The sequence below is a fragment of the Marinobacter salsuginis genome (genome assembly GCF_009617755.1).
GTDB classification, from domain to species: Bacteria; Pseudomonadota; Gammaproteobacteria; order Pseudomonadales; family Oleiphilaceae; genus Marinobacter; species Marinobacter salsuginis.
This window is the reverse complement of the sequence record NZ_BGZH01000006.1, coordinates 1-57,671: the sequence shown is the minus strand read 5'-3', so window position 1 is coordinate 57,671 and position 57,671 is coordinate 1. Positions and strand designations below refer to the sequence as shown.

The 57,671-nt window shown below is 50.9% G+C and carries 54 protein-coding genes (1 of these 54 running past the window's edge); 31 read left to right on the top strand and 23 right to left on the bottom strand.

Going from position 1 to position 57,671, the window contains the following annotated elements; translation table 11 throughout:
* The 3 genes from GJU83_RS18585 to GJU83_RS18575 form a co-directional block, all read left to right on the top strand.
* Positions 1-515, top strand: partial view of an HDOD domain-containing protein gene (locus GJU83_RS18585; RefSeq protein ID WP_092033962.1) — the 3' portion only. The gene continues 526 nt to the left of window position 1, outside the view; only the last 515 of its 1,041 coding nucleotides appear in the window; the start codon falls outside the window, past its left edge; the stop codon is at positions 513-515.
* A 122-nt stretch (positions 516-637) separates the two neighbouring features.
* Positions 638-1,777 carry an HDOD domain-containing protein gene (locus tag GJU83_RS18580; RefSeq protein ID WP_039881877.1) on the top strand — a complete coding sequence of 380 codons (1,140 nt, stop codon included), beginning with the start codon at positions 638-640 and terminating at the stop codon, positions 1,775-1,777.
* Between the two features lie 227 nt (positions 1,778-2,004).
* Complete coding sequence (locus GJU83_RS18575) at positions 2,005-3,396, top strand: diguanylate cyclase domain-containing protein (RefSeq protein WP_092033965.1); 1,392 nt, start codon at positions 2,005-2,007, stop codon at positions 3,394-3,396.
* Between the two features lie 225 nt (positions 3,397-3,621).
* Here GJU83_RS18575 and GJU83_RS18570 read toward each other — a convergent pair whose 3' ends face one another.
* The 3 genes from GJU83_RS18570 to GJU83_RS18560 form a co-directional block, all read right to left on the bottom strand.
* A complete protein-coding gene (locus GJU83_RS18570; RefSeq protein WP_153634956.1) occupies positions 3,622-4,458 on the bottom strand; it encodes an EAL domain-containing protein in 837 nt (278 codons plus the stop codon).
* Positions 4,459-4,569: 111 nt separating this feature from the next.
* Positions 4,570-5,961, bottom strand: coding sequence for a GGDEF domain-containing response regulator (locus GJU83_RS18565; protein WP_217352284.1), 1,392 nt, complete (start codon positions 5,959-5,961; stop codon positions 4,570-4,572).
* Between the two features lie 400 nt (positions 5,962-6,361).
* Complete coding sequence (locus GJU83_RS18560) at positions 6,362-6,724, bottom strand: DUF3135 domain-containing protein (protein ID WP_153634954.1); 363 nt, start codon at positions 6,722-6,724, stop codon at positions 6,362-6,364.
* 291 nt (positions 6,725-7,015) lie between these two features.
* On the opposite strand from GJU83_RS18560, the gene GJU83_RS18555 reads away from it, so the two are divergent.
* A protein-coding gene (locus tag GJU83_RS18555) for an IS3 family transposase (protein ID WP_153634953.1) occupies positions 7,016-8,157 on the top strand; the annotation gives its coding sequence in 2 pieces (ribosomal slippage) (positions 7,016-7,268 and positions 7,268-8,157; 1,143 coding nt in all).
* Positions 8,158-8,311: 154 nt separating this feature from the next.
* On the opposite strand, the gene GJU83_RS18550 is transcribed toward GJU83_RS18555, so the two are convergent.
* Entirely contained in the window at positions 8,312-8,956 is a 645-nt protein-coding gene (locus tag GJU83_RS18550; RefSeq protein WP_153634952.1) for a transporter substrate-binding domain-containing protein, read from the bottom strand.
* A gap of 225 nt (positions 8,957-9,181) precedes the next feature.
* Here GJU83_RS18550 and GJU83_RS18545 point away from each other — a divergent pair, with 225 nt between their 5' ends.
* The 7 genes from GJU83_RS18545 to GJU83_RS18515 are packed head-to-tail and all read left to right on the top strand — an operon-like array spanning position 9,182 to position 16,810.
* Positions 9,182-9,712, top strand: coding sequence for a YfiR family protein (locus tag GJU83_RS18545; protein WP_167516414.1), 531 nt, complete (start codon positions 9,182-9,184; stop codon positions 9,710-9,712).
* On the top strand, positions 9,709-11,157 hold the full coding sequence (locus GJU83_RS18540; protein WP_153634950.1) for an ATP-binding protein: 1,449 nt from the start codon (positions 9,709-9,711) through the stop codon (positions 11,155-11,157). The genes GJU83_RS18545 and GJU83_RS18540 overlap by 4 nt, the downstream gene beginning before the upstream one ends.
* A 57-nt stretch (positions 11,158-11,214) precedes the next feature.
* A complete protein-coding gene (locus GJU83_RS18535) occupies positions 11,215-11,667 on the top strand; it encodes a response regulator (RefSeq protein WP_153634949.1) in 453 nt (150 codons plus the stop codon).
* A gap of 13 nt (positions 11,668-11,680) precedes the next feature.
* Positions 11,681-13,378: a putative bifunctional diguanylate cyclase/phosphodiesterase gene (locus GJU83_RS18530; RefSeq protein WP_228715212.1), complete on the top strand. Its 1,698-nt coding sequence runs from the start codon at positions 11,681-11,683 to the stop codon at positions 13,376-13,378.
* A 56-nt stretch (positions 13,379-13,434) separates the two neighbouring features.
* Positions 13,435-15,159, top strand: coding sequence for a thiamine pyrophosphate-binding protein (locus GJU83_RS18525; RefSeq protein WP_153634948.1), 1,725 nt, complete (start codon positions 13,435-13,437; stop codon positions 15,157-15,159).
* A gap of 26 nt (positions 15,160-15,185) precedes the next feature.
* Positions 15,186-16,016 (top strand): citryl-CoA lyase, encoded by an 831-nt coding sequence (locus GJU83_RS18520; RefSeq protein ID WP_153634947.1) that lies wholly within the window; start codon positions 15,186-15,188, stop codon positions 16,014-16,016.
* Positions 16,013-16,810, top strand: a complete 798-nt coding sequence (locus GJU83_RS18515) for a citrate synthase family protein (protein WP_153634946.1) — start codon at positions 16,013-16,015, stop codon at positions 16,808-16,810. The genes GJU83_RS18520 and GJU83_RS18515 overlap by 4 nt, the downstream gene beginning before the upstream one ends.
* A 19-nt stretch (positions 16,811-16,829) precedes the next feature.
* Here the strand turns inward: GJU83_RS18515 and GJU83_RS19115 are convergent, their stop codons facing one another.
* A complete protein-coding gene (locus tag GJU83_RS19115; protein ID WP_153634945.1) occupies positions 16,830-18,956 on the bottom strand; it encodes a TonB-dependent receptor plug domain-containing protein in 2,127 nt (708 codons plus the stop codon).
* 851 nt (positions 18,957-19,807) lie between these two features.
* Between GJU83_RS19115 and GJU83_RS18505 the strand changes: the two genes are divergently transcribed.
* On the top strand, positions 19,808-20,425 hold the full coding sequence (locus GJU83_RS18505; protein ID WP_153634944.1) for a DUF6088 family protein: 618 nt from the start codon (positions 19,808-19,810) through the stop codon (positions 20,423-20,425).
* 4 nt (positions 20,426-20,429) lie between these two features.
* A complete protein-coding gene (locus GJU83_RS18500) occupies positions 20,430-21,476 on the top strand; it encodes a nucleotidyl transferase AbiEii/AbiGii toxin family protein (protein WP_153634943.1) in 1,047 nt (348 codons plus the stop codon).
* Between the two features lie 85 nt (positions 21,477-21,561).
* Here the strand turns inward: GJU83_RS18500 and GJU83_RS18495 are convergent, their stop codons facing one another.
* Both GJU83_RS18495 and GJU83_RS18490 read right to left on the bottom strand, forming a co-directional pair.
* Entirely contained in the window at positions 21,562-22,134 is a 573-nt protein-coding gene (locus GJU83_RS18495; protein ID WP_153634942.1) for an ImmA/IrrE family metallo-endopeptidase, read from the bottom strand.
* A gap of 16 nt (positions 22,135-22,150) precedes the next feature.
* The gene (locus GJU83_RS18490; protein ID WP_153634941.1) at positions 22,151-22,507 is read right to left on the bottom strand and encodes a helix-turn-helix domain-containing protein; all 357 of its coding nucleotides are present in this window, start codon (positions 22,505-22,507) and stop codon (positions 22,151-22,153) included.
* Between the two features lie 128 nt (positions 22,508-22,635).
* Here GJU83_RS18490 and GJU83_RS18485 point away from each other — a divergent pair, with 128 nt between their 5' ends.
* The 4 genes from GJU83_RS18485 (at position 22,636) to GJU83_RS18475 (ending at position 24,985) form a co-directional block, all read left to right on the top strand.
* Complete coding sequence (locus tag GJU83_RS18485) at positions 22,636-22,887, top strand: multiubiquitin domain-containing protein (RefSeq protein WP_153634940.1); 252 nt, start codon at positions 22,636-22,638, stop codon at positions 22,885-22,887.
* The gene (locus tag GJU83_RS18480) at positions 22,862-24,067 is read left to right on the top strand and encodes a ThiF family adenylyltransferase (RefSeq protein WP_153634939.1); all 1,206 of its coding nucleotides are present in this window, start codon (positions 22,862-22,864) and stop codon (positions 24,065-24,067) included. Before GJU83_RS18485 ends, GJU83_RS18480 begins: the two co-directional genes overlap by 26 nt.
* Positions 24,042-24,452 carry a ubiquitination-like system serine protease family protein gene (locus GJU83_RS19225; RefSeq protein ID WP_370686090.1) on the top strand — a complete coding sequence of 137 codons (411 nt, stop codon included), beginning with the start codon at positions 24,042-24,044 and terminating at the stop codon, positions 24,450-24,452. The genes GJU83_RS18480 and GJU83_RS19225 overlap by 26 nt, the downstream gene beginning before the upstream one ends.
* A 251-nt stretch (positions 24,453-24,703) precedes the next feature.
* Positions 24,704-24,985 (top strand): type II toxin-antitoxin system TacA family antitoxin, encoded by a 282-nt coding sequence (locus GJU83_RS18475; protein ID WP_153634938.1) that lies wholly within the window; start codon positions 24,704-24,706, stop codon positions 24,983-24,985.
* Between the two features lie 35 nt (positions 24,986-25,020).
* On the opposite strand, the gene GJU83_RS19020 is transcribed toward GJU83_RS18475, so the two are convergent.
* From GJU83_RS19020 to GJU83_RS18460, 4 genes are all read right to left on the bottom strand, one after another.
* Positions 25,021-25,533, bottom strand: coding sequence for a M48 family metallopeptidase (locus GJU83_RS19020; RefSeq protein WP_267313041.1), 513 nt, complete (start codon positions 25,531-25,533; stop codon positions 25,021-25,023).
* Positions 25,494-25,703, bottom strand: coding sequence for a SprT family zinc-dependent metalloprotease (locus GJU83_RS19140; RefSeq protein ID WP_267313040.1), 210 nt, complete (start codon positions 25,701-25,703; stop codon positions 25,494-25,496). Before GJU83_RS19140 ends, GJU83_RS19020 begins: the two co-directional genes overlap by 40 nt.
* Before the next feature lie 149 nt (positions 25,704-25,852).
* Positions 25,853-26,233 (bottom strand): hypothetical protein, encoded by a 381-nt coding sequence (locus GJU83_RS18465; RefSeq protein WP_153634937.1) that lies wholly within the window; start codon positions 26,231-26,233, stop codon positions 25,853-25,855.
* A gap of 436 nt (positions 26,234-26,669) precedes the next feature.
* On the bottom strand, positions 26,670-27,209 hold the full coding sequence (locus tag GJU83_RS18460; RefSeq protein ID WP_153634936.1) for a hypothetical protein: 540 nt from the start codon (positions 27,207-27,209) through the stop codon (positions 26,670-26,672).
* Positions 27,210-27,541: 332 nt separating this feature from the next.
* Here GJU83_RS18460 and GJU83_RS18455 point away from each other — a divergent pair, with 332 nt between their 5' ends.
* From GJU83_RS18455 to GJU83_RS18435, 5 genes are read left to right on the top strand one after another with little or no spacing between them, the layout of a single operon-like run.
* Positions 27,542-31,231, top strand: coding sequence for an ATP-binding protein (locus tag GJU83_RS18455; RefSeq protein ID WP_153634935.1), 3,690 nt, complete (start codon positions 27,542-27,544; stop codon positions 31,229-31,231).
* On the top strand, positions 31,231-31,893 hold the full coding sequence (locus tag GJU83_RS18450) for a hypothetical protein (protein ID WP_153634934.1): 663 nt from the start codon (positions 31,231-31,233) through the stop codon (positions 31,891-31,893). Before GJU83_RS18455 ends, GJU83_RS18450 begins: the two co-directional genes overlap by 1 nt.
* Complete coding sequence (locus GJU83_RS18445; protein ID WP_153634933.1) at positions 31,890-33,197, top strand: hypothetical protein; 1,308 nt, start codon at positions 31,890-31,892, stop codon at positions 33,195-33,197. Before GJU83_RS18450 ends, GJU83_RS18445 begins: the two co-directional genes overlap by 4 nt.
* Positions 33,194-34,057: a DUF7281 domain-containing protein gene (locus GJU83_RS18440; protein WP_153634932.1), complete on the top strand. Its 864-nt coding sequence runs from the start codon at positions 33,194-33,196 to the stop codon at positions 34,055-34,057. Before GJU83_RS18445 ends, GJU83_RS18440 begins: the two co-directional genes overlap by 4 nt.
* A complete protein-coding gene (locus GJU83_RS18435) occupies positions 34,047-34,904 on the top strand; it encodes a WYL domain-containing protein (protein ID WP_104272339.1) in 858 nt (285 codons plus the stop codon). The genes GJU83_RS18440 and GJU83_RS18435 overlap by 11 nt, the downstream gene beginning before the upstream one ends.
* Before the next feature lie 51 nt (positions 34,905-34,955).
* Here GJU83_RS18435 and GJU83_RS18430 read toward each other — a convergent pair whose 3' ends face one another.
* From GJU83_RS18430 to GJU83_RS18410, 5 genes are all read right to left on the bottom strand, one after another.
* Positions 34,956-38,429 (bottom strand): class I SAM-dependent DNA methyltransferase, encoded by a 3,474-nt coding sequence (locus GJU83_RS18430; RefSeq protein WP_153634931.1) that lies wholly within the window; start codon positions 38,427-38,429, stop codon positions 34,956-34,958.
* Positions 38,430-38,610: 181 nt separating this feature from the next.
* Positions 38,611-38,895: a hypothetical protein gene (locus GJU83_RS18425; protein ID WP_104272344.1), complete on the bottom strand. Its 285-nt coding sequence runs from the start codon at positions 38,893-38,895 to the stop codon at positions 38,611-38,613.
* A gap of 92 nt (positions 38,896-38,987) precedes the next feature.
* A complete protein-coding gene (locus tag GJU83_RS18420) occupies positions 38,988-40,301 on the bottom strand; it encodes a replication initiation protein (RefSeq protein WP_228715211.1) in 1,314 nt (437 codons plus the stop codon).
* Positions 40,302-41,233: 932 nt separating this feature from the next.
* The gene (locus GJU83_RS18415) at positions 41,234-41,581 is read right to left on the bottom strand and encodes a GNAT family N-acetyltransferase (protein ID WP_228715210.1); all 348 of its coding nucleotides are present in this window, start codon (positions 41,579-41,581) and stop codon (positions 41,234-41,236) included.
* 127 nt (positions 41,582-41,708) lie between these two features.
* Positions 41,709-42,032, bottom strand: coding sequence for a type II toxin-antitoxin system TacA family antitoxin (locus tag GJU83_RS18410; RefSeq protein WP_153634930.1), 324 nt, complete (start codon positions 42,030-42,032; stop codon positions 41,709-41,711).
* Positions 42,033-42,389: 357 nt separating this feature from the next.
* On the opposite strand from GJU83_RS18410, the gene GJU83_RS18405 reads away from it, so the two are divergent.
* Entirely contained in the window at positions 42,390-43,355 is a 966-nt protein-coding gene (locus GJU83_RS18405; protein ID WP_104272349.1) for a DNA-binding protein, read from the top strand.
* On the top strand, positions 43,352-44,062 hold the full coding sequence (locus GJU83_RS19185) for an HNH endonuclease family protein (RefSeq protein WP_306344530.1): 711 nt from the start codon (positions 43,352-43,354) through the stop codon (positions 44,060-44,062). The genes GJU83_RS18405 and GJU83_RS19185 overlap by 4 nt, the downstream gene beginning before the upstream one ends.
* A gap of 33 nt (positions 44,063-44,095) precedes the next feature.
* Here the strand turns inward: GJU83_RS19185 and GJU83_RS18395 are convergent, their stop codons facing one another.
* The 4 genes from GJU83_RS18395 to GJU83_RS18380 are packed head-to-tail and all read right to left on the bottom strand — an operon-like array spanning position 44,096 to position 46,774.
* Positions 44,096-44,701 carry a hypothetical protein gene (locus GJU83_RS18395; RefSeq protein WP_153634929.1) on the bottom strand — a complete coding sequence of 202 codons (606 nt, stop codon included), beginning with the start codon at positions 44,699-44,701 and terminating at the stop codon, positions 44,096-44,098.
* The gene (locus GJU83_RS18390) at positions 44,698-45,111 is read right to left on the bottom strand and encodes a hypothetical protein (RefSeq protein WP_153634928.1); all 414 of its coding nucleotides are present in this window, start codon (positions 45,109-45,111) and stop codon (positions 44,698-44,700) included. The genes GJU83_RS18395 and GJU83_RS18390 overlap by 4 nt, the downstream gene beginning before the upstream one ends.
* Positions 45,108-46,061, bottom strand: a complete 954-nt coding sequence (locus GJU83_RS18385) for a ParB/RepB/Spo0J family partition protein (protein ID WP_104272353.1) — start codon at positions 46,059-46,061, stop codon at positions 45,108-45,110. The genes GJU83_RS18390 and GJU83_RS18385 overlap by 4 nt, the downstream gene beginning before the upstream one ends.
* On the bottom strand, positions 46,058-46,774 hold the full coding sequence (locus tag GJU83_RS18380) for a nucleotide-binding protein (protein ID WP_099620033.1): 717 nt from the start codon (positions 46,772-46,774) through the stop codon (positions 46,058-46,060). Before GJU83_RS18380 ends, GJU83_RS18385 begins: the two co-directional genes overlap by 4 nt.
* 494 nt (positions 46,775-47,268) lie before the next feature.
* Between GJU83_RS18380 and GJU83_RS18375 the strand changes: the two genes are divergently transcribed.
* The 5 genes from GJU83_RS18375 to GJU83_RS18355 all read left to right on the top strand — a co-directional run bounded on the left by GJU83_RS18375 (position 47,269) and on the right by GJU83_RS18355 (position 50,015).
* Positions 47,269-47,418 (top strand): hypothetical protein, encoded by a 150-nt coding sequence (locus GJU83_RS18375; RefSeq protein WP_153634927.1) that lies wholly within the window; start codon positions 47,269-47,271, stop codon positions 47,416-47,418.
* A gap of 5 nt (positions 47,419-47,423) precedes the next feature.
* A complete protein-coding gene (locus GJU83_RS18370; RefSeq protein WP_146083436.1) occupies positions 47,424-47,783 on the top strand; it encodes a hypothetical protein in 360 nt (119 codons plus the stop codon).
* A gap of 26 nt (positions 47,784-47,809) precedes the next feature.
* Positions 47,810-48,220 carry a hypothetical protein gene (locus tag GJU83_RS18365; protein ID WP_104272360.1) on the top strand — a complete coding sequence of 137 codons (411 nt, stop codon included), beginning with the start codon at positions 47,810-47,812 and terminating at the stop codon, positions 48,218-48,220.
* A gap of 99 nt (positions 48,221-48,319) precedes the next feature.
* The gene (locus tag GJU83_RS18360; protein WP_153634926.1) at positions 48,320-48,682 is read left to right on the top strand and encodes a hypothetical protein; all 363 of its coding nucleotides are present in this window, start codon (positions 48,320-48,322) and stop codon (positions 48,680-48,682) included.
* Between the two features lie 169 nt (positions 48,683-48,851).
* Positions 48,852-50,015 carry a hypothetical protein gene (locus tag GJU83_RS18355; RefSeq protein ID WP_153634925.1) on the top strand — a complete coding sequence of 388 codons (1,164 nt, stop codon included), beginning with the start codon at positions 48,852-48,854 and terminating at the stop codon, positions 50,013-50,015.
* 549 nt (positions 50,016-50,564) lie between these two features.
* On the opposite strand, the gene GJU83_RS18350 is transcribed toward GJU83_RS18355, so the two are convergent.
* Positions 50,565-51,443, bottom strand: a complete 879-nt coding sequence (locus tag GJU83_RS18350) for a PEP-CTERM sorting domain-containing protein (protein WP_153634924.1) — start codon at positions 51,441-51,443, stop codon at positions 50,565-50,567.
* Between the two features lie 909 nt (positions 51,444-52,352).
* Between GJU83_RS18350 and GJU83_RS18345 the strand changes: the two genes are divergently transcribed.
* Positions 52,353-54,032, top strand: a complete 1,680-nt coding sequence (locus GJU83_RS18345) for a DUF4942 domain-containing protein (protein WP_153634923.1) — start codon at positions 52,353-52,355, stop codon at positions 54,030-54,032.
* Positions 54,033-54,184: 152 nt separating this feature from the next.
* Complete coding sequence (locus tag GJU83_RS18340) at positions 54,185-55,747, top strand: hypothetical protein (RefSeq protein WP_153634922.1); 1,563 nt, start codon at positions 54,185-54,187, stop codon at positions 55,745-55,747.
* Between the two features lie 568 nt (positions 55,748-56,315).
* Here the strand turns inward: GJU83_RS18340 and GJU83_RS18335 are convergent.
* Together GJU83_RS18335 and GJU83_RS18330 are read right to left on the bottom strand one after the other, a co-directional pair.
* Complete coding sequence (locus GJU83_RS18335; protein WP_153634921.1) at positions 56,316-56,975, bottom strand: hypothetical protein; 660 nt, start codon at positions 56,973-56,975, stop codon at positions 56,316-56,318.
* Entirely contained in the window at positions 56,951-57,433 is a 483-nt protein-coding gene (locus GJU83_RS18330; protein WP_153634920.1) for a hypothetical protein, read from the bottom strand. Before GJU83_RS18330 ends, GJU83_RS18335 begins: the two co-directional genes overlap by 25 nt.
* Positions 57,434-57,671: the final 238 nt, after the last annotated feature.

Below are 57,671 nucleotides of genomic sequence, written 5' to 3'. Positions count from 1 at the left end.
GGGACAATGCCGAAGCGCTGTTCAGTGAGCGAGTCTGGCAGTGGGGCATGACATGCGCCAGATCAGCGGAAGCAGTTGCCATCTCGAAAGGTGTGGACAGCGGTGCTCACTTTCTATTGGGCTTACTGCCGGCGCTCTCTTACATCACCCTTCGACGTGAAGTGGAAAGGCTTTACAAAGACCGCTGCAACCGAGAGGAGGTACCCCCCAGTCTGTTTCGTGCGGTTTTCAGCCAGTTCGATTGGGCAATCGCCCGACTGGTGGCCCAGAAGTGGAGCTTACCCTCTAGCTTCCAAGCCAGTTTGCCTGCAACGACGCGTCCAACGCCGATGCAGTATTCTACCCCGCTCTGCGATGGAATTATGCTGGGTACCCGCGAGGTATTGCGTCACGTCAATCACCCCACTCTGACCGAAGAGGAACTTCGTCAAGTTCTGCTGCTGGAAGAGCCGCAGTTCGACAGGATACGTGGCGCGATTGCGGGGATGCTTGAAAAAGAGGCGAGCCCGGCTTGATAACCTCTACGATTTTTCTTCGGCCACCACGTCCCACACTGCTGACAGGCAGCTGCACGGTATGCAAAAACCGATCTGATTGGCTGTCCCTTTTTCTCTATCAGGCTTGAAGGAACCCCCCATTGAGGACGTTAATTCTGGAGCACGACGTAATGATGGCCGACCTTTTGGAGACAGTTGTTGGCGGTCTCTATCCGGGTGGCACTGTTTTTGTAACGGGGACCATGGAGAGCGCTCTGGCGTATTGGAGGGAAAACGGTGCTGACTTGATAATTACTGGCTGGAGCCTACCGGATGGGTCGGGCCTGGCCTGTGCAAGAGCCGTTCGCGAAAATGACAAACAAACACCGGTTGTCTTGATTTCCAGTCGTTCGGATCGCAAATCTGTGCGCCAGGCAGCACACCACGGCATCAATAGCTACATCGTAAAACCTTTCGATGTGTCGCTCCTTCACGAAAGGCTGAAATCACTGGTTGACCAGGAAGCTTTTGAGCAGCAGTCACCCATCGATCTGGAGCAACGATTACGATCCTCGGTCGATACGGTCATCCAGCTTCCTTGCGAGATTAATACGGCTGATGTCATCAAACTGATGGAACGTCGTCAGGATCTCTATCCATCCCAGCTTGCCGAGCGCTGGAATGACGAAATGGCGCTGACATCTCGTCTGCTGGATGTCGCGAACACTGCATCTTTCAAAAAGACCGGTGAACCCGTCCGTAATTTGCGTGATGCCATTGCAACCTTGGGGATCGATATGGCACTCCGGCAAGCAATGGCATTGTCGTTGAATATATCCGGACACATGCGCGACCCGCGTCTTGCGGAGAGGGCCGAGGCGTTTATTGAACTCGCCGAAAAAACGGCCCGCGAGGCCGAACTGGTTGCAGCGAGGCTTGAAATCAACGCGGCGGAGATTCATGTAGCTGCACTGCTCAGTCGCATTGGTGAGTTGGCAGTGCTCAAGGTGATGCAAGAGGCAATTGACCAAAACTGCTCCATTTCGGAAGAGCATATTGAAGGTGGGTTGGGGACCTGGGCTCCTACCTTTGGAAATCGTCTGAAGGTGCAATGGCATCTACCAATCCCGCTCAGGGAACTCATCGGGGCTGTGCATATTCTTCCTCGGGCCGCCACCCGCGAGTCGCTGATCGTGATGCGCACAGCAGCGCTCAAAGCAGCTGGCGAGGGAAAAAGCGAAGAATGTTTGCGTCTTCTGAGTCGACTCGGGTTGGATGAATATAGCTGTGAGCAACGGTAGCAAGCAAATACAGAAATTGTGGCGAATCGCTTACGTTGGGGGATTAACAGAATGGATGTGCCCAGCAATCTACAACACACAATTTATGAACGCTTGTCGCTTATGTCTACGGCCAAAAGTGAGAGAGGAAAACATTAGTCGCTTTTACTGACGTAAAAATGTACATGTTGGTATAATTCTTAGGTTCGATGAATCAAATCGCTTGCTCGATATTACTGGTGTGAACCTTGCAGACCCATAGTAAAAACAACGTCAGTGATGACGGTCGTCTTTTTTCCGCCGACGCAAGCGGAGCGTCAGAGCGTTTGGGGCGGCTGCTTGTTGCTGACGATGAGCCGCGCTTGCTCGAAAGCTTATGCTCGATACTGCGTGACAAAGGATTTGAGGTGGACGAGGCCATGGATGGCGACGCCGTCTGCCAGCAGCTGCAAGATAATGCCTATGATCTGATTTTGTTGGATATCCGGATGCCGGGGAAGAGCGGTTTAGAGATTATGGCTTGGTTGAAAGAGACCGGCATTGATTCTCAGGTCATCATTATGAGCGGCCATTCCGACTATCGCATCGTAAGGCAAGCATTCAAACTAGGTGCCTGCGATTATCTAAAAAAACCCTACGATGTCGATGATTTAATTCAGGCTGTTGGTGACAAAGTTTTGGAACGAAGACAAAGCCGTTCGAGGGCGACTACGGACTGGTCTAACCCGCTAAAAGGCGAGCTTTTCAGGCGCACACTTGACCATCTTCCCGAGCTGGTTTTTTTACTGGACGAGCGAAAGTGCTTTGAATATCTGAACCATAAAGTAGAGAGCCTTACAGGATTGCCCGCAGAGGAGTTAATTGGTCAACCGCTTTCCCGGCTCGTTCATGAAGATGACATTGCGAAGCTTCCACTGTTCTTTGAGAGAGCCGAGGCTGGCGAGCCAATTACCCAAGAGATCAAGCTTAAGACCCACAGTGGAGGAGTTGGTCACAAGGACTTTGAAATTATCCTTACCTCTACGCTTGGGGTGAATCCCGCGCTAGCTCAAGCGAACTTCTCTCCAGAGGATCCTCCTTTTTTGGGCATTGCCCGGGACATAACTGAGCGCAAACAGACACTGGAATTAATGGAGTTTCGTGCTTCTCACGATTCATTGACCGATTTGCCTAATAGAAACCTGTTTATGGACCGACTTAGGCTGGCTGTCAGTCAGGCGAGACGTAATGGGCAAAAGTTTGCTGTGCTTTTTATCGACCTCGACAATTTTAAAGCGGTAAACGACGCATACGGGCATGGGATTGGTGATCAACTATTGCAGAAAGTCGCATCCGGTCTGAAAAATTGTTTGCGAGAAGGGGATACGCTTGCTCGCTATGGTGGTGATGAATTTATGGCTCTGTTGCCCTCGCTTGATGAAAAAAAGGATGCCGCAACGGTCGCACGCAAACTTTTGACCTCGCTCGAAACCCCTTTTCGTTTTGCGGGCTGCGACCTTCGCGTTTCTATCGGAACCAGCATCGGGATTGCACTGTACCCTGAAAACGGTGATGAGGCGGAAACGCTGGTAGAGCGGGCAGACATGGCCATGTATGCCGTGAAACGGGAGAAAAAGAACGGCTTTCGCTTTTACAGCTAGTGCAAATCTGAAAACGTCTTGAAATCAGCTCTAACACGGCGATTGCTGATAGGTATAGAATTTGCGCTTATCTTGAGAAGGGTAACGACACAAGAGGCGCAAATAAACCGCCGCCCATATTTCTAGAACAAAAAGACAAGCTCTGGGCGATTTTTCAAGCCATTTGTCCACTGGACACTATCTTCACGAAGGCAACGTCTGACTCAAGATGGGATTACCGGTCGCTTACATTTTAGTAGCATTCTGGCGTGTGAAAAGTCTGGAGACAGTTCCCGATAAAACCGCTTCTGGAGAGGCGTTAATACTCAGAAAACAATTGTTAGGAATTTTATCTCGGTAACTCAATGCCTTAGCTATTGCCTGCGATTCTAGGTAATCACCTAGACCCGCCTGATGGGCTTCCTCAAACCAAACGTCAGGCGTCCGGTAAGGATGTGTATTGAATCGGGCAAGCGCCTCGTATCCGACGACCGATGAGTCAGCGATCGACCAAATCGGCTGAAAATGCATTGCGAGATCGTTGTTCGCACTAACTCTATAAATCTGATCGCGAATATTGTTCTGATGTTCTTCTTTGCGGCGTTGAACCTCAATACGATCGGCGATTACTTTGGCGACGAAAGTTAAAAGAGCTGGGTCACGTCTCTCCAATGTTCGATCCTTGGAGTACTTGATACAGCACAAGGTCCCGTAAATCTCTCCGTCGGATAGAAAGATTGGCACGCCCAGATAAGCGCCGATCGAAAGATCTTCGGTAACCTTCATATTTCGAGTAATGTCGTTGGCTTTAGTATCCGGAATAATCGATGGAAGTTCTCCGTCCGCAATTTTTCGACAATATGTCTGTCTTTGGGGATGGGTAAGACAGAAGTTTTTCGAAGCCGTGCTGCGCGGATCGTCCGAATCCACGTACACCATCCTCCGGGAATCATTCTCGAACTTCCCAATGAATGCCAAGTCCATATTAAAGCTTTGCCTGAGCATTCGAAGTAGCTTTGAGACCGAGACGGCAAACTCTTCGTCAAATGCGTCAACGTTTCCTTCCGATTTCACAGCCAACACGAATGATTCCCTCGTTAAAACTGTTAGTACTTCTGAACTGTATTGTTCGTGAAAATTGGTTTACCTATAAAGTAGTATGGACCAAAAAATAGGTGTTTATGATTTACGAACCTACTTGTGTTTTCGATTGAAAAAACTATACGTTGACAGTCTATGCTCTTTGATTCGGTACATCGCCTTGTCAGCGCTATTCAGAAGCTCTTTTGTGTCAGCACCGTCTTCTGGGTACAGGGCAATTCCGATACACACCTTTACAAGGATTCTTACACTGTCATTTTCGAGCTTCATTGGAGTGCTCAGCGATTGAAGAAGTTTATCGGCAACCACACTTGCGTCCTGAGGACCCTCAATAGAAGGCAATAATACGGTAAATTCGTCTCCTCCGTATCGTGAAAGAGTATCTCCCTCTCTCAAGGACATTTTTAGGCGAGCGGCTACATTTCTTAGTAGCTCATCGCCAACGTTATGCCCAAAGGTGTCATTGACGTGCTTGAAATCATTCAAGTCGATAAATAGAACCGCCAATTGTTGTTCACTTCGTGCCGCTTGGCTGACAGCCAAAGCGAGCCTATCGAGGAATAAAGTTCGATTTGGAAGCCCCGTTAGTGCATCGTGTGACGCTCGAAACTCCATTAAAGCCAGCGTTTGCTTGCGCTCAGTGACATCCCGTATCGAGCCGAAAACGCGCGCGGAAGTTGGAACGTGTGCGAGTTCGGTTGACTGCGCTATTTCACTTCGTTCGAAAGGAAAAACAATGTTAATTTCACACTCTTTATAGCCTTTGCCTACACCCCGGAAGCGAAGCTTTAATTCTTGTCTGGCTGAGCCTAATGTTTTCGTATCATCGAATAAGCGTGATGCCTTTGGAAGATCATCGTCGTGAACCAGATAGGTAAAAGGCCGACCAACCAGGTCCGCCCGATGTGATCCTAGAAGTTGTTCTGCGCGGTGATTCAAAAAGCTCATACGCATGCGTTTATCCAGTGCAAAGATAGGATCCGGAAGTTGGTCAAAGGCGAGTTGAAACAACTGCTCTAACTTCTGATCGGACGGAATCAAACTTGGCTCTGGTTGAAGTTGGCTGTTAACGCTTTGAATCAGCTCATCGACGTCATAGGGTTTACGCAGAAAATCCGAGGCTCCTAGTCGGAAAGCGCGTCGGACGGTGTGGAAGTCCGAGAATCCACTGATGATAATTATAGACGGGTTAAGCCCCTTGTCTCGCAGCCAGGACATGACCTCAAAACCGCTTTTGCCCGGCATTCGCAGATTCAATATGATCAGATCGTAAACGAATGACTCTGCTTGCCGGCAAGCGGTGTGACCATCTTTAGCCGCATCGACTTCAAAACCTCTATGTTGCAGTATCGAGCACAGGCTCATCAACAGCCGCGGCTCATCGTCCGCAATCAGCAGCCGGGCTTTGCGTCTATGCGTTTCACCCTGGTTGGTAGACGCCACTGTGCGGTCAAGGCTGACCGGTTCCCCACTGTACTTCGGCACGAATTGCACCACTTCTCCCAAGGCGAACGGATAAGCGATGCGCTGATCCGGTCAGAGTATCTGGTAAAAGCAACACGCTCTTTGTAAATTGCCAGGGAATACGAGTGACAGGCAATCGGGCGAGTTGCAATTTCACAATAACAGTGTGTATATATTGGCGTCACTAAAAAGGTGTTTTATCCTTTTATTACTCTGATCGGTTTTCTCGGTGCGTCTGAGTCGGCAAGGCTAGCTGTCGTGTGGCTTGGTTGGGGAAGGGCCCCTGAATTTCTACTTGAAGTAGAATACTCGCTTCCGGGACACCGAGAACAATGGCACCTGATGAAATGTCTACATAGGCCGCTAGACCAGCCATCAGCCTTAGGACCCTTCGTAATTTCGCGTAAAATTTAAAACTGCCTTAGGAATTGGGAGTGCGCTTTATGAACTCGATAATATTGTTCGTTTCAGTGGCTGATTCAGCAACGGTCAGGCTCTTTTGTTTGTGAGGTTGGGTATCTGGACCATAGTGGTATTGAACAACGCCCCTGAGCTCTTTGGCACTGGCAAGCATCATGCTTTGTAACTTGATACAGCTGGCCAGCGGTGTTTTTGAGGTTTCCTTGGCGCATTCGACTTGGAATTGAAGGCCACGCAACCGACGCTGAAACTGAGGTGGAGCATCACTGATTTCCATTTCAATTAATGCATGGCGCAAATGCTCAAATGCCTCTGGGTCGTTTGTATAAAGTGCTATCAATTCATCAAATGTTGGTTTGTCCATTTTTGCGCCTTTTATTATACAGTTAGGCCAGACCCAAAATAATCCGACCGGTGCACTTGCGGTTACGCCTACTAAGGTTAGACAAAAGATTGACAGTTCCTTAATTCCAGCTGAATGCCAAGCTAGTCGATCTTCAGCACTGCACTGCCGCCGTCAGAAAAGTGTCCTCTCACTTTGGAATTGACAACTTGCGTGACTGTATTAATTGTGACTATGACCCTACCCCAGAATTTAGGTCCATTTAAAACTGGAAAATCCGGCATGATAGAGCCCTGAGCAGGAGATCATGCCATGAAGCGGTCCCGTTACACCGAAGAGCAGATTGCCTTCGCCCTGAAGCAAGCCGAATTGGGGACACCGGTCCCGGAGGTCTGTCGCAAGATGGGCATCTCCGATGCCACTTTCTACACCTGGCGCAAGAAGTACGGTGGTCTGGGGCCATCCGAGCTGAAACGTCTGAAACAGCTGGAAGAGGAGAATCAGCGCCTCAAAAAGCTGGTGGCCGACCTGAGTCTGGACAAGGCCATGCTTCAGGATGTGGTGGCAAAAAAGCTCTGAGACCGCCTCGTAAACGCCAACTGGTGGCTGACCTGCAAAAGCGATACAGGGTCAGCGAGCGCCAGGCGTGTGCGGTCTTGCAGTTTTCCCGGGCGTCTTGTCGATACCAATCGGTGGCAAGAGATTCGTCGGCATTATCGATGAGGATCCGTGAGATCACTCTCACACGGCTTCACTACGGTTACCGACGCGTGCATGTCCAACTGCAACGAGAGGGCTGGCGTGACAATCACAAACGGGTTTACCGGCTGTATCGGGACCAGGGATTGTCACTTCGTCTAAAGCGTCCTAAACGCAACAAGGCGGCCAAGAACCGTCAGCCACTTCAACGAGCCACCCATCCCAATCACATCTGGGGCATGGACTTTGTCTCAGATGCGCTGTTTGATGGTCGGCGACTGCGCTTGCTGACCATCATTGATCTGTTCACCAGGGAGTGCCTCGGCATCGTGGTTGGACAGAGCCTGAAGGGCCATGATGTTCAGGAAGCCTTGACGGCGATTGCCCGCTTCCGAGGCAACCCGGAGGTGCTTAAGACCGACAACGGTTCGGAGTTCGCCGGCAAGGTCATGGATCGCTGGGCCTATGAGCGGAACATCGAAATCGACTTCTCGCGGCCTGGAAAACCTACCGACAACGCAACGGTAGAATCGTTCAATGGACGACTCCGGCAGGAATGTCTGAACGAAAACTGGTTCTTGTCACTGGCCGACGCCAGGGAGAAAATCGAAGCGTGGCGAGCGTTCTATAACCAAGTCCGACCCCATTCCGCATTGGAGTGGTGCACGCCCTCTGACTACGCCAGAAAACATGCGGTTTCACGAAGAAAACAGGAACAATTGGAGCCGGATTTTTCCAACTCTGGGTGGACCTAATACGGGGTCAGGGTCAACTAAATGACATTACTAAGCAGTGAGCGGTTCAGAGATTGGGGGCAGGTCACAGTGGCCGACAAATTTCCTGTGGCAGTTCTCAGGCCACTGTATACTCATCGCCTGAAGTGAAATGCATTGGATAACAACGCCTTGATTAAGGTTCTTTGACTACGATGCCGTTTAACAATCTCAGGTTGGTTTCCGTGTTCCGGCATATTAGATGATTGTTGGCAGACGCCAAGGGATGGGCTGGAGCAAATCTGAGGCGACTTTGGTAAGACTCCATGTATGGTAAGGCGGCTAATATAGCGTCAATTCGATTCATTTCCAACATTTTTACCAGTTGCGCTTCGGATCGTGCCCATTCCACGTGGACGTCTTTTATGAAAGGACCCAGGAAATATTCGTGGCGTTTAGGGGCGCCGATAACCAATTTTTGTACCTCATCGACTGATTTGAGCGGAGACGCGTCCTCCGGTACGAAGAAAAAAAACAGGTAGCTGCTTAGCGGAGGACTGCTCAAGTAGTTCTCAGAAATTGATTCTCGACCTGAATTTTCAGGGAAGTCTAAAATGCAGTCTACTTGCCCATGAAAAAACATTAAATGAGCGCGTCGAATTGGAACCTTCAGTGGCTTGACTTGTACGGGTACTTTCTTCAACAAATCTGAAATGCGCTGGAAATCTAGAAAAGCACCAACCTCTTCCTCATCGGCTGGAATAGCTACTCTTAGCACCAGCTCTTCACTAAGAGCTGGTAACGAAATCCCGATTAAAACTAGCAGTAATCGAAAAAGCATAGGTGCATCGCCATTTAATACGCGTTGTGCCTTTAACTTTAAGCTAGTACGGTGTTTACCAGATGACTAAGAATTAATGGGTCTATGCCGTTAATCTCTCCATGTCAATTACTTGCACCGACTCACGTGAAAGTTGACGGCAGCCTTTCGAATGCTTACCTTCAGTAATGTCGGGCTGCAGCAGTGGCTTTCTTCTAGATCAATTTCCTGCATCGTGGACGACGTGTGAGGAATCACCTTAAATTTTGGTTTGTATTGCTGATTTCCCTTTGCCTTAGCGCAGCCTATGCATCAGGGTCGATTCGGTCGGAAAATGAGGTTAAGGCCGCCTTTCTCTACAATTTCACCCGTTTTATTACATGGTCGCATACAGTAGACGGTGCAAAAGCGCTTGAAATCTGCGTTCTGGGGAATGACCCGTTCGGAGATTTACTAAACGCGATTCGTGGCCGAAAATCTCAGGGCAGAGAGCTTAAGCTCAGATATTCCGACGACCCCTCAGAGCTGTCCGAATGTGACGTACTTTACATTAGTGAGTCACAATCCCGGAGCTTGCCAAGCCTTTTCGATCTGGCCCGGGAAGAGGGTATTCTTACCGTCAGCGATTTGCCGGATTTTGCCCGAAAGGGCGGCATGATCGGCTATGTTAAGCAGGGGAATGTCATCCGCTTCGAGATCAACCTGAAAGCAGCCTCCAGCGCTGGACTGACGATCAACTCCAGACTCCTGGAACTAGCGGTGAAGGTGCTGCGATGATTGGTCACTATCGATACTGGCGATTAAAAACCAAGCTGCTGTTTTTGACCCTTTTCACCAGCGCTCTCGGTATTTCGCTTGTATGCATCAGCCTCATCTTTGTTGAAAACCAGAACTACCGAAGGCAGCTGGAATCAGAGCTCCATGTTATTGCCGGTATACTCGCTGAGCAGTCTGCGGCGGCTCTGGTTTTTGCAGACAAAGAGCAACTAACCAGCATTATATCGAGCCTCAGACGCATCGGCACCATCCGGCAGGCCTGCATCTTCAATGCCCAGGGCGTTGTAATGTCTGCGCTTGAAAGCCCAGTCAAGCGACCTTGCCCCAATATTGTGAAGCCAGTTAAGGAAGGGTTTGTGGATAATGCTTACCGTTTACTGATACCGGTCACGCTGGATAACGAAACCGTAGGCCAGTTGTTTCTGACGTCTCACTTGGACTCCTTGCGCAATCACATCCGAACCTTTGTGCTGATCACAACTGTCGTGGGTGCTGTGATTCTTCTGGTCCTCAGTTTTCTGGCCCTGAAACTTCAGCGAATTGTCTCCGAACCCATCCTGACGCTCTCTGACACCGCATGGCGGATTGCGAGAGACCACGATTACACGGTTCGCGCTCCGGTGTCAGGAACCGATGAGCTGGGCCGCCTGGGCAACACCTTTAACGAAATGATCGGAACCATAGAACAACAGAACCGGCGCATTCTCGAGAGCCGAGACAGCCTTGAGCGAACTGTCGAAGCACGGACATCAGAATTGAGCATGGCCAATCGCGAGCTTGAGGCATTCAGCTATTCCGTCTCTCATGATCTCAGGCAACCACTCAGAGCTATTGAAGGCTTCGGACAGGCACTTGAGGAAGATTACGGCGATCAGCTTAACGAAGCAGGAAAGGATTACTTACGTCGAATTCGCGCTGCAAGTGTTCGTATGGCAAGCCTCATTGACGGCCTGCTTGTGCTTTCGAGGGTCAGCCGGCAGCCAATGGAGAGCGAAGTCGTTGATTTGACTGGTCTTGCGCGCGAAATCACTGACGAACTGCTAAATATCGATGACACCGTGCCAACGGAAGTAAATATTCAACAGGGCATTAGAGTGACCGGCGATAGCAGGTTGCTCAGAGTGGCATTCCAGAATCTATTGGAGAACGCCTGGAAGTACAGCGCCAAGGGCGAGAAGCGACTGATTAATATATCTGCAACGAGAGCAGGCCGCTTCATCATCGTCGAGGTGCAGGACAACGGCGTGGGATTCGATATGCGTTACGTCGACAAACTGTTCGTGGCGTTCAATCGTCTCCACACACCAGCAGAATTTGGTGGCACGGGAATCGGCCTCGCTACCGCTTACAGAGTCATTCGCCGGCATAAAGGCGATATCTCAGCCGTCTCTGAAGTTGGTAAAGGGGCGCGCTTTAGAGTTAGATTGCCTGTTTCCCGCAATTAACGCTAGACTTGAGTTGACGCGTTCTCGTGCGCAACTAATCAAAGGGCAAATGATAATATGGACGGCCATTCAATCCTTGTGGTTGAAGACAATCCAGATGACCAGATACTCACTGTCCGTGCCCTAAAAAGTGCCCGTGTAGAGGGTCCTGTCATCATTTTGGAAGACGGTGAAAAAGCCCTTCATTTTCTTTTTGGACCTACCGGCCAACCCACCAAAAATGTGGACTCGCTCGGAGCCGTGATGCTGGACGTCAAGCTTCCTAAGGTTAGCGGCTTGGAGATATTAAAGCATATTCGATCGTCCCCGCAGACCCAGTGGCTTCCCGTCATCATGGTTACTTCTTCAGATGAACCTGCGGATTTGCTAGAAGCCTATCGCTTGGGAGCTAACAGCTTTATAACCAAGCCTATTAACTATCGGGAGTTCGTCGATCAAATGGCCGTACTTGCTCGATATTGGTTACAGGTAAATAGAGTGCCTAATGCCAGTGCAGTTCGAACAATTTGACAAGGTGATGTCAGTGACAGAGACAGACAGCCCGCTGAGAATGTTGATCGTTGAAGATTCTGAAGACGACGCAATGCTTCTTTTGCGAGAACTGCGCAAAGGGGGCATTGACCCCTATAGCGAGATGGTGGATAGCGAAGATCGACTGCGCCGGTCACTACGCGAAGGCAAATGGGACATTCTGATAACCGACCACAATATGCCTGGTTTCTCATCGTTCAGGGTTCTCGAATTAGCGAAACAATACTCTGCAGACCTGCCAGTCATTATCGTTTCCGGCACGATAGGCGAGGGCGTTGCGGTAACGGCAATGAAGGCCGGCGCCCAAGACTATATAATGAAGGACAACCTTTCTCGTCTGATCCCTGCCATTAACCGTGAGGTGAGAGAAGGCACCGTCCGCAAGGCCAAGCGTGTTGCGGAAACTACTTTGGAGTACATGGCGTTCCATGACAGTTTGACGGGTCTAGTGAATCGCCGGGAATTTGAACGACGGTTGAAGATGGCGCTGGACGATACCCATCATCGAGGTGGGCAACATGTCTTGCTTTATCTTGACCTTGATCAGTTCAAAATTGTCAACGATACCTGTGGCCACATTGCTGGAGATCACCTGCTGAAGCAACTCGCCACGGTTTTATCAAAGCATATTCGATCGAACGACACCCTGGCGCGACTGGGTGGCGATGAGTTCGGAATATTATTACATGGCTGTGACGGGTTCTATGCGCGAAAGGTTGCGAAAAAACTCTGTGAGGAGGTCCGAGAATTTCGGTTTGTGTGGCAGAAAAAGCCTTTTGCCATAACTTTAAGCATTGGCATGGTACTGATCAGCAACGAATACGCCAAAGCCAAAGCCAGCGAGCTGCTTTCCCATGCAGATCTAGCGTGTTACGCCGCCAAAGATCGCGGCCGAGACAACGTTCAACTTTATCAGTCCAGCGATCAGGACATGCAGCAGCGGCGTAACGATATGCATTGGACCAGCCGCATTCAGCAGGCCCTCGAAAATGACAACTTCTGCCTCTGGAAGCAGGATATTGTCGCGTTGCAGCCAGAGGCTGCTGACGGCTACAGAACGGAATTTTTGGTCCGATTGCAGGAGGAGAATGAGATCATCCCTCCGGGCGCGTTTATTCCGGCAGCCGAGCGCTTCGGTCTGATGACAAAAATAGACCGGAAGGTCATTGAGATGGCCTTTCGATACCTCGACCGAACTGGCCTTGGCAGAGAGCGGACAGGCACTTTTTTTGTCAACCTGTCCGGCAGCTCGTTTAATGACCCAGAGCTTTTTCTGTACATCTCCGAGCTCGCCGATAGACATGACCTGAATCCCGAGAGAGTGTGTTTTGAGATCACTGAAACGTCTGCTATTGCGAACCTGGATGTGACACAGCAGTTCATCAGCTTTTCCAAGACAAGGGGCTTCAAGTTTGCGTTAGACGATTTCGGGGCAGGCATGAGTTCCTTCTCTTACCTTAAGGCTCTCCAGGTGGACTATTTGAAGGTTGACGGAGGGTTCGTGCGCAACCTTCTAACTGACCCAATCGATCTAGGAATTGTCGACGCCTGCAATCGCATTGGCCATGCTGCCGGACTCAAAACGGTGGCTGAATTTGTTGAAACCGACGAGATCAGAGACCGACTTGTAGAGCTCGGTCTCGATTACGCACAAGGGTATGGCATATCTAGGCCGAAACCGCTCAACTAACAAAGCGACCTGGCTTAGGTCCATCATTCCTCTGTAATACCCAGTAAGGATGGTTCATGTTCGAAAACGGTGACCTGATACTAAGTTGCCTGGAGCACCTTGGCGTCGAATACGTGTTCGGCGTTCCAGGAGGAAGCATCGAACCTTTCTACGATGCGCTGGCCCGAAGCGAACGCCGGGGGGGAATACGACCCATCACGGCCCGCCACGAATCCGGCGCGGCATTTATGGCTGAGGGCTACGCGAGGGAAACGGGGAAAATAGGCGTATGTTGCTCCACGGCCGGCCCCGGGGCCACCAATCTTCTCACCGGTGTTGCCTCTGCGTATGCCGACGGCATTCCCATGCTGGTCATTACAGCACAAACCGGGCTCGACAGATTTGGTCAGGGCTCCCTGCAAGAGACGTCCTGTACTGGGATTCACACACTGGAAATGTTTGCCAGGTGTACTCGGTATAACACCCTGGTATCGCATCCAGCACAGCTGGAAACCAAGTTGCTGCAGGCAATAAGTCACGCAATGGGGAACCAGTCGGGGCCAGCCCACCTTTCAATACCCCTGGATGTGATGCGCCACAATATTCCTGATAACGCCATAGATAGACCATTCAACGCCTTTACCAATCACGATGTCGCGCCAAGCGAATACGCAGTCCAGACTGCGTTAACTGAGCTGGATGCTGCCAGCAAAGTAACGCTGGTCCTAGGCGAGGGCGCCGCAGAGGCCAGCGACCTGTTGGTACGTATAGCCGAGTCCCGAAACTGGCTTATTGTCACGACGCCGAGAGGAAAGGGATTGATCGACAGTTTCCATCCGCTTTACCGCGGGGTCTTCGGCTTCGCTGGGCATGATAGCGCCAGCGACGCGCTTAAGGAGGTAAATGCTGACCTGGTGGTGGCTATTGGTACTGCGTTGGATGAGGTCTCGACCTGTGGCTGGGATCCTACGACTATAATGTCTGATCGACTCATTCACGTATCAAAAAATCCGGAACACCTAAGTCGCTCAACTATGGCTCGATTAGTTATTTTGGGTGCGCCACAATCCCTTTTTGAATCGGTAGCAAATGCCTTTGGCATCGACTCAAAGAAACTTAGAAGAAGTCTGATTTTCAGCGATCAGTCCTTGCCAGCGAATACCCGCTTTGATGACCCAGACAATTGCGTCGACAGATCCGGAAGTATAAAGGGGCAGGCGTTGATGACCTTTATGAGTCAAATCTGTCCTCAGGATACTCGTATACTGATGGATACCGGGAACAGTTTTCTTTGGGGAATTCATTATTGGAACGTTCGCCGTCCGACCAATATATTGCCGGCGACCAATTACTTTCAAATTGGGTTGGGATTTGCGGCGATGGGCTGGGCCATAGGGACCTCTGTAGGCATGGCCGTTGCTAACCGCAATAAACCGGTGGTTTGCTTCACCGGCGATGGTAGTTATCTAATGTCAGGACAGGAATTGACAGTAGCTCTTCAGGAAAACCTGAATATTCTTATGTTGGTGCTCAATGATGCCTCCCTCGGCATGGTCCGCCATGGGCAGAAGTTGAGTGGCGGTGAACAGGTAGCAACCCAGGTGCCAAGCGTTGATTTTTCAATGATCGCCCGGGCACTGGGCGTTGAATCCTACCGGGTTGAATCCATGGAACAGCTAAAAGATCTTGATATAACCGGGATCTTGGCTCGGCCGGGCCCGTGCCTGGTTGATGTCGTAGTTGACGGTGACCAGGTGCCCCCTTTTGGCTCCAGGATAAAGGTTTTAACAGGTTCGATTTAAACTCACAAATAGAGTAGGGCATCGACGTGTCATCAGACTATGCGTATCACTCCAATTTCTGGTTTGAAGAGCCGGAAGAATCCAATCCATTCGCTGCCAAGGCTTGTTACTGTCACGGCTACGATGTGTATAGCCAGGTCATAGAAAAAGCAGGTTGGTTCGAATACCTGTTATTGATGTTTAAAGGAAATCGACCGCAACCACACGAAGCCGTATTGCTTGAAAAACTCGCCCTAGTTCTTGCTAACCAAGGTCCCAAAGAGGCCAGTATTCGTGCCGCCATGAATGGTGGTGTGGCCGGCACCAATCATAGCTCAGCCCTTATGTGCGCACTTGCGGTTGGCTCAGGACTTTATGGTGGCGCTCAGGAGCTTGAAATTTGTATGCGCTTATGGCTGGAGTGCGAACAAGATATTGAGCGCTGGAAAGCCCGCCTTCAGGCTCCTCAGGAAGACGAAAGGGCCGACATCTGGCCAGCAATCGAGCATCCACCGGGCTTTGACCCGAATGGTGACCAGATACCGACAACGCTTCTCCAATCGCTGGAGCTTTTGGTCCGATTCGCACCGGACGATGGCGCCTTGGTCTGGCTCCGAGATCATCGTTGTAACCTCGAGGGATTCTTTGGTTGCCCCATATCGATCACTGCTATCGCCGCTGCAACCTTCGTGGACCTTGGCCTGGATCAGGATCAGGGCAGCATGCTTTACCTTATGCTCAGGCTACCCGGGGCGGCCGTGCATGCATTGGAGCAACGTGAAATGGGCTGGAAAAAGTTTCCCTTCTACAGTCCTGCCATCCAACTGGAGGATGATCCGGGGCCTTGTCAGAAAACTGCCGAGGAGGGCGGCCAATGAACCATGAACGACTGTATGAGACTGAAAGCCGCTTGGTGACGCGTATTGGAAAGGCCTTTCTTACTGAGCGCGTGGTCATGCATGGCAAAGATCTACATCACGAATTGGATCACCTCGAATGGTTGCATTTGTATCTGTATGCAATTCTTGGTAGAGATCCCGGTAAGAACGTCGCTAACATGCTGAATTGTTATTGGGTCGGTAGCAGCTACCCGGATCCGTCCATCTGGCCAAACCATGTTGCGGCTTTGGCGGGTTCGGTTCGTACCACTCCATCACTCGGAATGATGGCTGGATTAAGTATTTCCGAGGCATCCATCTATGGTCGCCGGCCGGAAGTTCGCGCGCTTGACTTCTTTTACAGGGCAGCCCAGTGGTGCGATGAGGGCGGAAAGCTGGAGGAGTTTGCTGACCGAGAGAAATCTTTGGGTCGTATTCTATATGGCTACGGACGTCCACTCGCGAAAACGGATGAGCGCATCGCCTTTACATTGGATAAGGCAAAGGAATACGGGTTTTCTGAGGGGCGCCATTTGAAAATGGCATTTGCGGTATACGAGCATGTGAACAGGGAGCACGGATATTCAATGAATGTTGCTGCTGTTCACGCTGCCCTCGCGGCAGACATGGGCTTCAGTTGCGAAGAGTACCAACTTCTACTGTCACCCGGCTTTGTAACTGGCATGGCACCGTGCTACAAAGACGCGAAAAAACGACCCGAGGGAAGCTTTTTCCCCATTCGGTGTGAAAGCATTGTTTATCACGGTGTTGGGAAGCGAAATTGGGACGATTGAGCTAGGGATATCATCATCTTCAGAACGTGTAATGGAGCTCGCCCACCAAGCGACGCCCTGGCATCGGGAAGTCGTTTGGAATGGCAGGGGTTGGCTCTGAAAAGGGGCTCGGATCTCTAACATCTTCATCGAAGATATTTGTCACGGATAGCGAAAGATCCAGCCCGCGCCATAAGCCCTTTGTTCGAAGAGTCATATCCACAGTTGTGGAGTCGCGCACAGGTTCTCTCTGATCGGCTTCCGTTCTTTTCTGCTCTCCCACCCAGTTCACTTGTGAGCTCAGAGCCCAGCGGGGCGAGAGAGACCAATCAGTGCGTCCATAAACCTGATGATTGGGAGCCTCGCCCACGGATTGTCCCGTACGTTCATCTTTGGCTGTTTGATACGCGTAATTCACCTTTAACGAAAGATCATCCGAAACGTTAAAGGAAAGTTCGAACTCGCCCCCATGCCCACTTCTCTGACCTGCGTTTCGGTATTGAGTAGCGATTGTCCCGGAAATCGGCACAGCGGTAATGAGATCGTCAATCTCGTAATAAAACAGGTTAAGAGCGTAAAGTACGCGTGGAGTCAGCTGATGAGACATGCCAACTTCAAAGGTATCGATAGTTTCCGCATCCAGTTGGTCATTTCCAATGAAGACAGGATTGTTGGACACGTAAAGCTCGTTTAAAGAAGGGGCACGAAAGGCGCGCCCATATAAAACCTTTGTGGTAATAGCGTCCGTCGTAGCCCATATCAAGGCGGCCCGGGGATTAACGGTGCTTCCGAAATCGGTATATTCGTCAAAACGAACACCACTTACGAGTTGCCAATTTTGCGCGAATTTCCACTCATTCTGAACAAACATGTAATAGTTAGTGCGGTCTGCCTCGGGCATCCAGATCTCGGTTGGATCATCGGAGACGTCAACTACAGAGTCTCTGGGGCTGAAATCCGGGTTAAAGTTCTTTTGTTCGGTGACTTCGTAGAGGTCTGCCCAAAACGTTCCGACACCTGTGTGAAGCCGGTGGTTCAGAAAGCCTCGATAAACTGAACTCAGATCTATACGAATCTGATGCTCCTTGTAGCCCGGGTTACCAATCAATCCATTTGGGAACTCACCGTCAAACGCCCCTGGTGGGTAAAGGATAATATTGTTTTCAGGCTCTTGGGTTATATTGAAATATGACACCCGAGCCTCGACGTCCAGATCATGCGCGATGTTGGGCCAGCGGTAACTGTAATCCATATTGAGACGACGAGAAGAATACTGCCCCTCCGGATCCAGAGCTTGGGCTAGGCCCGGGCCAGTGCCCAAGTTACCGCGGTCTTGAATACCTGCGCGCAGCGTCCAATGGTTTTTACCCATTTCGAAGCGGGCATCCAATTGGTCCACGCCCGTGTTTACAGGGCCAGGTGCCAAAGAGGCTGAAGTACCAAATGTCTCGTCAAATTTGGTCTGTGCGTCGCGCTCTATAATGTCGTCCCAGCCTTCTGTAGTTTGGTACTCCAATATTAAATTCACTCCCAGTCCGGCCAATTCTTGGCCTGATTCCAGCCAACCGCCGTGGGTTTTATTACTGGCGAGTCGCACACCAACTGTCTGACCATCGATCGATCCTGGGCCCTTTGTAATAATGTTTATGACACCGGAGTACGCGTCTGCACCATAGAGCGCAGAACCAGGCCCCCTGATAACCTCAATGCGCTCGATTGCCTTAACCGGCATACCGCCCCAAGCATTGCCCCGATTTCCATACATCATTGTGGTAGTGGGAATGCCGTTGATAAGCAGGAGCGCCTGAGCATTATTACTTGTGGTTATTCCTCGAAAAACGTATTTGGGAGAAAACCCCTGATCTGAATGGTTGACGTGAAGGCCAGGCACTGTCTCGAGCACCTGATCAAGATCCGTTGCTCCAATCGCAGCAATGTCGTCAGCACTGATGACAGAGGTGACCGCCGCAGCCTTATCAAGGGGGGTCTCCATACCTGAAGCAATAGAGACAACCCGTATTTGGCCGAGTTCCTCTAGAGGAATATCCCAAAGCGAATCATCAGCTGTAGCCGCACTGAAGATTGCAAGACAAAACACGCCAGAAGACAACTGGATAGAAAAGAGCCTTGATCGAACTCGTCTACAAGACAAAATCGATTGACGCATATCAACATCTCAACGCTTAAAACGACCAACTAGACGAAACAAATTGTTCAGCGGCTGACTCTTCTAAGCTTGTTCCGAGGATTTCGATCCCTTGAAAGGGCGCCATAGTTCTATAGTCTCGTCAGCCATTAAAAAAATGCATGCCGAATAAGAGTTTAGCTTCATTAAGTTTAGAAGCAAGTTCTATTCGGTCTTCGAATAAACGGGCCTCCGCGATAGCCGGGGCGGTTCAGACGGGTTCTACCCCGTTACAGCGGACATTCCCAAAAAGAGGCTGGGGAGTGTCATGCGTATCGGGGGAACTCCGGCGCGTGAGCCGAACGTTATCCCCAAATCTTAATATTCGCTTTGCTACCAGACTTCACCTTGCAGATCACATCTGCGCGTTGCTCGACGGGCCATAAATCAATTACTGCACTGCGTGTAAAAAAGTCGAGTCTCGGCGATATTCGCAGGAAACTTCATAGTTACTGAGCTAAAGACCAATCCAACAAAAACTCATGAACTAAAAGATACGGTGCGTGACGTTTAACTTATGCGCGGTGTTGTTGTTCATCGAACTAGCCAGCCTCCAATAAATGCAGCTGACACAATGGCCTACCCGGTCGGCGCCTTGATCTGGTACGCAAGTTACTTCATACAACGTGAAATTCGTGCTTTTCATGAACTTATTCGCCCGACTGAGCGCTGTTTGCTGTTGTCTGCTTTCAAACAAAAAACGAACATTCGTAGTTCCTCAAATCCGTAGCTTTTCTGCACTCGCTGATGGTTGGTGAAAAATTCGTCAGCATGGTATACAATCTGTTTAGTGATTTGGCTAGTTATTCGAGTATTTTTAGAGAGTTAAGCTGATGACCATTAGCGAAAAAATTGCGGAGTATGTAAAGAGACAGCCTTACGGGGGCGTTTTTACGCATAAGCAGCTAGTGAAGCGCTTCGGAGGCCATGGTCCCCTCATTTCTCAGAGCTTGAAGAAATTGAAGGAGGCGGAGCTTATTGCACCCCTCGAACGAGGCCTGTGGCAACGGCCCAAGCCGACCCGGTTCGGGCCTGCCTTTGCTACTCCGGAGAAGATTGTTTCTGTTCTCGCAAAGGAACGGAAAGCTTTTGTCGTGCCTTCAGGCGCCAAGGCCCTAAATGAATTCGGGGCATCGACCCAAATGCCAATGAAGCCTGTATTTATCTCGACGAAACGTATCCAGCCGATCAAGCTGGGAAAGGCCCAGATAGAGTTCAAGTACAGCCAGGCCTTTGAACACGCGGTGAAACATCTGAGAGGACTGTCAAAGGATGAAAAGGAAACGGCCGCACGCTTGTGGGTAGCACTTGAGTATGCCGGCAAGGAGCATGCAGAGCGGGAGGGAAATGTATTCAAGAAGGTTTATCTCTCGCTGTCAGAGAAGGGTCAAAAAAAACTAATCTCAGCGCTTGAGGGCAAGCTGAAGTGGGCGCAACCGATTCTGGAGTAAGCCAATGGATAAACCGTACCTGTTTACACTGGCCGAGGCCGAGAAGAAGGACCTGTTCGCGGCGGGTGCATCGAGAACGGGATTGCCCAGCTATGTATTGGAGAAAGACTATTATGTGACTCTGGTCTTGAAGCTTTTGTTCGAGAAACTTAAGCCAAAGCATACCGGCAAGAGTTCCACCCCGTTCATGTTTAAAGGTGGTACTACGCTCAGCAAGGTCTTTCACTGCATCGACCGCATGTCTGAAGACATCGACCTTTCGCTTGACATGAAATTCCTTGGGCACCCCGAGCCTGAGGGTGGGGAAAAGAACACTCCTCGAAAAAAGAGAGTCGAGAAGCTGAATTCGGCGGCTGCCGATACCGTATCCAACGTTTTGGCTCCCTTCTTGGTTGATGAACTGAAGCAAATCCACTCTGAGTTCACCGTTAAAGTGGCGCCGAACGGTCTGGACATCGAGATTTTCTACCCTCAGCTTTTCCAGGCGCCAGTTGGCGGATACATAAGGCCGAGGGTGCTGCTTGAATGTGGTGGGAAAGCCGGGCTGGAGCCGTCAGATACCCACACGGTAACTCCAATGGTGCTGGAAGGTCTGAGAGTTCAGCACGATGACAGTTGCATCGTCGATGTGTTGGGATGTGATCGCACGTTCTTTGAAAAACTCACCGCCCTTCATGAAATCAATCACCGGGGAGTGGCAGGTCTGGGTGAACGTCAGTCGCGGCATATCTATGACGTTATCGCGATTCATGAGCAAAACCCCGGCTTCATTGATAACCAGGAATTGCTAGCCAAGGTCGTGGACCACAAACAGAAATACTTCAAACGAGCGGCGGCAAAATGGAATGAAGCGGTGCCGGGCTCCATCAAGATTGTACCCGAAGGAGAGATCGCCGAAGCGCTGGAAGCGGATTGGGAGAAAATGGGTGTTATGTTTCCCGGTGATCTCCCATGGTCATTTGCTGACATGATGCAGAAGCTCAAGGAAATTAGCGATCAAATAAACGGGCCGAAGACCCTGGGAGAAGATATCGAACCGAAATCGACCTAGCGGACGCTGACCGCAGTAGTTTGATGAATTCGGGCACCTCTGGGTTGCTAAGATCGCCCTTTTAAACGAAGTGTCTAACTGCCTTTTATTTTGGTCTTCTGAAGCGGCTCGTCCGCTTGCGGGCGCCGGTGACGTTTATTCTCATCGTGATCAGTTGTTCGCTGGCCGAGTAGAGCTTACTCGCATCGCTCATGGACATCTTGTTACGTACAATCTGAAGGGCTGCTTCCTCCGAAACTAGCAGAGCAGGTCCGAGCCAGTTTGCCTCCTCCTCCATGGACCTTACTTCGGCATTGAAGTTGCGCTCCCCATCGCCTGTAAATGGAGGAGTAGGGGGGTGTAACAAAATTGCGTGGCTTAACTCGTGGGCAATGTTGGCGGCTTGCCGGTAGGGATGATGAGCATCGTTATGAACGATCAATCGTTTCCTGCCCTCAAAAACGGAGACTGCCGAGAAGTTATCTTGAGCACCGTTGGACAAAACGGAAACTGCCTGCGGATCGCTAGCAGAGAATTCACTCAATGGAAGAATTGGGATTTCCAACAAAGTTGCCAATTCCCACGGGCAGAGTGGCTCGTGGGGTTGTCTCCCGAGCTCTTCTCGCATCTCTTTGGCGTACTTATTGGCTTCACTTTTAAATCCACGCATTAATGCCATGAACTACGGTTCCATGTTAATGATTTCTCAACTTTTCGTGAGCTGTCCGAACAATCGCCTCTATTGCAACTTTAGCATCCGAAGATAGGGTTGGGTCAGCTCTGAACAGAGCAGCAACGTCCTCTATTGAGTTCTCTGCGGGCTTCGAATCATGTGTATCCCGCTGAATAAAATTGTCCACTTTCAACTGAGACCATGCTGCCAGTGCCGCCAACGTGTCCACGTCAGGCCGCTTTCCTTGTGCCATACGAGTGAGAGTGGAAGCACTAACACCAGCCTCTTCTGCCACCTTCCTCCAAGTTATCTTCTTGTTATTACGGGTTTTATCTAAGGCTTCAAAAAATGCGTCAGCATCAAATTGACCTTTGGGCATAATTTTTCCAGTTTTATAGTTGCAACATTATTCGACATATGAAATTATTGTTTTGCGAGTTTCAGTTTAGCAACTAATTTGCATAGATGAAATAGAAAATCCAAGATCGTAATAGAGGAATTCTGATCATGAACCCAGACAAAAAGTTGGTCACTATCGTTGTCGAAGCAACTCCTCACGAGTGGCCCAAAGGTGAGATTTCGTACGACGAGGTGGTGGCACTAGAAGTGCCCGGTCACAGCCCTGAATCTCAAACCACCTATTCAGTTATGTATGAGCGGGGCCTGGGTAATAAGCCTGCTGGCTCGCTGTATCCTGGCGCGTCTGTAAAAGTGAAAGAAGGTATGGTGTTCCATGTTTCAGAAACTGGTCAATCTTAATAGTGATTTGCAGCAGTTGGTCGATAAAGGTTACGCGCTATCAGTCGACACCACTAACCACCTAATCGTGCATGATATTCCTTACTTGGACAGCACGGGACAGTTGAGGATAGGCGCGATTGTGTGCAAGTTGAAATTTCTTGACAAATTTCGCTTCGAACAAAACGACCACCAAATCTATTTTGCCGGAGATACGCCGCACGCTGCGGACGGAAACCCGGTTCGAGGGCTGGGAGGGGGAGCCTGCACAATTAATCTCAGCCCAACATTTAACGACGTCGTCGTCCAGCGGTCCTTCTCGGTAAAGCCCAAAGGGGCTGGAAAATACAAGGATCATTTTCATAAGTTGGAAACGTATGTTGGCATGATCTCTGGCCCAGCAATCAATAAGCACAACGCCAACCCCTACACTTTTCGCTTACGAGAAGAGGTTTTGGAAGATCCCGTGTTCAAATTTCGAGATACGCTTACCAGTCGGTCTGATCTAGGAGATCTTTCAGAGAGGCTCTCGAACGAAGTGGTTGCAATAATAGGCCTGGGTGGAACAGGTGCCTATCTATTGGACTTCCTATCCAAAACCCCGGTAAAAGAAATAATAGGATTCGATCACGATTACTTTCACGTGCACAACACGTATCGCTCTCCTGGACGCCTGGATGAAGAAGAGTTAGGCCTTCCAAAAGCTAAGGTTTACGAGCGCCGGTACCAAAATTTTCGCCACGGTCTATCCCTAAAAAACCAATGTCTCGATGAGGAATCAAGCCATTTGCTCGAGAATGTCACCTTTGCCTTCGTATGCGTCGACAATGGTGATTCGCGTAAAGAAATTTTTGATATCTTGATTCGAATGAGGATACCGTTCATCGACACTGGGTTGGGAGTTAAGCGAAGCTCAGCTGGCGATCTCAGTGGAATGCTCAGGGCAACGTACTTTTCTACCGAAGACGCTGATAGGGTAAGGGAGAAGAAGTGCGCAAATGAATCTGAGGATCCCAATAATCTTTACAAATCAAACATCCAGATTAGTGAGCTAAACGCTTTGAACGCTTGTATGGCGATACTGCAATACAAGCAAATCAAAGGGTTTTATGAGGGAGAAAACCGCACTTTTGATACTCGTTTCAATGTGAGTTCGTTCTTGATGGTGAGGGAAAATGCATTCAATGAAAATGAAGACTGAATTTGTGCATTACATGCCCAAAGTCCTACAGAATGGAGTGTTATACGTATCGCAGGAATTCAACACGGCAGCGCATCTGTGCGCGTGCGGATGCGGTGAGAAGGTAAGAACGCCTTTAACTCCCACTGAATGGCGGCTTTCTAATACTGAGAAAGGGCCATCTCTGAAACCTTCAATCGGTAATTGGCAGCTACGCTGTAAGTCCCATTACTGGATAGCCAATGGCAACATTATCTGGGCCAGAGAGTGGACTCGCGCCGAGATTGAGGAAGGTCGAAAGTCTGAACAGTTAAGGAGAAGAAGCTACTTTAACAGAGGCATCAATAATGCACCTGTAACAGTCGTGCAAAAAATCTGGCAGTGGCTCAAACGCTGGTTCGGCTGAATTAGTCGTGCGATATAACCGTCATCTGGTTGCCGCTGGCATTCACTTAAACCGGGGCCGATCAATTAATGTGGCGATTGTGTGCGCACTGAGAGCGTGATTATTCCCGACATCTGCGGTTTTCCGTTCATCATTACGACGATGTTGCTCGACCGCTATTTGGTTGCTTTTTAACAGGATTGCGAAAGATAGGTACCGCTGCCACGTGCGGTGTGTTTAGCTATGAGGATATTTCGACCGGAGGATGATTCATGCCACCGAGAGACACCGAACTGTCATTAAAATTGTCCCCTAAAAACGCGCAACTCCTTCGACGAGCCTCTGCAATGGCTGGCTTTGAATCATTGTCCGAATTTGTCCTGCAAGTAACGTTGGAGAGAGCCTCGCGAATTCTGGAGTCTGCCGAAACCATCACCCTGGACAGTGAATCTTTCGACGCGTTCATCGCCGATTGTGAACAGCCGGGGCCCCCGAACAGCGACTTAAAGAAAGCGAATGAGCGCCGGAGAGTCGAAAAAGCTAAATCGTCGTGAGCCGCCAAGACCCTGACGTAACGGCAGAAAATGACTTAGGCTACTGATCCCCTGAGGATCACTTCAGCCTGCCCATCCAACCGCTCCTTAACCGAACGCCAATCCGGCATAAACCGGTCCAGCAGGTTGTAAAACCGGGGGCTGTGATTGTGCTCTACCAGGTGGCAAAGCTCGTGGAGCAAAACGTAATCAATAGCCCGGGTCGGCGCTTTGACCGGATGCGGGTTCAGCAGAACGGCGCCGCTGGCCGCACAGCTTCCCCATTGTGTCTGCATTGCTACCATGCGCCACTCAGGCGGCGTTTTAAGCCAGGGTAGGGAGTCTACTAGAAGATCTAACCTGCGCTGGAACACATCCGAGGCCCGATCCCGATACCATTGCTGTACGGCCGCATGTGTACGTTCTGGGATGAGATCCTTGCCTCGCACCCGCAACTTTCCACCGATGAGTTGGCAGGTTACTTTGCGTTGCTCAGGGTCCTGGATCGTTTTGAGCACGTAACGGCGCCCTAGATACAGCACACTTTCTCCACTGACCCACTGACCCACTGACCCACTGACCCACTGACCCACTGACCCACTGACCCACTGACCCACTGCCGCGGCAGCACGTCACGATGGCTCTGCTCGATGTCATCCAGGTGCTTCAGAACCCAGCGGGCCCGGCGCTGAACGGCAGCTTTGATTTCGGAAAGGGGAGAGTCCCCAGGGGCATCCACCTGAACTTTCCCATTTGGATGAACGTGGACCTGTATGGATCGCCGCTGATATGTCGGTAGTTAGCAGAGGTGGTAACGAAACTCCCGATCGCCGTAGCGGGCGCGGTGCTCCGTTGGCTGCTCCTGTTGGACTGACTCAACAGACGTCGTCACTTGACCACTCCAATGCGTAGAATCTGCACCACTTCATCGAGCACTGCTTTGGCCTTGTCGAGGCCCACCAGGGAGAACAGGCGGGGCAGGAGGTTCTTGCGAACGTCTTGTTCGATACCGACCGGGTTCAGGGAGTTTTCGGCTACAGCACGATTCACGACTCTGTCGATCTCGAACGCCTCCTCAATCAACTGGTCACCTTTTTCCGTCTCCAGAGCATAGAACTCCTTACCCAATACCAGCTTGAAGGCACCGTAGTAGGCTTGGGCGTGCTTGTTTCCATCAAAGGCGCTGACAGGAAGATCCGGCACATCCCGCTCTTCGACCATCTTCTCCAGGTCGCTGAACATGCGGAACTGGGCTTTGTAGTCGAACATGGCCTCTGCTTTCTCGATGGCCTCAGCAGGGCAGAGAAGACTTTCTGGGCGAAAGGGTCATCGCCTAGGCGCTCCTCAATGGTCTTTTTGGTGCGCGTTTCGATTTTGTCGGTTTCGTTCCGGGCTTTGTCATAGGACCAATAATCACGATTGGTTTCGCCGATGGATTCGATGACCACCGGCTGATCGCCTTTTTTGACGTCAATACCGGTCACGTGCCGGTCGATCAGGTCTCGGATTTGTCCCTCATAAGCCGAATAATCGACGGTCTCCTTCGCATCCAGCCGAACCGTTTTCCGTAACTCCGAGAACCATTTCAGATCCTGCTTGTAGCGCCGGATATCCGCCTCGTGAAGGCCTTGTCGTCAAAGAAGCTCTGGGTTGATAGGTCAGCCTTCAAGCACATGCCGAAATCAGTCACCGCTTCGTAGAAGTCTTACCGCAGCGCCTGACGAACATCAACCTCCATGCCCTCAGGGTCTGTTTCGTACTTCGGCATGAAAATAAGCCCTGTGTAACGACTAGAAACGTACCGTTTTACAAGAAAGAGGAAAAACTGGGTTAAGGAGCCCAATCGAACATCGAGCGTTGCTGACGAGATAACGAACTGAAGTCCGGCTTCTGTTCCAACTTCTGCATGCCGCTGGCCGGAATTGAGATACCCGCTGAAACCGTTGTAATCAACGATAGCCGCATCTAATGCATTGAGTGGAGCTAGTAGTAGCGCTCCGTGGGTGTCACGCTCAAACACCATTTCGTCAAAAGAACCATTGTGTTTGGTTTGCCAATAGTTGTACCACTGGCAAATCGACACCATGTACTGTTGAACTGTATTGATGGCTCGAGACAAACCCCAGGACTGCAGATAAATCAGAAGCAACAGAGCGGGCAGCTCCGTGTCGCGATCTAGAACGACTGCTGTCAGATGATTGTGGTAAGAAAATCTTGTGAGATGAAACCGGTCCGTGGCATCCATTTCCACGCGCTCTGGGTGTCATGAACGAACTTTAAAACCGCGCGTAAGAAAAGGGCACCGGATTTTGGCTGTTTTGAGACAAAAGGCCACAACAAAGGGCTGGAGACAAAACCGAGAAAATCTGGTGAACTAAAATGAACACCGCACCTGGTTTAACATAATGTTTATTATGCGTAGCAACCTATCATATAGCAAGCGCTTCATAATCCGCAAATAGACTTTATAATACTGTATAAAAAAACACATATGAGACGTTTCGTCACATGTATATAGTGAGGTGGAGTTTGTGATCAGAGCTCTTTAACTTCAAACGAAAAAATTGGGGCAGCGTGATGGAGTTCGGACTAAGGAAAATCGTCCTTATTGACAGCTATGTTGAAGGCAGAGCCTCAGAGCTTGATGTTTCTGGTCACACCAACATCAGTGGTGCTAACGGCATTGGTAAAACCAGCTTCTTGAAACTGATTCCGATCTTTTACGGGGAAAGTCCCCGGCGCCTTACGGTTGAGAGCGCCAACGGGAATGAGAGTTTCAACTCTTTCTACCTGAAGCGGAACGGATCCTATCTGGTGTTTGAGTATCTGAGTCATGGGCAGCCCAAGATGGCGGTATTCTGTAACCGGCGAAATGAGGCCAGGCACCGGCACGTCTTTATTGACTCCCCATACCGGGAAGACCTTTTTATAGATGTCTCAAATGAAGAGATCTACCCTGCCCACACCTTGCTGTCTCGCCTGAATGCCGAAGGCATTGGTCACATGAGTGTGGATACGACGCAGCAGTATAGGCAAATCCTGCTCGATGGGACGGTATCAAAGGCGTATCACTTCAGTCTTTGCCCCAGGAATGGCCGGATGTCCAAGCTGACGCCCCTGTTTACCGGCATGTTCAAACGTTCGGTTCAGTTCGCGGATCTGTCCAAGGTTATTCAAGAGTATGCCATGGACAAGCTGGATGATGATGCCCGGCAGATTCTGGAGAATTTTTCAGTCCACCGGGATCACCTGACTGCTACTCTCACCCAGTACGACGCTTATCAGGCACTGGAGAAGGCTCGCCCGGAAAGCGACCAGCTCAGCATTTTGCTTGATGATTACACCCTCACGAACACAAAACTATCCGCCGTGGTGGTGGCCTCCCGTGATCGTCAGACGGCGCTGGAGCTCCAGGTTCGCGCCTACGACGAAGAGAACCAGGAGATTGGCCAGAAACTATCTGATGAAGACAAGGCTCACTCCAAGGCCCTCGAGGAGCTTGATAAGCAGAAGAAAGCCCATGAAGAGCAACGCGGCCCCATAGCCACGCGAATCGACAACATCCAGCGCAACAAGACCTCCTACGATGAACAGGAACTACCCAAATGGGAGCAAAAGCTTGCCGGTATCTGGGAACTGGTCGGCCGTCATGAGAGTTACGCCAACCAACTGAAGATCCTCGCTGATAAGTCGGAAGAGGTACGCCGGCCTATTGAGGCGGAAATCAGTACTACTCGGGAGCGGGCCCAGCAGGAACTCGACCGACTGGAAGGCCGCTACAAGGAACTGACTGGTCAGCATCAGAGCGAGCGCAAAGTCATTTCGGATCGCCAGAGCCGTGAAATCCGCGAACAGGCGAAGAAACAGCAGCAGTCAGCCAGCACCCTGCAGGGAAGTCTATCTGACCTGACCAGCAAGATCAGTCGACTTGAGGAGCGCCGAGATAACCCACAGGCGTCAGAGGAACTGGTTCGTCAGTTCACGATTGCCGAGTCGGCCAGAGACAAGGCTCAGGAAGCATTCGACACGGCTCAGACCGACAACTTAAATGCGAGTCAGCGATTCGAGACAGCGGACAATTATTACCGGGCAGCGGACCAACGGTTCACCGACGCCCGGGAGTGGTGCGAAAAGCTTGAAGAAGCACATGCCAATGCTCTGAGTCTCGTCAACGGCAAAGAATCTTCGCTGATCTACTTCCTCAATAAAAACAAGCCCGGATGGCAGAACACCTTGGGCCGCGTTCTTGAGCCTGAAATTTTGCGCAATGAGAACCTGTCACCTTCTTTGGACCGGGACTACCCGGACAGTCAGAGCCTGTGTGGTGTGTCCATTGATTTTTCGAGGCTCCCTGAGCAGGAACTCACTCCGGCTGCCCTACGCTCCCAGATGGAAGAAGCTGCCGAGGATTTAGGCAAGGCCGAATCTGAGGAAGCGGCTGCCGAGAAGGCCCTGGCACGGGCCAATAACGATCGGAACGACGCCAAGGAACATCTGAACAAAAAGAAAGCCGCCTTTCAACGTGCCCATACCGAACTCGAGAGCGCAAAGGACACGTTGTCGACTATCCGGCAGAAGAAAGCGCAATCCGAGCTGAATAACAAGGCCGAAACCGAGCGTGAGCTGAGCAAGCTTGTCGCTGAAAAGGGTCAGCTGGACAAGCAGATGGAGGCGCTTGAAAGTTCTCAGGATTCGGAAGCCGAGCAACTGGAGGCCCGTCATGAAGAAGAGATTGAGGCTTTCGATACGGCTTATAAAGACGCCCTGGCAGAAATTGAGGCCAGTAAGACCCAGACCAGAGATACCCGGGATGCCGACATTAAGCGCCTTCAGGAGCAATTGGATCAGGCCCTTGCTGGACATGACATCGACCCAGAAGAGATGGAAAGGCTAAGCCGTTCGGTAAAGCAACTGGCCGAAGAGATCGAAACGATACGCGCCAAAGAAATCCTCGTGAAAAGCTACAAGCGATTCATGGAGGAAGAATACGCGCTACTGTCGGGCCTGAAAGAAGATGTTTCCTCCCTGGACAAGGAGCTGAGTTTTCTCCGGGATGAGCGAGCCGAGGCGGTCAGAAACTGGAACGCACGGCGCAGGGAGCTTGAGGGGCGCATAGAGAAGAATAACAAGGCCAAGACCCAGGCCAACACAGATATGACAACCCTGCAGGTTAGCATTCTGCAAACGGCCGAAGACCGGGAACTGCTCGTTTCAGAGCACAATGAAAGTCTTGCTCTGTTCCGGGAAATGAACGCCAACAGTCTAACCCATGAGTACCAGATGCTGCTCCAGCGGGAAAGCAGCAAAATCAACGAGCTCAAGAAGGTGGGTACCCGGTTCGCGACTATCTTTGAGCGGTTCACCGGGACGCCAAGCACCCAGTATTGGCAGGAGGCCGAGCTGGATTGGGACGGCACAGCGGCCCAGGTCATTATCCGGGCCCGGGCGATTCTTGAATACTTCCGGGGCGGGAAGCATGACCTGGTGCGGGACACGCTGGCCTCTGGATTCAGTAATCTAGACCAGATCGATATCTACCGTCGCGCCATGGAGGGCTTCGATAAACGCATCAAACGCTTCAACAAGGAGCTTTCGAGCAGCATAGAGCAAAACCTGAACTTCAAAGCGATTGAGCGGGTGGAGCCAACGGTTACCTTTGAGCTTGAGGAACTGGACTACTGGAAGGACATTAAATCTCTGGCCGATAGCGTTCGAACCTGGCGAGAAAACACTACCCTGAACAGCCTGCCGGATGAAGACCTGATTCTGAGTCTGCGGAACTACCTAGACACCTTTGAAGAGTCTCGGGCGAACGTGACCGTTAAAGAGCTTTGGCGATTGATCCGGTTCCGATTCTTCATCATCGAAAATGGCAAACCAAAGACCGGTTCTAGCTCGAAAGATCTTTCTGGAGATGAAGGCCTGTCTTCCAATGGACTCTCGTACATCGTCATGATTGTGCTCTTCCTTGGCTTCGTCAACATGCTGCGCAAGGGCCAGCCTGTTCACCTCACTTGGTCCCTGGATGAGCTGAGTGCCTTCGACAACGACAATAAACGGACGCTGCTGGCACTGCTTGCTGAACACCACATTAGTCTGATAACCGCGTGTCCGGACATGGGCGATCGTCAGCTGGGTATGTTCAATCAGGTTTACCGGATGGAGCGTTGTGATGGCGGAAAACGCTTTGTCCGCTGGCGCATGCCCGAGCCCGGCACCACCGCAGCGAACAACCCGTTCAAAGATATCAGCCAGGGAGAAGTCTGATGGTCGATCAAGTCACCCCGGCCAACGAGAGCGTTGGCAACTCGGAAACCTATCGCACCCTGCTTACCCGCCTTCTGGCCGGGAACGTTGTCTGCCAGTGGTCAGCGCCTTCGCTGGCGAGGTTGATAGAGCGCGAGGACATTCAGAACCGGGTTAACCGATGGAGCAGCGAACTGGGAATGGAGCTGGCTGAAACTAGCTCTCGAAACGGTCGGTATCTGGTATACCAAGGCTTCGACAACACCGTGAAAGCCGTGGCCCGCGAGACTTTCACCAAATTGATGAAGAACCTGCGCTTTTACGTTCAGACGCTGGAAATGCTGATGAACGCGCTGCATCCGGAGTCCTCCCTGCTGCCAGGAGAAGAGCTGCGCTTTCACGATCTGCTCAGCCAGGTCAGCCAAAGCCCGAGTCTGCAAACCCAACTGAGCAACCTGCCTTCTTCCAGGAAGTACACGGCTTACAAGGAACAGCTGGAAGGCCTGTTCTCACAACTGATCAAAGAAGGTTTGCTGGTCGAGGCCAACGCCAAGCACTCGATCTATCAGGTAACCTCCCGAATTGAACTGGTTCAGGACCTGATCATTTTCATCCAGGATAACGAACACCTTCCAGAGCCGGAGGTGGATACTGCAAGTGGTCGGCAAGGGCAACTGGCATGAGGGGACCGAACGGCCATCATCCACTGCTCGATCTTATTCAGCAGCTTTACAATGCCCGGGAACTGGTTGTAGATGCGTATGAGCGCTCTGGCGTGGATCTGGACGACAAAGCGCTAAGTCAGATAGAACCCCTGATGAAAACTCACCTCCTGCGCAAGGAAGGGTCCTCAGGCATACGGCTGAATCAGAAACTGCAGAAGGTGTTTGATGCGGCGCTACGCAAAGATCGGATAGCGGCGATCAATACTGACCTCAATTCAGAACTGCAGGCAGCGGAACTGGCTATGCGTCAGCTCCAGGATGTGAAGTATCAGGGCATGTTCGATGAAATGCTGGCTGCTCGGGACGAGGTAGAACAGCACCTGTTGTCCATTTACGACATTCTGGATGACAGCAGTACGACTATCTTCAACCGGGTCACCAGCAGTTACGGGATCCGGAGCAATCCGGATATTCGGCGCCGTGAAAATGAACTTTACAGCCGGCAGCTTGCGAACCTGGTGGAAAGCTACAACCAGATGCGTTCAAGCCTCAATGACGAGCCGTTCTCGCTGGATCCGGAGATAAGTGGGTTTATCGCTAATCTCGATATCCGGTGTATGGAAGTGGTGGACCGGATACGCCGGACTCAGAACACCATCCGGGACAACCTGTTCAAGGTGCGAGAGCTTGAGGCACGAGCTCGGAAGATCCGAGCGGTTGCCGATCATATGCGGCACAATCCGGGATTCGAAGCCTTGAGGACACAGGATGCGCTGGATAAGCACCCGTATTTCAGGACCATCAATCCCTTGCCGGCGGTGGCCATACCCAACCTCAACGATGTCGGGGTAGAGGAAGCCTGCACTGAGCTGGTTGGACGGCTCAGCGAAACGCTTAAGTACGAAGCCCCGAAGGTGACGCGAGAAGATTCTACGCTGCGTGAGAAAACTCAGGCAGAGCATGTTGCTGAAGTGTCCCCGCTCGACAAGATGGTTAAACGGATGCTGGCACAGTGCATTGAGAACAACGCGCCTATTTCCGCACTTGAATTCTGGAACTCTGAAGGGCGAGACAACGAGATTGCCGATCTGGACGAAAGTGAATGGCTTTATGCGATTGCACTGTATATGGATGGCGATCCGGTATTGCCCGGCGGCCAGGATACCTCTCATTTTGTAGGCCTATACACCCATGCGACCTCCGCTCACCCACTGGCTGGTTCTTGTGATCTAGTTGACCTGTATGTGTACCCGGTCGGCATTTCCCTTGAAGATGTGAAAAAGAAGGTGCACGAGGCTCCAAGCCCTGAGGTTTTCTCATGAAACCGACACGCCGTGAAATCAAACAGGCGCTGAAGGTTGCTCAATCCCCGGAAACGACATTCACGCGAAACAAGACACTGGAAAGCCTCGCGGCTCGAGGCCTGGGTTTCGTTAACGGTAAGGCTTATTCGATTTCCCGGCAGCAAAAGCAGGACTTGAAAGGCTGGCTCTCTCACCAGTCGATTGATTGGACCACCCCATGGTCCGCTTTTGAAGGTGACCGGTTGGAGACGGCCGAGGTCGCTACCGATGAGAAGCTGTCCGCGTCTACCGATAATCGGGAGCGGGTCCTAGTCAGTGCCATTGGGCCCACTGTGAGGGTAAACAGTACCACCCTCCCCGAGCTAGAGGGTTCTCATGTTTCACTGGTGACCGAATTCGTCCGCACCATCGAGTGCGACCACCTGTTGGTTGTGGAGAACCTGCCTGCCTTTAACTCCCTGTACCGGTTATTGCTCGATTTCCAGGGCCAAAGCGTTCTTGCCGTGTATAGAGGCGATCCGACACGGCCTATGGGCCAGACATGGGCAAAACATATGTCTGAGGAGATGGATATCCCCCTGGCAGCCTATATGGATTACGACCCTGCTGGACTTGTCATCGCGATCGGGTCTGGTGCCCAGACCATTATCCTTCCCCGTGTATCGGATTTGGAAAATGTAAATGGTAGTCAAACCGATTTCACCAATCAGCACATTCAATGGGAACAGTTGCGCCGGATGGGGATGCCAGGCCAACTTTCATTTCATTGCGATTACCTCGGAGCTCGCAAAAGAGGGTTTACGCAGGAGCGGATGCTGGCTCTAGGTATAGTTCACCAGTGGTTTCCTATCTTCCCGGGGACAGCGCATGGCAAATAAAAGCGATTTCCGGGAGTTTTCAAGACAGGATCGGTACCGGGCAATGGAAGTACTTCTGAACTGGGAAGGGGGATGCAACGCCTCACGGCTCGGGCGCTTGTTCAACGTCAGGCGTGAAAATGTCACCCGATACATTCAGGATTACCGGGAAACCTATCCGGGACAAATGTGGTACGACTCGGTCTGCAAGATCTTCAAACCGACTACTACGTTTACGCCGAAGTGCACTCGGGGCATTATCAGTGAGTATATCGACTTCGCCCGGCGGTTCCCTGCTGAGCACAGTGGATCTTTTAACGGAGGAAACTGGCTCGATTGCGGTCCACGGCCCCACATTGAGCCCGAACCGAGTGTGTTCCGGACAATCGTTCAGGCGATCAAGGAATGCCAGATCATCGCGGTCCGGTACCGTTCATGGAACCATCCGAGCGGCCGGGACCGAAAGGTACACCCGCATGCCCTCGCCTATTCTGGCCTGAGATGGCATTGCAGGGCCTTTGATGAAGAAACTCAGAGCTACCGAGATTTCCATCTGGGAAGGTTCGAGTCGATTGCTTTGGTGGGTAAAGCCGGCGATGCGATCACGGGAGAAGCTGATCATGACTGGCATCAACAGGTTGATTTACTCCTGATACCGAACCCGGAGCTTAGTGAACAAGAACAACAGCTCGTTCGCGCAGATTACAGTATGGACCGGGGTTGTTTGACCGTCAGATCGCGTCGCGCTATGGCGCAGTACGTTCTGACGAGCTATCACGTCTCCCCCAATGGAGACATTCCAGAAAACCCGCGGCAACAGCCTCTAGTGTGTGCCAACCTTGATATTGTGGCGAGTGTGTTGTTTTAGTTAATAAGCATGGTCTGACTTCAGCTTTCACCTCTAACTCAGGGTGCTGCTTTATACGGTGTGCCATGTGCCAGTTGACGTTTCATACTCTGCTACACCAACAGCCACCAGAGATTGGAGACCTTCCTCAACCGATTTTACAGGTTTCCGTTTGAACAGCTCGGCAAGACTTTCGGTGGTGTACGAGCGTTCGGCTAAAGCCTCACGGAGCATTCTAAGCTGATCGGGAATGGCTTTCGGGAATGTTGCTTTGCCTTTGCTGGTGATGGCTTCCGCTTTGGCTGCGGCTGTCTTCGGCGCAATATCTACTGCCGTTTGAACGGCATCGGGAGCTTGGTACTCTGGACGGAGCCAACGAATGATGCCTCGTGATTCTTCCTCGGCCCGCTGCTTGTTAAGGTCGACCAAGCGCATTAACAGGTCTTCTTCTGCTTCCGCTTGGCCACCCGGCTTATCTGGAAGCGGCGTTGTGGCGCCTGGGCGACCTACCAACTTTTCGGCCAGGTCCGACCAACCGTAGGCCCGAAAAACAGCATGGTCTAATTCATCATGCAGTTCTTGGAGTACGGAAACTAAGCCCTGTTGGTGAATGGTTTTTTCTTTGTCGGTGAGTTTTTCGCTCGCGCGTAGTTTTTCCAGCACGTTGTACATGCCTGTTAGTGTCAGTGAAGGATGCTCAGTTAGTTGGTCTTTTCGGTGCGCATCAACACGAGTTGCAAGCTTGCCAATTTGAGCCACTGCTGCTTCGTCCAGAGCAGGAAAGGAAAAAGCTTCGAAGCTTTTTGTTTTTACATACGTTGGATCATTGCCGACTCCAAGCGCACTTCCTGCAGCAGTGGCCCAGCAGGTATGAACCCGGGAGGAGAGAACCCCCAATATTTCTGGCTGATCTAAAGTGCAGGCAATTAGTTTGCTGTCGGGTAGCGTGTCAGAGCTCACATACTGAAAAGTTCGGTGCTTTGCAGTCTTCACCGTTGCAATGTATTTGCTCAGCGGCGGAAGAGCGGCCCTAAATTTTGGGCAAGGTTCGCCAAAGATCCACCATTTGTCACGGCGACTAGGTCGAGGGTTGTGATCGCGTTCCGGTTTTATTCTTTCCTTTACCCATTGATAGACTTCTGGAAATCGCAACTTTACGTCATCGATTTCTAAACCAAATAAGTCGATCACTAGAGCATTTCGAGGCTTACCAGTTAGATCTCTACCATTCAGATAGGGGCGAATATGGCTTTCCAATCCAGAACGTTTTCCAAGGCCTAACTCTCGAGCTTCATCGGGGGAAACTACAAAAGCTTTCCCGTGTGGCTCAATTCCGGGGAATGTTAATCCTAAATTTGCAGTTAGTGGTAGCGCTGAAGCCACATCAGCGCCAATTGTGAGATCTGAGAAGATCTTTCCGGTAACTGACGCTATATCTACTTTTCGTGTTTCACTCTCAGATTTCATCTCACTAACAATTCGATTCAAGGAACCTGGTTGTGTTCCTTGAACGCCAACCGTCATTGCAATCCGAACGGCAGCACCATCATTCCCATCTACCCATGGATGATCCGGCACCGCAAAAGCCAGCGATAATGGCATCTTTGAATCATTTAAGTGCGGCTCTAATACGCGTCGGTTAAAGGTCTGCTTCAAACTGTTGGTGGTAATGAACCCAAATCGTTGAGCGTTACCCTTTCTTACGTTCTCGGCCGCTGTATGCCACCAGTACATTACAAAGTCGGCTGAATCCGGAACCACGCCTTTGAAGACCTGGCGCACAGCGTCAACGTATCCATCACCTAAAGAGCGTCGCATCGTTGAAGCGCCAATGAACGGCGGGTTGCCGATGATATAGTCAGCCTTCGGCCACTCGGCTCGGCGTGGATTGTGGTACCGGTACACAGTGGCGCGGCCTGTTTCATCGGGAATAAGCTCACCCGTCGTTGGGCTGACCTTCATGCTAATACCATCCCAGATGGTTACTGGTCGCCCGTTATCATCCAGCTCCGGTTCCCGGCTGTCATACTCGATCAGAGCGTCCCGGCACTCAATGTTTTTAAAGTCCTTCAGAATTGGCTCGGGGAGATCCAGGCGGTCATTCAGCCGGTAGTGCCATTGCAGGTAGCCAATCCAAAGCACGAGTTCAGCGATCTGGGCCGCCCGGGGATTTAGCTCCAATCCGAGGAATTGGTGGGGATCGACGGTCAGCCCCTCGCTCTCCAAGACACCCTGCCCTTGTGTTAGCTCGGAAATAAAGCCCAGGACCTCGCCTTCGAGTCTCTTCATGTGCTCCAGGGCAACGTAGAGAAAGTTGGCGCTGCCGCAGGCAGGATCTAAGACATGGGTTTGGCAAAGTTGATAATGGAAGGCCTGGACCTGCTGTAGCGCCTTAGCGTCTTTCCCCTGACGCAAAAGTGTTTCCGCAGCTCCTCGAATGTCACCCCACTGCTCGCGAAGCGGTTCAATCAAGGTCGGCATTACCAGACGCTCAACATAGGCTCTGGGCGTGTAATGGGCGCCGAGTTTGTGGCGCTCTCGGGGATCTAGGGCTCGTTCCAGCAGCGTCCCAAAAATGGCTGGTTCCACAAAGCGCCAGTCCGCTCTCGATGCGTCAATGAGTAGCTGGATCTGGCTGGCGTTCAGCGGAATGGGATCGATGTTTTTGAACAGACCACCGTTGAAGCGTTTTACGGTCTGCATTAGACGTTCGCTGTAGCCGCCGGCATTCATGGTATCCCACAGGGCTTTAACCGCATGGGGGAATGCCTCCGGATTCCGGTCTTTAATGTCTACGAGCAAGTTCTGAAACGATTCTCTCGGCAGTAGCTCGACATCCTCTGCGAACATCGTGAACAGACATCGTTTGAGGAAGCTGGCCACCCTTTCAACGTCATACCCGCTGCGCTCCAGGGATCTTGCCAACTCTGCTAGTTTGGTACTGACTTCCCGAGTGACCTTGGCTGCGTGTTTGCTTGGGTCAAGCTTGTCGGGATCGAGCCAGAGCTGGCGAAGACGATGTTGGATCTCTGGTTTGTGCAGGTCGTCCAGACGGATCTCAAAATGTCTGGGGTCTGGAAATGGCACATAGTTTCCGCCCGTCCGGGTGAACTCCGAATAGGTGTAGATGGCATTTCCGACGTCGACAATAACGATGAATGGAGGACGGCCATGCTCCACTTCCTCGAAGGGCAGCCCCCTGATGTATCGTTCGGCCTGGGCTACCGCAGCGTTGATGGCATTCTGGTGGCTGCGAGAGGCTAGTTGTTTGCCTGTCTGCTTCCCTTCCAATACGAAACAATCTCGACGGTACAAATCGATGTATCTGCTTTCAGTGTTGCCGTCGACTCGCGGAGAGGCGATAAACCGCTCAAAAACGTAGGAGTTCTGACTGGTGTCGCCCTCCCCCGGGTCAGGGAGTGGAAGATCTAGGAGCGTGCAAAGATCGCGCATAAACGATTGGAAGTTTGAGCGTTCACTCCCCGAGTTGCCTTTCCAGCGTTCGAGAAAACTGCTTACAGCGGAAGAGGTTGCGATCGCATCCAAGCTTACTACTCCTTAAGACACAGGTTCAGAAGATATTACCCTTTCTGGAGAGGGTTACGCGAAGCGCCAGAGTCATTCCACTCTCCAGCGTGTCAAACTCAATTTGAAATCGCGAATATTGATGAGAAACAGTTGGATTGCAAGATGGGTCGGTTCACAGCTATGTCATGAACCACTTCGGTCAGTCACGAGCGAACCAGCTGGGTACGGTGTCCCCTTGCTCGCGTAAGTTCTCGCAAACGAATCCAACGAATTCGCTCGCCGCCTCATGAGCAGTCATGTTATGTGGAATTCGCTCGGCAGCGTAAAAGGCGTCATCCATATTAATGAGTGTGCCCGTCGCAGAGAATATGTGTCGGCGCTCTTTCGCACTACTTTCCAGGCTGAGGTTAATTGCATTGTTAATCAGTGCCGTTTGCACTTCGGTAATGAACTGGAATTTTTTCCAGTTGAGTTCGTCAGTCATTTCTTTCAATCCTTAGTCTTTGCGGCACGGCCCTGGATCTGCACTGAATGTAAGTTGGCCCTAGTTATCCCTCTGGCCTTGTTGCACGACGATCAATCAGTACTGGAGCCTTGGTATCTCTCCACCTGTTGATTGACCGAGTAGTTCAAAAATTCGGAGTAGCTGGAGAACCTCTCTCCCCTCTCCTTTTCAGCGGCAACCAAATTACGGAATTCTGCAGGAGTTGCGCAATCGTGAAACAGCGGATGCTCAGGCTTCGATTTTGTAGACTCGGTCTTTGGATCTTGGTCCTGAGCAATGGCGTCCAGGGGCAATTCCGGATCCGCGTAATTTTCTCTTACTGCAGTGACGAACCACCCTGCAGGATTGCTCAGGGTTTGAGACCGATGGTGAGCTTTGGCCAGGGCCAAGTTTCTTACGATTCGGTCCTCATCGAACTTAGAGAAGATTTCTCTGCAAGTTGCGTCGGTGACGCCGAGTGCTCTCAGATCCGAATAAAGAGGGTGATTAGGCAGATCTTCCAGAGTGTCGATGGTTTTCCACTCGAACTCTAAGGCAACCGTTTTACGGCCGTGCTTAATTTTCTTTACGTAGACCTTTTTGAACTCGGTGAACTGCTCAATCTGGGCAATCGCCGGTTGAAGTACTTTCTGGTTGAGATTGGCGAACCGCTCGTATGTCTCGTGGTTGTAACCCATCAACTTGGAAAAGTTGTCCCAGCCGTTGCGTGCAGCCAATTTGGGATCGAGGCCCACCACCCGGTTGCCGAACTTGCGATATTGCTGGAAGAGCTCATAGAGTCGGATCGCGTAATTCGATTTCATCCGAAGAATTCGACCAAGCTCATACAGAGTGAAGCGTCCGACCAAGCCAATAAGGAAGGGCTTGAGCTCTTCACTGAATTTGATGCCGAATGTCCCTCGCTCGCAGTAGGCTTTGGAAACCCACTGGTACATGCGCCACTCCCCGGTATCGTCGTTCCGGATGGTGACTTGCTTACTCATAATCCCTTTGGAAATCCGGCGCAGATCTCGGTATGCGTTTTTCGGATTCAGCTCCAGGTGCTCGACCAGATCTTGTACCTGAAAAACCTGTTCATGGAACTGGGTCTGATCCTTGCGGATCTGTGCCATGGCAACCAAAAGAAGTTTGTGCTCTTGGCTGGTGAGCTCGAATTGCGCCTCAACGAGTGCGTTGGCCTTGGCAACTCGCAGTTTTGGGGTGTTTTCGTTCAGTGGAATTAAATCCAGCTGGTGACTGGCTTCAGCTGCTTGACCCACGGTGAGCCCCATATAGATGAAATGATGGTTTGAACAAATATCACCCAACTGATTTCGCTTCAAGGGCACAAAGCCAGAAGCAACCAAAGGATGGTCAAAGGCAACCTGATGACGGTTTTGAGGCAACCAAATGACGCCGTGAATAGTTGATCAGAGGAAAGCTGGCTGATTTTCGTGCAATATGGTCATGTTATCGATGTTTATTGCACCTATCTTCCACCTCAGGCCGTCATCAGGTTGCCTGAAGTGTCTCGCCACGTTGAGTGACTCTGTAATTTCCGAGGTTCAGCCTGGAAAGACCGTCTTTGAGTTGCCCAAACCGGCGTGATTACCGTCATTGAGTTGCTTTTCGAGGGCTTGTGTCGTTTCCATGCCGTCATCAGGTTGCCTTTTGCGGCGTATGGTTCAGGAAAAGTGCGTTCGACCGTCATCGAGTTGCTTTTAAATCTGCCTGCGCTCTCTGATTTGACCGTCATCAGGTTGCTTTAGTCGACCCAAAACGTCATCCGGTTGCCGATTATTACCCTGAAAACTAATGAAATCAGGGTTAAGCAGCCTATAGGGCTCTGTGAAGCTGACTCTGAAAGCGCTCTGCACCCCTCTGAAACGCCGTCATTTGGTTGCCCCTCCCAGTCTATGACTGCCAAGAACCCGCCTCCAGGGAAATTCCCTTGCCGGCATCATTTGGTTGTTTATCGCCGTCATTAAGTTGCCGCCAAACGTCAGTGAACGGCAATTTCCCCGTCATTGAGTTGCTTCAGACCGTCTCGAAGGTACTGAATCTTCATTCAGGTTGCCTTTCTTTTTCTAGCATCATGTTTCTTCTGGATTTTTTCGAGAAGAAACAAACATAACTACATAAATAGGAAATAGTGCAAACATGGCTTATGGACTTCTATCTCTGATACAGGCACACCAGCGACCGGCAACCTGGATGATGCCGTTGTAACTGCTGCCCCGGTCTCCAGGACCCCGTTAGCTGGAGCGCATTGCCTTTCAAAGATGGATTCTCTCTAAAAGCAATACGGTCTGCAGACCAGTGATAAGCGACGAGCGATCTACGCCATGCCTGCAATGAAGTTGCATACGCCTATCGGGAGCCACAGCTTCAGGCCGGTCTCATCGATGATCTCAAGGTCGTCACCTGCCCTATCAAGGTAAAACGCTTTGGCATCCTGGTCCTTGGCATCAATAACCAAGCCTACGCCACCTACGGCATCTGAAATCTCAGCTGCGGTAATGATCGAGTAGGTAAAAAGACGTTTACCGCACCCCTGCCCCTTGTACCGGATATCCACCGCCATTTTGGCGAGCAACAGAGCGGGTACCGGACTCTTAAGTTTACGGCCGGCAAAGCACTCATCTGGAATGTCGATTGTGGTGGGAGTCAGCGTTACAAAACCCATGACCCTATTTGAGTCTCTTGGATCCTCCAGGACAAATGTCCTTGTCATCCTTTTGGAGTCGGATGACCGCGCGCTGTTAGCTAAATAGTTATTCAGTTGTTCATTACCGCAGTCAAAATCTCTGCGGTTATGCCTCTTCTGAATCGGTGTAAGTTTCGCTCGCATCTATCGTTTCCCTGTAATCGAGCGCGTCCTGAATGAGCTTGCTTGACTTAGGTTTCCGAAGTCTTTGATCCATCAGACTCAGCATTCGGTTACCGGTCTCAACGGTCACCTTGATGCGTGTCATCTGTTCAATAACCTTATCTGCCCTGTCCATGGATGACTCAATCACAAATTGTGACAAGGTCACTCCACTGAGCTCAGCCGCTTGCGCTATGTGTTTTTGGATCTCCGGACTGACTCGCGCAACAAGGCGCGGATCAGCAGATCCGTTTCCCAGCTTGGTCATGATTGGCTCCTAGTATTTATCGTTGGCTGGCTCAGGCGACCCTGTTTTAAAGCCCGGGTTTGGCAAGTGCGTGCGACGAAATACAACCTGTTTCCTCTAACTGTTGCCAGCATCATTACTCTACTCTGCCCTTGCTCAAAAATCAATCTGTGTGACGTTTAGGCACACAAGCAGTGCGCTGCGTTCAATTTGATTGCTGCGGATTGATCTGTGCGCCCAAGATGCGCTCCATCGAAAACATCGTGGCTTCTTTGTCTTTAATTTATTTCTTTATTTGTTTATTTGTTTATTTGTTTGTTTGTTTATTTCTTATAAAACGCTATACTTGATGCATATCCCTACTAGTTCGAGGTTCATATGCGCCCTGCGGAATTTGAAGACGAGCAAATCATCGAAGCGGCCAAGCGGTTGTTAGGCGCCGGTCGGCGAGTAACCGGTTTTGCCTTGAGAAAGGAAATCGGGGGCGGCAACCCGTCGCGATTGGTGAGGGTTTGGGAGGACTACCGCCAGAGCCAGGAGGTTGTTGAAAGCGAGCCCGTCCAGGATCTGCCTGTTGAGGTTGAAGAAGCACTGAATGAAATGACCAGCTCATTCCTGGATCAGGTCAGAACACTTGCGATCAATCTTAACAACCGTGCTGTTAAAACCGCAGAGCGACGGGTAGCCGATGTCATGAAGTCGGCCAAGGAGCAACAACAAAGCGCGGAAGCAGAGCTGATTGATGCCACAGCGGCCTTTGACGAGCTAGAAGGGCAAGTGCAAAGCCTTCAGGAAGCGCTTGAAGGCACGAGAAAGGAGCTTCAGTCAGTCAATGATGACCGGAAAGAGCTCGGCAACAAACTGGTAAAGCTGGAAAAGGATCTTGCTGTTTCGGAACAGAAGTTAAGCAAAGAGCAAGAAAAGGCCAGTGATTTGAAGGGTGAGGTTGCAGGTCTCAAAAAAGCTAATGAGAGCCTGGAGAGCGACAAAGCTGATCTTCGAAAACAGCGGGATGGTTGGGCGACGATAGTAGAAAGCCGTGAGGAAGAGGCAGCAAAGCTGAGTCATCAGTTGTCGGAGGCTCAAGGGATGCTGCGTGAGCTTGAGGCTGAAAAGAAAGCGATCGCCGCACAATCGGAAGAACGAAAGAAGGAGCGTGACGAAGCCCGCTCCGCCCAGAAGGAGGCCGAGAGACTAGTCACCCAACTGGAAACCCGGCTGGCAGCCAACGAAACCCAGAACAAAGAGACCAAAGAGGAAGTGCACGAGTCTCAAAAGCCAGGAAATGAATCTCGGTCACCAGAAAAGGCCTCGGATCCAAGAAAGAAGGGAGGTAAATCGTGATTGGGTGCCGACCTGCATGGCTACTGATCTTAGTTTTATCGGCTCTGCCCTTGGTTGGGGCAGCCGATGTGATCAAAAAGTCCGGGTCGGGTATTTGCCATGATCCACAGAGCCCTTGGTACGAGGTTGTTAAAAACTACCAGGGATTCCGGACCCTCAAGGCGTGTACGCAGTCTGGTGGTCGCCTGCCCAAGGGAGCCAGTGCTACTCAGGAAGAAATCAAAGCCCAGGTTTACAGTCGTGCTCACTATGGAAACGGGTGGGCGGATGACGATGGTGATTGCCAAAATACCCGCCACGAACTCTTGGTAGAGCGCTCTACCGCGCCAGTTCGATTTAAGGACGAATCCAAATGCACTGTCGTGTTTGGGCGTTGGATAAGCCCGTTCACCAATCAGGTCATTCAGGATGCGCGCCAGCTAGATGCCGATCACCTGGTCCCGCTTTCATGGAGTTGGCAAAGAGGTGCCTCGGAATGGTCCGTTGAAAAACGAGAGGCTTTTGCCAACGATCCGTCTAATGTGCTTATCGTAGAATCCTCCCTCAATCGATCAAAGTCCGATAAGGGGCCGGACGAGTGGTTGCCGCCAGAGGGCCGGTGTGGCTATACGGCGAGATTCACGAGGATCGTATTGAAATATCGACTACAGCCAAAGCCTGATGAGAGCGCCAGAATTAAAGAAATCTTGGAACAGTGTCGAGGGTAGCAATGGGGTCGACAATCAATGTCGACCCCCTATTTATGCACTGGCTTTCACTGCTTTTAATTCAGAAATGAATTGCTCTACCCGATCTGCATCCTCATTGTTGAGAATCGCGAAAACAGGACGCTTCTGGGCCCCCTCTTTCACGGTGGCGCTTGCAAATTCGTGCTCGTAATCTTTCACCTGCTTTGCGACAGTTTTCGGGATTTGCACAGTGATCGTCTCCAGATCCGGCGCGTCATCCAGGATGCCAAGAAACAAAGCCTTTTCCTTAGCTTTGGTCACCCCGATGTTCACTTGTTGCCGTGACATTCCAAGTAAACGGCCGACTTGGGACATGCCATAGCCGTCAACCAGGACAAGCGACAACGCCATGAAAACCCAATACTTGATGTATCGAAACTCTGTGGTGATCGACACAAGCTGCAATTGAGTGAACATCGGTTGTTCGGTCGGTGCCACAGCGTGCTTGAACAGATCCACAAGGACCTGATAATCCCTCTCTGCATTTGGAGCGTCTCGCTCAAACACTTCCAGAGTTGGTACGCCTTCAACTAGAACGCGGTAAGCGCGATCTTTCAGTTCCGGAGAAGGCTTTACAGCCCTTACTGCCTTGGCGAAGGATTGAGGATGAATATTCATTGACCTAACCCCGCGTATGTCTGAACAGCTGCCCGTTGTGTGTCGGATAAGGGGATAGAGCTCAGAAACTCCGTGAAGGCTTGCTCATCGGATAATGCCTGCCGTTCGGAACGCCAGGTCTTCCAAGTTGCGATGGCCTGGTCGTCATCGGTTGGCTCGAATCCGTTATCCAGTGCCAAATCGAGTGCGGCCGCGTATGCCCATTTCGGAACGATCCGGGTGCCGTCAGCCCAGGATCGGAGGTGTTTGCCTCTCAAACTGTCCCTCTCAGCACCGTAACGGACTCTGCCGATATCGAGAATGCGTTGAGCGGTGACATCGTGGCTTTCCTGTGGCCCGAAAACCGCCAAAACGTGCGCAAAGAACACGCGGCCATCCCCTACTCTCTGTTTTTTGGTTTCATCGCTCATAATTTACCGCCAAACAGCGCTTCGCCGATTTTCTCCCAGTCTTTCTTCCAGCTTCTTGGGACTTTGAAGCGCATGGCGTTGCCTTTCCCATCTTCAATTTCCAACACGCCCTTTTCGGCCACATTCACTTTCTTGGCCGAGAACGTCATTGGTTTCGGCGTCTGGGGTTCTTGCTCTTTCTTTGCAGGTTTGGACCCTGGTACTTCCCTGCCCTCTTTAAGCGCTTTTACCCTGGCGGCGTACTTCTGTTCAGCCCCGGATGAAATTTGGCCAGCTTCAAGGATTTTCTGGGCTTCGGCCGCGGCGTATTCCTGATCGAGTTTCCATAATTCAACCAGGCTGCCAAGGGTGTTCAGGTTGGTCAGCGCTTCAGCGCGAACCAGCATCTGGATTTCTTCGGGACCGTTGAAAATCTTCAGGCGTTTGCTGAGATCGGTTTTCGAGAGATCCAAGTCTTCTGCGGCCTCGCCCTGCTTTTTCCCGGACAGTTCCACATACCGTGCACAGGCTTTGATGTCTTCCCAGGGTGTCAGAGGGCGTCGATCATCGTTGTCAGACTTCTGCTTCCGAAGAATTTCTGCCTGCTCTGGGGCGGTAAGCTCCGCCGGCTCATACTCATAAACAATGGCGTCGATATATTCCCAACCGGCTTTTTGGGCAGCTTTCCAGCGGTTTTCGCCGTTGCGGATCTTGTATTGATTAGGTCCGGTCATCACCACGGTAATGGGTTGATGCTGCCCGTCCTTTTGGAGCTTGCGCGCTAGAGAATCAATGAAATTAGGATCGAACGTTTCGCGCGGTTGGTTAGGATCCGGGGTGATCGATGAGATCAATACACGACAAAGTTCCCCAGTCGCGGCAATAACGACGGGTTTGCTAGTTTCCCTGGTCTCAGTGGATTCTTTTCTGCCGCCACCCAAAGCGGCTTTGAGGCCTGCCTTTTTGCTCATGCCTTGCCCTCATCCAGGTCCTTCAGAATTTCGTCGGCCAAGTCTCGGATGTCGTTTGCAGACTCCGATCGCTTGGCATAGTCAACGATGCCCTGGCCGTAGGCGTGGGCTTTCTTGAACTCTTCAGAGCGACGAATGGTTGTCTTGAAAACTGGGTAGGGGTAGTCCTCCCCGAATAACTCCAAGGCCATCCTGGTTAAATCTTCATTGGCGCGGGTACTGGTCAACAAAACCCGGAAAAACGGAGCTCCATCGCGAAACTCTTGAATCTTGCTGAGTGATTCCACGCAGATCTCTGTTGCGCGGAAGTCTGCGGGTGCGGGCTGCAGAGGAACAATGACGTAGTCTGCCATAGCCATAACAGCGCTATTGATCTTGCTGGCTTTTCCGTCTTCCTCATCGTCCATATCAACAATGATGCCTGCGGTGTCAATCAAGATGATGTCGTTGGAACCTTCATAGGCTTTGATGTTGACCTTGATCATCGGGTCATACATTCCAACCACCGGTACTTTGGCGTTATCACCCGCCAAACTTTGCCAGTGGACACAACCACCTTCTTTCTCGGTGTCAGCGATCACCGTGGAGTACCCGCGATTCACGAATTCACAGGCCAGGTTAATAGTGGTGTTGGTCTTGCCGACGCCACCTTTTCGGTTGATTACTGCAATTTTGATGGGGCGTTTGAGCTTAGGGGCAAAGGGCTTCGCCATTGGGTAGGTCCTTCTGTTAGGTCGCCACGAGTACCGGCGAACGTGAGTAATGGCTCATCCTACCGGTTTTTTTGTCAAACTTTCAACAAAAATACTTTGACTCGAATCAAATAGTGCCATCTAATATAGAACTATATGAAATTGGAGAGTTTCGAGATGAATCTGGTGACGCGAAACGGATTGTGGTGTGTTGTATTCGAAGGCGATTTGGGCGAACAGTTCCAGAAGACTTTTGGCTCCAACGTGGTTCCCCTGCCCATTGAGTCCTCTGTTCCAAGGAGCCAGGCGCTTGAGCATCTGGAAAGACATAAAGATTCTTTGAGCATGGATCATCTGTTTCCGGCCGGAAACTCCAGGTGACGGCTATTGTTGTTCTGAAAGATAATCTAATCTTTTTAGGCTTTAAAGATATACAAAAAGATTGACATAGAAAGGCGATAAAGTTACGCTTAAATGGCATTCAAATTGGTTTACCGCAAAGCGAGGTAAGTTAGATGGAAAAGGTAAAAAGGGGTCAGACGGTCCGGTTGGGTCGAGTGCTGGCCAAGGTTAAGCGGGTCTATAAAAACACCCTGGTTATTGAGACACGAGGCGGTCGTCTGAGAGTGGCCAGGGAAGATGTCGATATGGCATGGGGGGCGTGAAAGTGATGGCCGAGAAATTCGTAAATCTACACCAGCGTCGGCTCGTGCTTATAGAGACGATGGGCAACCTCGATGAAGAAAAGCGCCGCCTGAAAGCGCGGATGTCGAGCGCAACAGACGAAGTAAAGCGGCGAATTGGGAATGAGATCGAAGAGCTTCAGCAACAGCGCGAAGCAGCACGGCTAGAGCTGGCAGAGATAAATCAGGCCATCAAAGCCAGTAAAGCGGTGAAGCATCGCGGAGGCGCCGATGTCTCCGTTTCGCAAGTGTTTGTTGAGCTCGCTCGAAGACATCTTGAGAAAGAAGACTTCGACTACTTGTATCAGCAGTCCCTGCAAGCCGCCAACTGCGCGAACGATCTTTAATACCCTTCTGATTCGAGGAAAACCCTATGCCACAAGTAAATGTTATCGACCGCCCTACCCTGAAAAACGTCATTCGTCCGGCACTGGACGCGAAATTGGCCGAGCTTTCAAAAGAGCTTGGGCTGCAAATTACTTCGGGAAGTGCCACCTACGGTGATACCACGGGCAGTTTTAAGCTGAATCTTGCGACCATCTGTGAAGACGGCGTCGTAATGACGCAAGAGCGACAGGCTTTCCTGGACCTCCATGAGCTTTATGGTCTGCCCGAGAGTGCACTGGACGCCGAGATCACTTTGTCAGGGCTTCGGCTCCGTATAGCCGGCATTCGGACTAAAGCGCCCAAAAATAACATCCTGTTGGCCAGTCTCGATGGCAGCGGGAATCGTGTTGCTCCACTGAGTGTTGTAAAGGCAGCGTTGAAGCGCTCACAGGGCTGAAAAGGAACTTAGTAATGCGGGTCCGTGTTGACCCGCATTTTTTTACACCTGTTCCCGATGGAATCAGGGCGTCAGAAACCAAAGGAAGGGGGTTACACAATGCACACGATGAAGCGACTCGCCCGAGACCGATTTTTAAGGTTCGCTGCGCTAACTCTGTCCAATCATGAAGAGGGCGCTATTTCGCTGAGTGATGCTGTGCGGTTGATTGAATCCCATGGGGACGGGATGGCCGAGGCGTTTGGCGCAGTGGAACAGTTCGAACTCGTGAAAGTGGTTGAGGAGACCAGAGCAGACGTAAAGCTTTTCCTCGAAACCCAACATGGCGTCTTCGACTATCAGTGGCTGATCATGAGCGAGCGGACGGTTGGCCGATTTCAGCAGCTCGTGAATGAGCTGCCAAAGTTTAGAAGCCTGCGGTACCGAAGGCTCCAGGAGCGCGTTGGAAGATCCCTGATCTGATCTTCGGGCTTCGTCTTCAGAGCACCTACCCTCCCCGCTTTCTTGCTGTTACTGGGCAAAGTTATTCGCCATTTTCGTGGATAAATCGGTGGAAATGGGACCTAAAGAGCTGTTTTTATTGCTGATAAAACGGCAGTCAAAAATTGATCAAGTCTAAGGATGGAATTGAATGAAGAACTTCAAACCTATCATTATTGCCCTTGTGGCTTTGGCAGTCTTCGGATGTACTAGTGAATCTGAGCCAGATCAGGTTTCTCAGGCTGCGTCTGACCGAACCCCCGACGAAAAGAAACCCCAGGCATCCACGCGCACTGGGGATCCCGTATCTGGGAAAATTCGGGATGTTCAATTCTCCGTGGAACAGGCCATCCTGAAATCAGGTACGTTGGAGTTGCGGCAGGGCTCAGACTTTTTTGCTGATCTTTCTGCAGAAATCGTATTGTTTGACGATAATCCGGCGGGCGACGGGTTCAAAGTCCCATCGGACGGGCCAGGCCTAGTGCCGCACCTGCGCTTGAAGCAAAAGCTTGAAGATCAAGGCGTGCCTGACACCCAATCGCTGATGGGAAGCTATCAGCTGGACCTGGTGTTCGGAGATTCTCAGCCACTCGGAGTACCCTTCTCCATCGTGTTGACCGCCGAACAACATGGGACAGAGCTGCGAGGAAGTGGTTTCGCCACGTATGGCGATATCAAGGTCATCCAGGGGAAGTTAGATACTACCTACCAAAGTCTGGACACGTTGAAGCTGCTGGCAAAACGATACACCCGGCGGAATTATGAACGTCTCACAGTATTGAATGACTTCGGTACGACACTCTATACCAACGGTTCCGCTAACCCGGCGACCGCATTTGTTGGTTTAGAGGCCCTGGACGGTAATGACGAGCGAAGGTTGGTCAAGCTTCAGTTCATCATGGGCCAGAATGGCTGGGAAGTGGCGAACGAGCTGGAAATCGACCAGATCCATGAGGCTCATCCCGTGTTGTCGGAGCTGAAAGGCAACCTCAGGACGGTTGAGGGTGCAAAGGTGCGGGGTGTTGCTGGGGATAGATTCGAGAAAGAGCTACAGGCGAAGGCTTTGGTGGGCAGAATTCGGGGTACTTCAGTAAATTGTTACTTATCTGAAGCTGCGAATAAAGCCAGTTGCAGGGCTGCCGGGAGCCTGGTGAACGAGGGTGGATATGACTGTTTCAGGCGCTTTTATCTAATGACGAACTACGGTCCCGGGTGGCGTTACGAAACCGACTTGGAAGAGACACAGAAGGTGGATTACAAGACGGGACAAGTCGTGGAAGGTCGAGCCCCTTCTCAGTATTCTTGCTCCGCCTGATCCAGTTCCCGCATGCCAGGACAGCGAGTTAAGTAATAGTAAGCACTTACTACGGTTCTTGGCTCCTCGTTTCGTCCTGCTTTTTCATCTCGAAAGCCCTCCTGATAAACTGTATATTTATACAGTTTATCAGCGAGTGACATTGTGGAATTCCGCCGACGACATAATACCTATTTTGCCACCCTCAATGCTTACGCCTCTCACCAGCCAATTGGTGTGGTCACAGCCCACGAGATTGAAGTGAGATCATGGCTCGGCATTGCCGATCGGGATGTCATCCGCAGACTCCCATCGTTTTCAGCTGTGCTCCTGGATATAACATCGTGGCGGCGGATGATTCTGGAGCCTTATCAAAGGCTGGGACCAGGAATATATATGGTGGGTGCGGCGATCGATACAGGCGTGATCGGCGTAATGGACAAGGGGCGGCCAATGGTTCGGATGGTTCGGAACAAAAATGACCGGCTGGACAGATCGGGGTAGCCGCCCTGCCCTGCCCTGCCCTTGCGAATAGATAGAACTTTTACCTCTCTTTGTTGTTAGCTTGCTTTAAAGGTTTTTTTTCCTCATAAAGAACACGCCAGTTAACCCAATTCCAAAAAGAGCGAGGCCTCCAGGTTCGGAGACTGGAACAGCATCATTCAAATAGCGATATTCCTCAGCCAGAATTAGAGAGGCATTTGAATCGCCGACACTATTGAGAGAAAAGGTCAGAAATGAGTGGGATCCTTGGAAGAGTTCAGCACTAAACTGAGCGAAATATAGTTCGTTCTCATTGAATTGGTCGTTTGATGATTCCCAGATGGTTTCGCCATCAAGATAGATGCTCAACCAATCTCCGTCACCTATATCGGTCCATAAAAACGGTACATAAAAATCACCCGAAGCGGATGAAAAATCCAGTCCAAAAATCGAGAGCATCAAGTAATCAGGGGATGCCTCTTCTAGCCCAATTCCGGATACTTCAAGCTTGCCCCTTATTCCGCCATTTCCTCGAAACTCCGTGTTGGGGATACGTCTAATCCCATCTTCATTTGGGCCTTCCGGAGTTATCACAGTGCGTGGTTGTCCGTTCTCCTCCCGTTCTCTCAGAAGTTGAAGAAGTGGGTTAACGTTTTCTGATGGATTTGTTTCAACTTCACCAATTTGTGAGGGGGCAATGGGCGCTAGATCCAATGTAAAGTCGGGCCCGCTCTCACCTAAATCGAAAAAGCGCTGCCCCGAGTCTTTACCAGGATAAAAACTATCTTGCTCAGCCCAATACGCATCGCAGCTTTGATACTCGATAAACCGTCCGGAAACGACCTTTGCTTCGTGTTTTGCGACGGTAAAGGAGAGGGCTGGATCCCAATTACTGCCCTCTGTACATAGCAAAGCTGAGGCGGGGAAAGTGGCTGAGGCCAGTATTATCGAGGCAATCCATCTCATGATTCTTCCCTCAGAAAAACGGGTTTGGTCTGTAAAGGCAATTGCTGTGCCTGATGGGCTCCAAGCTTAGGATATCGGGAGGTTAGGCGGCGAGGTGAGCTGGAATCGATGGAAGTTGGAAAGAAACCTGACGCTTCAAGAACAATTAGCAATTCGTATTGAATTTATTCCATTGAATCTGCCTAACGACCTTAAGTGAAGGACAGGTGGTGCCGGGTGCCCCCGGCCAGGCTCACCACTGAGCAGGTGACGCACCCGAGAGACCATACTGCGGTGAACGGGCATCCTTGCCTCATCTCGACCCAACGAGATAGCCAGAGTGTACCTGGAGTCGAGTTTATTGCCAGTAGTACGTTTTGATCATGCCAAACGGTTCATGTTTCCGGGCGGAAACGGATCCCCCGGAAACTAGAAAGGGTTCGGGTTGCTTCTTTTTCTCTGCAAGAGCGATTGTTTGTTTTCTTCAAAAAACCGATTGATCGCCTGCTGGACATATTGGATCTGGGAGCTCAATCGATGATCAAGCGCCGAATACCGGTCATCGATCTGCACTTTTGGGTTATCGTCCGTAAACCAGAGCTTCGTTCGACAGGGCCCTACCCCTGCCGGCATGCTATAGAGGTTTATGTAGTAGCGAGGTTCTGAATTTAAAGAAGCAGACCATGCGTTGATCTTCACCCTGTAAGGCCTACAACTCCGCTCAATCTGCCCCATCTCTTCCCTGGAAATCATATCGCCGCTCTCTATGCGTTCACCCTTCTGACTCAGGATAGCAGCGGACGTTATGGGCGATACTAAAGATATACCCAAAGATTGACAAAATGCGGACAAAATGTGAGTATTTGAGGGTGCCAGTAGTTAGCTGGCAGCGCGTTCGCCGGCGTCGAGGCGAGTTAGGAGAATCCCATCATGAGTACACTTGCGCTTGTTTCCGCACTGAAAGACCATTCCGAAGATTTCGAGTTTTATCCCACTACCGATGAGATGTTGAGTGCTGTCCGAAAGGACATACAGGCAATTCTTTCGGATCCGTTCAGCGACAAATACCCTATCTTTTCGGCGCTTGATGTCGGTGCTGGGGACGGGCGCGCCCTAATGCGTCTGACTGACGGCGATCGATATGCCATTGAAAAGAGTCTGATGTTGGTTGAGCGCCAGGACCGAAGCATTGTCACTGTTGGAACTGACCTATTCGCCCAGGTGCTTTTAGATCTGCGATGCGATGTGATCTTTTCGAACCCGCCCTACTCTCACTTTGGAGCCTGGTCAGAAAAGATCGTTCGCGAAGCTAACGCAAAGCTTATCTACCTGATCATTCCGGTACGTTGGCAGAACGATAAATCTCTGCAGTCTGCCATTGAAAGTCGAAAGGCCGAAACCGAAGTTTTGGCTCAGTTTTCTTTTGATACCCCCGATGCCGACCGTCGCGCGCGCACTGTCGTTGATGTGGTCCGAATCCGCTTAGATAAACACAGCCACAATCGTGGCCGGAGCTATCGGTCTAACGAGTTGCGGGTAGATCCGTTTGATCTTTGGTTTGAGCAACACTTTGCCCCTCAATCTACGGTCGCGGATTGTTCCAATCTTGATCCAAAGGCAACCATTGAGGCCAGAGCCAAGAAGCGTATCAGTACCGGCCGGGAGTTAATCACTAGTCGCGGTCTGGTGCAGGCGTTGTCTGATTTTTACCAAAACGATCTATCGGATTTGGTCGGGGATTATGAGCGGATCTGCGGCCTCGATCCGGTGTTGCTTGGGGAGCTCGGGGTAAGCACCGAAGCCTTGGCCAAAGGGCTGAAGCTCAAGATTGAGGGCCTGAAGCACGTTTATTGGCGTGAGCTGTTCGAGAATTTCCGGCCGGTTACCTCTCGGCTGGCTACGAAGACAAGGCAAAGGGTTATGGACAAATTACAGGCCTCGATGAGCATCGATTTCACGCCGGATAATGTGCATGCGCTCTGTGCCTGGCTCATTAAAAACTGCAATCAATACTTTGATGACCAGCTGATTGAGCTCGTGGAGCGAATGACCAAGAAAGCCAACGTCATAAATTACAAATCCAACGTCAAGACGTTTGCCGAGGAAGGCTGGCGTTACGGGCGCACGCCCGAGATCGAAAGGTACAAACTCGATCATCGGATTATCCTGGAGTGTTGGAAAGCGCTGGATTATGGGTATTTTGGAGATCAGTCCCCTACCCTCGATTCTACCGTGGCAGACCTTTTGAACGATCTAATGACCGTTGCTAATAATCTGGGATTTGAGACCAGGCATGAGGCGCCAGCGGGCCGGCGGGAATGGGAGGCCGGCCAGAAAGTGCTTTTTCATTTTACCGACCGAAAGACCGGGCAAAGAGCTGTCGCTTTCGAGGCAAAGGCTCACAAGAAGGGAACGCTACATCTGAAGGTAAATCAGCGTTTGATGTGCCGGTTGAACGTGGAATTTGGGCGCTTGAAAGGATGGGTGCGAAATGCCCAGGAGGCCGCTGACGAAATGAATATTTCTGCGACGCAAGCGCAAGCGGCCTTTCATTCGAACTTGCGGCTGGGTAATGATGCATTGCTGGCTTTGGCAGCACCGCTTCCGTAAAAAGTTTCCGCCCGGAAACAAATTGGATGCAGCAGGGATTGGTCCTGCTAGGCTAAAGGCGACTAAAGACGAAGGCTCGCGCGATCGCGGGCCTTTTAGTTTCCGGCCGGAAACTCACCTTAAAATACACGCCACTTGAACAAGGACAGTAAATGGAAAGTATCAGCGGCGAAAGGCTTCAAACCCTCCTGCAGACGATTTTGCAGTGTCGAACCCCTGATGAAGCAAGCCAATTTCTTAAGCGCGAAGCGAAAGATGGCGCTGAGATTTGCTTCGATGCGGTGGATTGGAAGCAGTTGCGGAGCGACATTGGCCAAAGAGATTTGAAATTTCCTTTTATTGGCTGGGGCACCAGGACTCTGCATTTCGGTAAGTGTGACTTCGGCGATGGCGATATTACGTTTGCAGGGACGTTCCAAGGCGCTGTCGTGTTCCAGGACGCTCATTTTGGAAGCGGAACCTTATCCTTTGCTGGATCCTCGTTTGATGTATTTAAGTTCAAGGGGGGCTCCTTCAGTGGCCAAGGCAAGGTTCTGTTTAACGGTGCGAGGTTTTACAACAATGCCGAGATTCAGATTCAAGACTTAGGCGAGAAGCGTTTGAGCTTTGGGCCATTTAAGAAACCTGGGCAAGCTGACTCCTGCTGTGTGATGCAGGGTCCAAAATTCCACTTCCAAATCAAAGCTTCGACGGGCACAAGTATTTCATTCCGTGAAGCCATTCTGAATGTAGGCGACCTGCTGCTGGACTTCGCGGGCGCTTCAAATCTGTCTCAGGTCGACTTCACAAAGACGGAATGGCGAAGCGGGAACGTATGCGTGAATGGCCTGCGACTCGGATTCCCGGATCATGAAGGGACGAAGAACCATTTGCGCTTCACCGATGCCAATTTCGAAGAAGTCAGGCGGCTGCGCTTCGATGGGCTCGGCATGGTAAGCGGGCATATGATCTTTGCGTTTACCAGATTCCCTGAGCGCGCAATAACAGAACTAAACTTCAGTGATCTTGGCCCTGGTGAGGTGGTATTCAAACAGGCCCACTTTCCTGGAATACTGGAATTTAGTCAAAAAGACGGAGAGGTGTTTACAAGCGAGCTCTCTTTTCGAGGATCCACCTTTAAGGGCCCGTTATTTATTAATGGTCTGAAGTTTGGACCTGTTCCAAATCTAGTGGGTACTGAATTTCAAAAACACCTCAGTCTTACTGATGTGGAGTTTGGCTCCCAGATGACCAGCAAGCAAAAGCGGCAGGAGCCCAACAGGGGCGCCAAACTGCAGCGAATCAAAGAGCTTGCAGAGGCTAACAAGGATCATGGCCTGGCGTTGACGTGTCACGCCGAGGAAATGCGATTTAACCGTTTTCGCAGGAAAGGAGTTGGCAGGTTTCTCGCGGATACGCTCGACCTAATTTATGAGTGCACTTCCAACTATGGGCAATCGATAGCTCTACCGATGCTTTGGCTCATTTTTACTTGGGCGGGTTTTGGCCTTATCTATCGTTATGTGTTCGATAGCATCGAGTCACCGTTGTTGTTCTCGTTTGCATGGACCTTCCCGTTTCTTCCTGCTGCGGGTGTTTTGCGCCTCATTGGGTTTCGGAATATTTTCGAGGATGCGGAACCCGCACTGTATGCCTTGATGGCAGCCCAGGGCTTGATTGCAATCGCGCTTATCTTTCTTATAGGTCTCGGATTTCGGAATCGATTCCGGATCTAATAGATATAAGTTTCCGGCCGGAAACTCAGCGGCGTCACGTCGTAGAAGGCCTTCCATCCAGGTTCTACTTTCTCCGATGAGTATATAATATCATATAGGGATGTTAAGCGACCTTTGAGGGAAGAAAAGCATGATTAATCAAGAGGCCCATTGCCAGGGCTATGGTTTTCGAGAGGGTCAATCGTGAAAGTGGAATGCCCCGAATTCTGCGGCGCCGTAATCGCCCAGGTCGCTGATGAAATAGGCGGCACCGCTGCTACCAGTTACTTGCCACCCAATTACTCGGGAAGTTGTGCCGTCCTCTCTCAATCGTCGTTTGAAACGATTGCAATTCTCCCAAACGGACTGGAGGCCTTTCGAGTGGCGGCATATGCGATTACACCTGATGGAGGCTTTGGCTCAGTGGAGATTCAGCCTTCGCTTGAATGTGAGACTCACAAAACCTTTATGGACTGGTTTGGCTGAGATCGGTCAGAGGGTGAGCGGTGGTTCGATAGTGTTTCCGGCCGGAAACAAATGAGGAATGGGAGCTGCTCCACCAGGAATGGCGTAGACTAGAATTGAAAGCCTACGGGCATGCAGCGTCCCCTAAGCACATGAGTTCGTAGGTCTCTTCAAGTTCAGTGTTTTTGTCAGGGCTGCGGGTTGGGCAGTTTGGAAGAACATCCGGATCACTAATGCGGACTTCTTGCTTCGCAACGAAGTCTTTCCCATCTATGTCAGGATTTACGATTTCTATTTCCACTGATACCAAAGGATTGAGGCTGTATGATTGGATGGCCGCCGTTTTGCTCATGCTTGTTTGCGTCACAGCTGAAGCCGAGAATGCGACACTCGGTTCAGAACGCGATTTAGAGACTTCAGGAATCGGGTTGCGGCAGAGCTTGATGTCAAAATGGCCGGTTGAATAGGGCGAGATGTGAAAAGGGCCGTTGGAACCATTGGTGTTGATTTTAAGCATGTTTCCAGGTTCGACCCAGATTTCACCGAATGGCAAGCGCGCGCCCGTTGTGGTTGTTCCGGTCGAAAAAGTGATGCCTCCTGCATCGAAGGATTCACCGGTTGGGTGAGAGCCTGATACGTTTATATCAACCCAACGAATATCCATTTGGTATGGATTTCGATTGGTGATTTCGACAACGAGAAGGGCGGTTGAGTCGGTAACCCTTTTCCGAAAGGTCACTTTTGGCTCAACCCAACCGCTCATTTCTTTGGGTTTGCGATCCAAGCCTTTCGGGCTTCGATGGTGCTCAGCAAGGATTCTACAAACTCGGCTCGTTGTTCTTCGCTTAGTTCAACGTTATCCAGGACATCGCGAGTAACGCAAATCGAGTCTTGGTATGCGCTTCTCACTTCGGCTTCATCCGCACTTATCAGGGATTTGTAGGTAGCGGATCCTGTGATGCTGTTATCGGTACTCGAACCGGCCTTACCTCCGATTTCAACACTGCCGTCGATCGTCTCAACTGTCTTGGTACGAGCTTTTAAGGCAGCAGTAACTTCGGCATTCTTCTTCAGAATCTCATTGAAGGTTAGCTTAACTGTTTGGTCCCGATACCTCGCGAATGGAACACCTGGGCATTCGCTGTGAAAAGCGATTTCGCCTTTTGGTAGCTCTGGTTCTCGTGGTTGCGAGGAACAGGCAGAAAGCAACAGGGCTGAAAGAAGGCAAAGTAGATATTTCATAACCAAGTTCCCTTTGTTGTTCATTACAAAAAGGTCGGTAACCAACAAACTTCTACCTTGAAGATAATTTAATCCTATATGGTTTCGTAGAATTGGCAAGCTGGCAGAAAGTCGGCGTAAGTTTCCGGGCGGAAACTATCTAATGCATAACTGAGGCGGAGAGGGCGCGCCCTTCGGGTCGGGCTTCTCCGGGTTCGCTATTCGCTCATCCCGCCGTTGGCGGGACTGACGCCCTCCG

Bases quoted from the DNA above. Each gene is read 5' to 3' on its own strand.
- GJU83_RS18495 (WP_153634942.1), bottom strand. From the start codon at position 22,134: ATGGCATTAATGCGTGGATTTAAAAGTGAAGCCAATAAGTACGCCAAA.
- GJU83_RS18380 (WP_099620033.1), bottom strand. From the start codon at position 46,774: ATGGCGAAGCCCTTTGCCCCTAAGCTCAAACGCCCCATCAAAATTGCA.
- GJU83_RS18345 (WP_153634923.1), top strand. From the start codon at position 52,353: ATGAGTACACTTGCGCTTGTTTCCGCACTGAAAGACCATTCCGAAGAT.
- GJU83_RS18385 (WP_104272353.1), bottom strand. From the start codon at position 46,061: ATGAGCAAAAAGGCAGGCCTCAAAGCCGCTTTGGGTGGCGGCAGAAAA.
- GJU83_RS18505 (WP_153634944.1), top strand. From the start codon at position 19,808: ATGACCATTAGCGAAAAAATTGCGGAGTATGTAAAGAGACAGCCTTAC.
- GJU83_RS18480 (WP_153634939.1), top strand. From the start codon at position 22,862: ATGTTTCAGAAACTGGTCAATCTTAATAGTGATTTGCAGCAGTTGGTC.
- GJU83_RS18375 (WP_153634927.1), top strand. From the start codon at position 47,269: ATGGAAAAGGTAAAAAGGGGTCAGACGGTCCGGTTGGGTCGAGTGCTG.
- GJU83_RS18360 (WP_153634926.1), top strand. From the start codon at position 48,320: ATGCACACGATGAAGCGACTCGCCCGAGACCGATTTTTAAGGTTCGCT.
- GJU83_RS18425 (WP_104272344.1), bottom strand. From the start codon at position 38,895: ATGACTGACGAACTCAACTGGAAAAAATTCCAGTTCATTACCGAAGTG.
- GJU83_RS18485 (WP_153634940.1), top strand. From the start codon at position 22,636: ATGAACCCAGACAAAAAGTTGGTCACTATCGTTGTCGAAGCAACTCCT.
- GJU83_RS18435 (WP_104272339.1), top strand. From the start codon at position 34,047: ATGGCAAATAAAAGCGATTTCCGGGAGTTTTCAAGACAGGATCGGTAC.
- GJU83_RS18500 (WP_153634943.1), top strand. From the start codon at position 20,430: ATGGATAAACCGTACCTGTTTACACTGGCCGAGGCCGAGAAGAAGGAC.
- GJU83_RS18415 (WP_228715210.1), bottom strand. From the start codon at position 41,581: ATGGGTTTTGTAACGCTGACTCCCACCACAATCGACATTCCAGATGAG.
- GJU83_RS18390 (WP_153634928.1), bottom strand. From the start codon at position 45,111: ATGAGCGATGAAACCAAAAAACAGAGAGTAGGGGATGGCCGCGTGTTC.
- GJU83_RS18460 (WP_153634936.1), bottom strand. From the start codon at position 27,209: ATGGATGCCACGGACCGGTTTCATCTCACAAGATTTTCTTACCACAAT.
- GJU83_RS18540 (WP_153634950.1), top strand. From the start codon at position 9,709: ATGATTGGTCACTATCGATACTGGCGATTAAAAACCAAGCTGCTGTTT.
- GJU83_RS18550 (WP_153634952.1), bottom strand. From the start codon at position 8,956: ATGCTTTTTCGATTACTGCTAGTTTTAATCGGGATTTCGTTACCAGCT.
- GJU83_RS18490 (WP_153634941.1), bottom strand. From the start codon at position 22,507: ATGCCCAAAGGTCAATTTGATGCTGACGCATTTTTTGAAGCCTTAGAT.
- GJU83_RS18525 (WP_153634948.1), top strand. From the start codon at position 13,435: ATGTTCGAAAACGGTGACCTGATACTAAGTTGCCTGGAGCACCTTGGC.
- GJU83_RS18465 (WP_153634937.1), bottom strand. From the start codon at position 26,233: ATGTTCGACTACAAAGCCCAGTTCCGCATGTTCAGCGACCTGGAGAAG.
- GJU83_RS18475 (WP_153634938.1), top strand. From the start codon at position 24,704: ATGCCACCGAGAGACACCGAACTGTCATTAAAATTGTCCCCTAAAAAC.
- GJU83_RS18440 (WP_153634932.1), top strand. From the start codon at position 33,194: ATGAAACCGACACGCCGTGAAATCAAACAGGCGCTGAAGGTTGCTCAA.
- GJU83_RS18535 (WP_153634949.1), top strand. From the start codon at position 11,215: ATGGACGGCCATTCAATCCTTGTGGTTGAAGACAATCCAGATGACCAG.
- GJU83_RS19225 (WP_370686090.1), top strand. From the start codon at position 24,042: ATGCATTCAATGAAAATGAAGACTGAATTTGTGCATTACATGCCCAAA.
- GJU83_RS18560 (WP_153634954.1), bottom strand. From the start codon at position 6,724: ATGGACAAACCAACATTTGATGAATTGATAGCACTTTATACAAACGAC.
- GJU83_RS18340 (WP_153634922.1), top strand. From the start codon at position 54,185: ATGGAAAGTATCAGCGGCGAAAGGCTTCAAACCCTCCTGCAGACGATT.
- GJU83_RS18410 (WP_153634930.1), bottom strand. From the start codon at position 42,032: ATGACCAAGCTGGGAAACGGATCTGCTGATCCGCGCCTTGTTGCGCGA.
- GJU83_RS18405 (WP_104272349.1), top strand. From the start codon at position 42,390: ATGCGCCCTGCGGAATTTGAAGACGAGCAAATCATCGAAGCGGCCAAG.
- GJU83_RS18450 (WP_153634934.1), top strand. From the start codon at position 31,231: ATGGTCGATCAAGTCACCCCGGCCAACGAGAGCGTTGGCAACTCGGAA.
- GJU83_RS19115 (WP_153634945.1), bottom strand. From the start codon at position 18,956: ATGCGTCAATCGATTTTGTCTTGTAGACGAGTTCGATCAAGGCTCTTT.
- GJU83_RS18445 (WP_153634933.1), top strand. From the start codon at position 31,890: ATGAGGGGACCGAACGGCCATCATCCACTGCTCGATCTTATTCAGCAG.
- GJU83_RS18350 (WP_153634924.1), bottom strand. From the start codon at position 51,443: ATGAGATGGATTGCCTCGATAATACTGGCCTCAGCCACTTTCCCCGCC.
- GJU83_RS18395 (WP_153634929.1), bottom strand. From the start codon at position 44,701: ATGAATATTCATCCTCAATCCTTCGCCAAGGCAGTAAGGGCTGTAAAG.
- GJU83_RS18515 (WP_153634946.1), top strand. From the start codon at position 16,013: ATGAACCATGAACGACTGTATGAGACTGAAAGCCGCTTGGTGACGCGT.
- GJU83_RS18455 (WP_153634935.1), top strand. From the start codon at position 27,542: ATGGAGTTCGGACTAAGGAAAATCGTCCTTATTGACAGCTATGTTGAA.
- GJU83_RS18370 (WP_146083436.1), top strand. From the start codon at position 47,424: ATGGCCGAGAAATTCGTAAATCTACACCAGCGTCGGCTCGTGCTTATA.
- GJU83_RS18365 (WP_104272360.1), top strand. From the start codon at position 47,810: ATGCCACAAGTAAATGTTATCGACCGCCCTACCCTGAAAAACGTCATT.
- GJU83_RS18330 (WP_153634920.1), bottom strand. From the start codon at position 57,433: ATGAAATATCTACTTTGCCTTCTTTCAGCCCTGTTGCTTTCTGCCTGT.
- GJU83_RS18355 (WP_153634925.1), top strand. From the start codon at position 48,852: ATGAAGAACTTCAAACCTATCATTATTGCCCTTGTGGCTTTGGCAGTC.